A 56,667-nucleotide genomic window follows, 5' to 3' on the forward strand; every position below is an offset into this window, starting at 1 on the left:
GGCGCAGGAGGAGTCAATAGCGGGCTATTGACGACGAGTGCAACGCCGGCAGGCAGAAAAAGACGCGATCTCATGGTGCGTTATGGGTTGGGATTGGTATAAGCCCGTTACCTGATCTTCAATGGGGCGACAGGCACTTTCTCACCGTCTGTCGCGCTCTTCCCTGTTTCCCATTTTGTTTGCCATTCTGCGGTGTTGCAGCGTCGCACTATTGCAGTACTACAGAGTTATGCCGCGGCACGCCCCGCCGATGCAAGCCATTGCTCTATACTGTTCTGTTCCGGCCCATGCTCTTTCACATCGATTGCAGTCCATCATTCCGACCGGAAAGGACAACGACATACTATGTCTAATTTCAATAAGATTCTGGAAACACCCGAAGAAACCGAAGCGGCATTTTATGAAGCCATCAGCCGTGCCGACGTCGATGCCGTCATGGCGTTGTGGGCAGATGAGGAAGACATCGTCTGCATCCATCCCGGCGCTCCGCGCCTGGTCGGCCATGCATCGATCCGTGCCGCGTGGGAATCGATTTTTGAACAGGGCGGGGTCCATATCCGCCCGGTGCAACTGCATGTGACACAAAACATGATGACCTCGGTGCACAACATCATCGAGGAAGTCCATCGCACCGTGTCGCGGCAGCAGGACATCCATATCCTCGCGACCAATGTCTACGTCAAGACGCATGCGGGATGGCGCATCGTGACCCATCATGCATCGGTCGTACCCGGCGAGGCACCGAGCGATATTTCCGTGAGCGCGCTGCTGCACTGATTCGACATGCAATACACCGCTCCTTCGTGGCTTCCCGGCGGCCACCTGCAAACCATCTATCCGGCGAAATGCATCCCCAAGCCGAAGGTTGCGTATCGACGCGAACGCTGGCCCACGCCGGACGGCGATTTTATCGACATCGACTTCGTCGACGGCAAACCGGGACAGCCCTTCGTCGTACTGTTTCATGGCTTGGAAGGCTCGTCGGATAGCCACTACGCCCGCGCGCTGATGGCGCAGGTTGCCGCACTGGGCTGGTCCGGGGCGGTGCCGCATTTTCGCGGTTGCTCGGGCGAGCTGAACCATGCGCCCCGCTTCTATCATTCCGGCGATGCGAGCGAAGTCGAGTGGATCATCCGGCGTCTGCACGCCATGCGCAGTACAGCGCATCCGGGGGCAAAATTCTATGCGACCGGGGTATCGCTCGGCGGCAATGCGCTGTTGCGCTGGCTGGGCGAATCGCAACATCTGGCCAGGATTGTCGACGCCGCCTGCGCCGTCTCGGCACCGCTCGACCTGGCTGGCGGTGGTGCTGCGTTGTCGCGTGGCTTTAACATGATTTACACCCGCGTCTTCCTTGAAACGCTCAAGCCGAAATGCGTACAGAAGCTGCTGCAGTTTCCCGGTCTGTTTGATAAAGACACGATGCTTCGTGCGCGCAATCTTTACGAATTCGACAATATCGTGACGGCGCCATTGCACGGCTTTCGTGATACCGATGACTACTGGCATCGTGCCAGCGCCAAACACGTATTGTCGGACATTACCGTGCCGACCCTGGTGCTGAATGCAAAGAACGATCCCTTCCTTCCTGCACATCATTTGCCACAATCGGCATCGCCCAGCGTCACGCTCGAGTATCCTGAACATGGCGGCCACGTCGGCTTTGCCGTTGGCGGGCCGCCCGGCAAGCTCGATTGGCTGCCCCGGCGCGTGATCGACTTTCTGCAAGCGGCCTAGCGTGACCACTGCACCGCCATCGAAAGGAGCGAGACATGGATGAAATCGTCAAACAGGCAATGGCAAAATGGCCGAACGTGCCGCATTGCTATGGCTGGCTTGGCCTGGATGCCCGTGGCGTATGGCGCATGCGGGATGAACGCGCGCAGACCTTACAGCTTCCCGGCGACAAGATTGCCAATGCCGCGCTGCTGGGTTTTATCAATCGCAATTACACGCATGACGACAAGGGGCGCTGGTATTTCCAGAACGGACCGCAACGCGTCTATGTGAATCTTGAAGCGACTCCCTATATCGCCCGTACCGATCCGGCGCAAGGCTTCCTGCTGCAAACAGGGGATCCGCTCGCGACGATTAACGAAGCATGGCTTACCGAAGGCGGCCAGCTGGTACTGCGCAGCGGAGAAAAGATTGCGCTGGTGGACGATCGCGACATGGCGCAATGTCTGCCGCAATTGCAGCTGGATGGCGGCCCCGTCGGCGATGAGCAATTGCTTGCCTGGATTGAAGGCGAAGGCAAGTCTGGCAAACTTAATTTCGACTATGCCGGCGGCCGCATCGATGTTGGTTACATCAGGCGGGAAGCGCTCGCCGAGCGTTTCCGTTTCGTGACGGCGCCGCAGCCCGATGCGGCATCGGCTTGATCGCAGGTATCAGATAGCCGAATTGAATTAGTTCAACATCGCCAGCGCTCCTAGAGCGGATTCCATCGTGTGTACTGTCGCCTCGGTCCGCCTTGACGCGCAGGACGGCGTTGCTTGTCGCTTGTGTGGCCCGCCACACGGCACTTCGCGCGCCTTGTCCTGATGAAATCCGCTCTAGCGCTCGCGGGCTTCCTTCATTTCTTCCATCCACCGTGCTTTCAATTCCCGTTCACGCGCATCGATGACAGCCTGATCGTAGAACGAGGCGTCCGGCGAACGGCGCGCAATACCAAGCTGATCAATCGCGGCCGGCATGGCGCCATTGATTGCATAGGCTTCGGCAAGCGCCAGATGTTGCAGTGCCTGTCTGCCTTGTGCTGCATATGCCTGGGCGAGCTTGTCCTGCAGTTTGGCATCGCTACGGTAGAGCTGAACCTGGTCGCGCAGGTAGTCAACCGCATCGTTATTGCGCCCCGCACGCATCAACGCGTCGGCATATTGCCGGGCGATGCCTCGTGATATGGGGAACTTCGATCGTGCCGCATCCGCTTCCTTCAACGCGCCATTGACATCGTTGGCGGCCAGTTTGACGTCAATGGTTAAACTGGCGAGCACCGGGCTTTGGACCGGCGCTCCTGCGCCCTGCGCAGCCGCGTAGGTTTCCTGCAGCAGACTCTGCGCCTTGGGCACGTTGCCTTGTCGGAGGGCGATCACCGCCTGGCCATATTTTGCGCCCATGACTTGCATACGCGTCTTCAACTGCAGCTGGTTATTAAACGCTTCCGATGCAATGCGCAAACCTTGCGGGGATAGATCTTGCAGGACGCGTAAGCGTGCGCGGATCAGATGGAAATCGATACTGTCTGCACGTTGTTTATAACGTTGGCCACGCGTACGGGCTTCAATGTCGGCCATCCGTTCGGTGGTCAGCGGGTGCGATCGCAGATAAGCAGGCGCGGAGTCCGTATACGACCGCGTGGCATTCTGCATCCGCCCAAAAAAGGCGATCATTCCCGATGTATCGTAGCCGGCATCACGCAGGATCTGCAGGCCGACGCGGTCGGCTTCGCGTTCTGCATCCCGGCTGAAATTGAGCTGCCGTTGAATCGCAATGCCCTGCCCGCCCATCATCAAGGCAGCCGAGGTATCGGGACTGGATCGCGCCGCCAACGCAGCGAGCAACACCGCCGCCAGCGGAATCAAGGCATCCTGCTTCTGCTTGCCCAGCATCCGCGCGATATGCCGCTGCGCCACGTGGCCGACTTCATGCGCCATGACCGATGCCAGCTCCGATTCGTTCTGCGCCGCAAGCACCAGGGCGGAATGCACGCCAATAAAACCACCAGGCAAGGCGAACGCATTCAACATCGGATCCCGGACTGCAAAAAACTCAAAGTCGTAGAGCGCTTCGCCGCGCGCCTCCGGCTGGACAGCCAACAGGGTTGCGCCGAAATTGTTCAGGTACTCCGACACCGGATCGTCATCCAGAAAGTCACGATCGCGCCGGATTTCCCGCATGATCTGTTCACCGAGCTTGCGTTCCATTAACGGCGACAGCGCTTCCCGTTCGGTATCGCCGAGGCTGGGCAGATTCTGGCCATGTGCAGCAACAGGAAACCAGGCCGTCGGCATGCCAATGGACGCCGCCAGCGTCACTGCCATCACCGAACGTGCCAACCGGTATCGTTTTGGAAAGAAAAATTTCGATTTCACGGTGCTATGATACCTCGACAGGAATCCTCTTCACTACGGAATCAAGTTTGTTACCTATGGACACAAAAGAACACAAGGATGGCCCGAACGACAACGGTGGGCTGACGCACTTCGATGCAACCGGACAGGCGCATATGGTCGATGTCGGCGGGAAGGACGAGACGCATCGCGTCGCGGTTGCGACTGGGACGATACGGATGAAGCCGGAAACGCTGGTGATTATTCAGTCGGGGACGGCGAAGAAGGGAGACGTGCTGGGGATTGCGCGGATTGCGGCGATTATGGGGGCGAAGAAGACGAGTGATTTGATTCCGTTGTGTCATCCGTTGGCGCTGACGAAGGTGTCGGTGGATTTCGTTTTCGACAATCCGAATTCTTCAATAGATTGTACGGCCCGCGTTGAAACACATGGTAAGACAGGGGTCGAAATGGAAGCGTTGACGGCCGTACAAGTTGGACTTTTAACGATTTACGATATGTGCAAAGCCGTGGATCGGGGCATGGTAATGACGAATGTGCAGGTACTGGTAAAGCAAGGCGGAAAGTCAGGTTATTGGACTACGGACATATAAGCTATTACAGATTTTCAATGGGCCGTTACAACGCCATCGGCATCAGGAGTTTTGTCGTCCCTAGCTATATCGATAATAACGTCCGGCGTTGCTGGATATGCACTTGGTAGTCAATAACTCCACCTCGCACGATCACCCCAAAGTACATGCCTGTCTTCCTAACGTCCTCGCTAACATGTGCGCTACCTATCTGCCTACAGTTCTTAGCTTAATCAATTTCAATTCTAACGCTGGGTTCACCTGCTCAAGCAAGAGCGTTGAAACGCAATTCATTCAAAACCTTACCGCGCTAACACGCAAGATCGACAGCTTTGTTGAGCAGTACAACACTTTGCCGTGACCCTTTGTTTGGATTGCAACCGCCGAATCCATACTCCAAAAGATTCAGCGGCTTTGTAAAGTTATTTCAATGACACCACACTAGTCTAATGTATTGATTTATCGCGTTCAATTTCCATTTCATTTACGTTGAGTATTGCTTGATTCCGCCTTCGCCGTTTGTAGAGTCAAATCTTTAACAAGATCTTCATAGGACAGATATGCGTAAGCAATCTTGAAATGCTTTAACGCCATGTCTTTCTTTTCGGTCCGAAGATACAAGATGCCAAGATTACGGTTGAGCATTCGATTTTGTGGGGCGATCTTCAGGCCATCTTGAAGAACGGATTCCGCCTCGTCATATCGGCGCAGTTTTATAAGAACTGCACCGAGGTTGTTAATCGCAAATGGATCGTTTGGCTTCATGACTGCGCCTGTACGCAAATACGGCTCTGCCCGCTCCGGCAATCCAAGTTCAGACAAACTATTTCCGACTATGATCCATCCGTTAGCATGTTTAGGAGCAGCCAATAAACTTTTGAGACCATATTCAAGACTAATCTCAGCTTGGCCAGCATCTTTGTAAGCTGCTGCCAAATTGCCGACTGCAATTGCTGAATCGGGGTTTTTTAATGCCGTCCAATACCAGAGGCTAACGTTATCATGCCAAACGGCTGCTGTTACTCTAACGTTAGCAAGGCACAATGCGAGTACGGACACAACAAGAGCACCATAAACAATTTTCCGGCCTTTATCGTCGATGGGGCGTATGCGCGCAGTAAATACCGCTCCAGCAATTGCAATCATTGCAAGAGGATATTGCAGAAAACGTTCATGAACGATACTGTCCCCGATAGTAAGCGGAATGACGTTAATAACAGGGAGCATCGAACAGAAGGCAGCGACCCAATACCATAGTTGGAAATTTCCACTTCGAATACCTTGAATTGTTCGAACACCAACCCATAGAATGGTAGCGATTGCCACCCACGCAAGCGGGTCGTTCAAGGTGATTGGAAACTGCTCGTAATGAATTGGTGATAGGGTAATAAAAGGCATAAGTCCAATCAACCCATACCAGCCGACGGACTTCCCAACTAGCAAGAGACGTTGAATTGGTGTACCAACGTCTAAAGGCGAATCAGGCAAATAAAGATAACCAAGTGCAGAATACCGGCAAATTAAATAGACCAGACCTGCTGCAATGATAGCCGTATAAACGTAGAGATCGCCGTTAAGCTTTATGCTGTTTAAATAGCCCCTTATTGAAGTAACTTGATGTCGCCGCATTGCGAGGTGCCAGAAGGGCAAAACGACCCCCATCGCAGCAGCCATTTCTTTAGACAAGGCTGCCAACAAAAATAGTAAGCCAACAACGATAACACGGATAGCCACTTTCTCAATTTTCGCATCGGCGTATAGCAGTGCCAATGAAAAAAACGTCAACATCAAGTCGAATCTACCTGAGATCCATGCCGTGGCCTCAACTGTCGCAGGATGCAATCCATACATGAGCCCAGCGAGTAGCGACACAATTTTACGTCTACTTAATGTAATGTCCTGCTGGAGGCTTAAGACATGCCACACAAGCAAGATTACTAGAATAGTATTTAAAACATGTAGGGTTAAATTTGTCGCATGAAAAGAAAATGGTTGGAGGCCTAAAAAGTATAGCTCTCCAATATAGGACAGTAAGACTAATGGTCGAAAATAGTTAACCGAAACGTCAAAAGGCGACGTCAAGATATCCCACCAGCTATTAGGATCTAAATATTCCGGCTTGAATAAGAATATTTTATCGTCCCATACAAAACCGTTGTATAAGGCTGGCCAATACGCAAATACAGTGCTAATCGAGACGATCACACAAATGACTGTCAAGCTCGTCTTGGTGTTTTGCATTTCTTACCCTAAAAATAAGACGCCCCTCGAAAGGGGCGTGCTCTGCTTTAAAACCTTTTTATTTTATTAGCGGCAGTTTGCAGGCATGAATTTGGCAGGACTACCGGAGCAAGTCCATGTGACCGGCTCGCCGGCTGTCAGGCTAGGACTGAGAGTCAGTGAAGAAGAGCCCGCTGCCGATGTGTACGAGACAGTGATGATGCCACTGTCAGCCAGTGTGATACTGGCGACGTTTGTTGTTGCACTTGGTGCGGTCCAACCGGAAGTCGCGGATGAAAATGTGCCATTAGTTTGGAATGTCTCGGCCACTGCCACCTTAGCAGAAGAAGCTAAGCTGAGCCCTTCAGACACACGTGCACGAATTGTATAGTCTTGATAGGCAGGCAGCGCAACAGCGGCAAGAATACCGATGATCGCTACAACAATCATCAATTCAATCAGCGTAAAGCCGCGCTGAGCTGTCTGCACCATTTTCATAGAATTCATTTTCATCGATTTCATAATTTTCTCCCTTTGAAAGTAGACAGATCGTCTGCCATGTCTTTCGTATCGCAAGGGCTGTGCCAGCAGGAAATATCGATGAAAATGTTGAAAAGGAACAAAAATCGTCACATTCAACATGTGGCCATGTCGCTTCAACTGACAATTTTTGTCAATTCTTGTCTAGATGTGCCAGTTTTAGGTATTTAGGATAGGGCTTAGTAGCTCTGCACTTTTTTAGTTGGGGTAAGCAAGCCTCGCCCTAAGCCAGACAAAACCGCATTTCAATACTGGAAACATTAATCAAATCACCATGTTTCAATATTTCTGGTTTCGGCCCAAGTTGTCGTCCATTGATGGAAGGCGCTTGGCTGCCTTCCATCCGACTCACCATGTACCCGGCCACATCGTGTTTGATAACAACGACATAAGCGCCAGGCAAGCCAATCGTCGTTAGTGGTTTTATAAGAGGAATTTCTTTTTTCCTGAACTGATCATGGAGAATCTCGACTTTGGCGATCGGTCCGTCGTTGAGTCGATTAGTTATATTTTGCGACAAGTTTTCGTCAGGCTGAACGCTGTCATCCTCCGCAAGATAGCGAATCTGGTATTTAGCAAGATTAACAACATCGCGGTCCTGCAAGAAATGCTTCCGTATCGGTTGGCCGTTGATCTGGGTGCCGTTGGTGCTGTTCAGGTCTTCCAGAAAAGCACCGTCCTGGCCAATACCTATCATCGCGTGCTCGGCGCTGATAGCGGGGTGATCAATGACGACATCATTGTGCGGGGCGCGTCCGATGGTCGTGCGCTGTTGCACGAGAGTGAGTTCCCACAGGATCTTTTTACCCAATGACAGAATAATTCTTGGCACACTTTCTCCGGCTGCAATGCAAATATCTTATTAGCAGATTACGACTTCCAGTGCAGCAGTCGACTCAGGATTCCACTTTTTAGCTGCGGAAGTCTTCCGACCTTCGCCAGGATGACGGAAATGTTGTCATGGCCACCGTTGGCGTTTGCCCGTTGAATTAGGGCTTCGCATAAAGTGGGAAGTTCTGCGCCAGACTTCTCGATGATTTCATGAAATTCGTTTGCCCCTAACATGTCGGAAAGCCCATCGGAACAAATTAGGTAGAGATCGCCCTCCTCCACCTGGTGCTCGTGGAGTTCCACCTGCATTCCCGGATCGACGCCAACGGCACGGGTCACCAGGTTACGGTTCTGCGCGTAAGGAGCCCACGCTGGATCAACCAGTCCGGCATCGATCTGCTCCTGCACCAGGGAATGGTCACGGGTGATCTGGACCAGCTCGCCTTGTCGCATTCGGTAGGCACGCGAATCGCCGACATGGGCGACCGTTAATTTATTGCCATGGAAGAGCGCCGCGACGATGGTGGTGCCCATACCGTCATATTGAACATTATCCTGCGCCGCGGTGATGACGGCGGTATTCGCGCGCTGGATTGCCTCAGTGACTAACTGGTGTAAGCGCTGATCACGCTTGCGGCCGGAAAGGTGACTGAGCCCGGTTTCAAGAGCCTGCCGTGTTACCTCAACAGCCATCGAGCTTGCCACCTCTCCGGCGTTATATCCTCCCATCCCGTCCGCCAGAATGGCAAAGCCGTATTCCGGATTGATATGGATCGCGTCTTCATTATGCGATCGCACCATTCCGGTATCGGTCTTTCCAGCGAATTCGAGTTCGAGCTTGTGTGCCATGGGGCGATTATACGTGGGCGACAATATATTGGCGGTAATGCAAGGTGCTGATCAACTCAGTAGTCTGCGGAGATCGATGGAATATCCGCTCGGCAAAGAAAAACGGGGAGCCGAAGCTCCCCGCAGGTACCTGATCTAATTTACCGGCCGGAGCCGGAAGTTTGAGTCAATTACTGAATTACAGCGCAGCTTTCAACAGCTTCGCCATTTCCGACGGATTCTTGGTCACGGTGATACCGCATGCTGCCATGATGTCGAGCTTGGCTTGCGCAGTGTCGTCGCCACCGGAAATCAACGCACCGGCATGGCCCATACGCTTGCCCGGAGGAGCGGTGACGCCGGCGATGAAGCCAATCACTGGCTTCTTCATGTTGTCCTTGATCCAGCGTGCTGCGTTAGCTTCGTCAGGACCGCCGATTTCGCCGATCATGATGACGGCGTCGGTGTCCGGATCGTCGTTGAACATGCGCATGACGTCGATGTGCTTCAGACCGTTGATCGGGTCGCCGCCGATACCGACTGCGGAAGACTGGCCCAGGCCCAGTGCGGTCAGCTGGCCGACTGCTTCATAGGTCAGTGTGCCGGAACGGGATACCACGCCGATACGGCCCTTCTTGTGGATGTGGCCCGGCATGATGCCGATCTTGATTTCGTCCGGCGTGATCAGGCCCGGGCAGTTCGGTCCGAGCAGCAGCGTCTTGCTGCCGGCTTTTGCCATGCGGTCCTTCAGTGCCAGCATGTCACGGACCGGGATGCCTTCGGTGATGCAGATGGCGAGATCGAGTTCGGCTTCAACCGCTTCCCAGATCGCGGCAGCGGCGCCTGCGGGCGGAACGTAGATCACCGAGACAGTTGCACCGGTCTGGTCTTTCGCTTCCTTGACGTTCGCGAAAATGGGGATGCCTTCGAAATCTTCGCCAGCCTTTTTCGGGTTTACGCCGGCGACGAACGCGTTCTTGCCGTTAGCATAGTCGCGGCACATGCGGGTGTGGAACTGGCCGGTCTTGCCGGTGATGCCTTGCGTGATGACTTTGGTGTCTTTATTGATCAGAATCGACATTTATCTTCCCTCGATTATTTACCGTTGGCCGCAGCAACGACTTTCTGCGCGGCTTCTTCCATCGTGTCGGCCGAGATGATCGGCAGGCCGGAGTCGGCCAGCATCTTCTTGCCGAGGTCTTCGTTGGTACCCTTCATGCGCACGACGAGCGGCACCTTGAGGGAAACGGCCTTGGATGCGGTGATCACGCCTTCGGCGATCACGTCGCAGCGCATGATGCCGCCGAAGATGTTGACCAGGATGGCCTTGAGGCCCGGGTTCTTCAGCATGATCTTGAATGCTTCGGTCACCTTCTCTGCCGTGGCGCCGCCGCCGACGTCGAGGAAGTTGGCCGGCTCGCCGCCGAACAGTTTGATGGTGTCCATCGTGGCCATTGCCAGGCCTGCGCCGTTCACGAGGCAGCCGATGTTGCCGTCGAGGGAGATGTAGGCGAGGTCGAACTTCGATGCTTCCACTTCAGCCGGATCTTCTTCGTCGAGGTCACGCATGGCGACGATCTCGGGCTGACGGAACAGCGCGTTGGAGTCGAAGTTGAACTTGGCGTCGAGGGCGATGACCTTGCCGTCGCCGGTCAGGATCAGCGGGTTGATTTCGGCCAGCGAGGAATCGGTTTCCCAGTAGGCTTTGTACAGGCCTTGCAGCTGCTTGCGTGCGTCGGCGATCGAGCCGGCCGGCACACCGATCTTGGCGGAGATCGAGTCGGCGTCGGCATCGGTCAGACCGGTTGCCGGATCGATGACGACCTTGTGGATGAGTTCAGGGTGCTTCTCGGCGACTTCTTCGATGTCCATACCGCCTTCGCTGGAGGCCATCAGGACGACGCGCTGGCTGGTACGGTCGGTCACCATACTGACGTACAGTTCCTTCTTGATGTCTGCGCCATCTTCGATCAGCAGGCGACGGACCTTCTGGCCTTCCGGACCGGTCTGGTGCGTGACGAGCTGCATACCCATGATCGCTTCCGCGTATTCCTTGACTTGCTCGAGCGACTTGGCAACCTTGACGCCGCCGCCCTTGCCGCGGCCGCCCGCGTGGATCTGAGCCTTGACGACCCACACCGGGCCTCCAAGAGTTTCGGCCGCCTTGACCGCTTCTTCAACGGAAAAGCACGGGATACCGCGCGGAACCGTCACTCCGTACTTACGGAGGATTTCTTTGCCCTGATACTCATGGATTTTCATGCGAGCTTCCCTTCAGACGCTTAGTAAAAATAACCTTGTTGGAATTAACTGGATTCGGATACTGCTTGTGGTTTAACCGCCCAGCGCGGGTAATACTTGGCAACCGCTTCGCCGTCAGTGCGCAGTGCATGGCAGCGGTCGAGTTGGAATGGCTTGTGTGCCTGCTCATCGGTCGCGGCACCGTCGCGGGTATCGAAGACATCGCCTGCGAAGGCCTGAATCGCAGCAGTCGGCAAAACCTGCGCCAGTTCGGTCAGATGCGTGCAACCATTGGTGCCGGACAAACGTTGTTTGACGCCGTCACGGAAACCTTTCATCAGGTTCAGGCCGATCAGTTTTTTATAGTCGGGGCCAATGGTGTCGCAATGTCCGGGATACGGCACCGCGTCGGACACCGCTTCAGCATCAACGACATTTAACTGGAGATCAATGGTAAGGCGCAGCCAGAGACTGTGGATTGGCTCACCCGCAGGGCGTATGCCTGAAGCCAGCTTGCTATCGCGTGTCTTGGTGTCTGAAATGTGCGCGTCGATGTCCCACAAACCGTCGTCGCGTGCGAAAGCTTCGATCTGGATTGCGCGGGTGTGCTTGAGGGCACGGCGTGAGGACGGCGGAGATAAGGGCATAAAGACCAATGCCTGTGAAGCGGCAAAATAAAAGCCGCATTTGCGTGTCGCTGTCGCAGTTTCTACGACAGCAGCCGCTCATGCGGCGCTGCAAAAACCACGAAAGTGTAGCACAGGTCATTGGCGCATAGCCATCGCGACATTTCCATGCATGAAAAAGGGACGGAAATGCTTATATGGCTAGAAAGTACGTGTACAACAAGAAATTTATGGGCGACCTGCAGACATTCTCTAAAGACATTCAAGAATTTTATTTCTTGATCTTCTGTTTTGTTATAACAGCAACGGAATTAAAGACCGCATTCAGGATGGGTCTTCATCGGCTTCGGCCCGACGAATCGCCGTCTGAATCGCTGAGTGCGAAAAACCACGCTGCTGGAGGAATCGCATTTGTTTGGCCCGCTCGGCAGCGTCAACCGGGGGCTGCTTAAAACGCTTGCGCCAGACTTCAGTGGCACGTGATGCTTCGTCCTGAGAGAGTGTCGCCTTAATGTCGCTGAGTGCTTCGCCAGCTATGCCGTGGGTCTGCAATTCGGAAAGGATGCGTGTATTGCCAAAGCGGGAGGCTCGACGATGCACGAGGGATTCGGAAAAACGGGTTTGGGAAAGGAATTTGGAAGCTTCAAGCCAGTCGAGCAATGCTTCGACATCGTCGCTTTCCTGCGCGTAGCGGGACAATTTGCGGCCAAGCTCAAGCCGACTGTGCTCACGTGTGGATAAATACTTCAGAGCCCGCGCCTTCAGGCTCATTTGCAACTTTGCCATGGTGTGTCACTTGAAAATTATCACCAGCCTCCGTAAAACCGGAGTCCGGGAACGTATCGTCCTGCGGCTCGCGACCCACAGGGCATGCATACATGTCGCCGAGTATTCGATGAAGGCATGTCACTCGCGTGACATTCTTAAGTTGCAAGTTGCGATGCCCTCACATTCATCCTGGTGAAATATTCCGGCTTCCGGCGCGGGCTCTTTCACGTGAAGTAAGCTAATACAAAACTAGTAGATGATGCGCGGAGCAGGCCAACGGCACCTGCCCGCTTGTACCGATGTTGACCGGACCTTACTCGGAATCGGTTGCGGATGCCGTTGCTGCCGGCACTGCCTGTCCGGGTGGCAATTCGGGAACGCCAAGCGATGCACGCACCTTGTTTTCGATCTCACGCGCCAATTGCGGATGCTCTTTCAGGAAGTTACGCGCATTGTCCTTGCCCTGGCCAATACGTTCGCCGTTATAGCTGTACCAGGCGCCGGCCTTTTCCACGATCTTCGCTTCCGAACCGAGGTCAAGGATTTCACCTTCACGGGATGTGCCTTCGCCATAAAGAATGTCGAAGTGCGCTTCGCGGAACGGAGGAGCAACCTTGTTCTTGACGACTTTGACCTTGGTTTCGTTACCGATGACTTCATCGCCGGACTTGATCGAGCCGGTACGGCGAATGTCCAGACGCACGGACGCGTAGAACTTGAGCGCATTACCACCGGTAGTCGTTTCCGGGTTGCCGAACATAACGCCGATCTTCATACGGATCTGGTTAATGAAGATCACCAGCGTATTGGTGCGGTTGATGCTGCCGGTCAGTTTACGCAGCGCCTGGGACATCAGACGTGCCTGCAAACCTGGCAGGGAATCACCCATGTCGCCTTCGATTTCAGCGCGCGGCGTCAGGGCTGCCACGGAGTCGACGACCACCAGGTCCACACTGCCGGAACGTACCAGCGCATCGCAGATTTCCAGTGCCTGTTCGCCGGTATCTGGCTGCGAAATCAGCAACTCAGACAGGTTCACCCCAAGCTTCTGTGCATACCCGACGTCCAGTGCGTGCTCAGCATCGATAAATGCGCAGGTGCCGCCGATTTTTTGCATTTCTGCGATGGCTTGCAGAGTCAGTGTCGTTTTACCCGAGGATTCCGGGCCGTAGATTTCCACTACACGGCCACGCGGCAGACCACCGACGCCGAGAGCGATATCCAGGCCCAGGGAACCCGTCGACACAACCTGCACTTCTTCCGCAACCGCGCCGTCCACCATGCGCATCACGGAACCCTTGCCAAACTGCTTTTCAATCTGCGCCAGCGCCGCCGCAAGTGCCTTGCTCTTTTCGGGATTTTGCGCTGCTTTCTTTTCGTCCATAACGGTATTCTTTCGACGGTTGGTTATTAAGTGATTGGCGAGTCTTCCATCTGGAGGCGCCTTTCAACGTCACAAGGCATACTGTATAAAAAAACAGTGATTGATGCAAGCATCATTTTCCATTGACGACAATCTTTATTAAGATGGTACTAGAGTGCAAAGTATCGGGATGGACAGGCTCCAAAATCGGACCGCTGTAAAGCGTGTATTAATTCAGTAGCAGTTGCGCGGTTAGGAAATCGTTGCCTTGCTGCTATTGATGAAAGGCAATAGACTTACTTATTAACCCTAACTGCGGTTTGACTCCTATGCGCATCCTCCTTGCCGAAGACGACAGTGTACTAGCCGATGGCCTTACCCGTTCGCTGCGACAGTCCGGTTACGCGACGGATTGCGTGAAGAACGGGCTGGAAGCAGATTCTGCCCTGTCGACCCAGGATTTCGACCTGCTGATCCTCGATCTTGGCTTGCCAAAGATGCCGGGACTGGAAGTGCTAAGGCGCCTGCGCGCCCGCAATTCCCGCCTGCCTGTTCTAATTTTGACCGCCGGCGACTCCGTCGAGCAGCGCGTGAAGGGACTGGATCTTGGCGCGGATGACTTTATGGCAAAACCGTTCGCCTTGTCGGAACTGGAAGCGCGCGTACGGGCGCTGACGCGACGCGGTGCCGGTGGAGGTCCGACAGTCATCAAGCATGGCCCGTTGTCGTATGACCAGGTTGGACGAATTGCTTATATGAATGAACAGATGCTGGATCTGTCTGCGCGTGAACTCGGCCTGCTGGAGGTACTGCTGCAACGTACCGGCCGTCTGGTATCCAAGGAACAACTGGTCGACCACCTGTGCGAATGGGGGGAAGAAGTCAGCAACAATGCCATCGAAGTCTACGTCCATCGCCTGCGCAAGAAAATAGAAGTCGGCGGCGTCCGGATTGCCACAGTCCGTGGACTGGGCTATTGCCTTGAAAAATTTTCCGATGCCGCTGCACAGGGAGCGCCAGCATCAAGCTGACCTCGCTCATGACCGACTCCCGTCGTAAGGCCGGCGCCGAGCCCGCCTCGGAATCACCCCCGCCCACCGCTTACGGAGCAGTCGCTACCCAGCCGGAGGAACGCATACAGCGCTCGCTGTTCGGTGAAATCCTGGACTGGATGCTGGTGCCGCTCCTGCTTCTATGGCCGATGAGTATCGCCATTACCTATCTGGTTGCCAAATCGATTGCCAACCATCCTTTCGATCGCGCACTGGACGACAATGTGATTGTGGTTGCCCAGCAGGTCAAGGAAGTCAACGGCAAGATCGTGACCCACCTGCCAGGATCGGCACGCGATATTTTGCGCGCCGACGACATCGACAATATCTATTTCCAGGTCAGCGGGCCGCTGGGCGAATTCATCGACGGCGATGACGAATTGCCCATGCCGGTCGACGAGGAAAAGCCCCCTGCCGGTTCGGTCAAGTTCCGCAATGACATCGTTCGCGGCGTCGACGTCCGGGTCGCTTATGTCTATATCGACCTGCGCCGTTCGCGCAACAGCAATCCCAAAACAAAAGAATCCAATGTCGTCCTCATACAGGTAGCGGAAACCCTGGATAAGCGCACGCAGCTCGCCAATGAAATCATCAAGGGTGTGATTCTTCCGCAGTTCATCATTCTGCCGATTGCGCTTGCGCTGGTATGGTTTGCCCTGTCTCGCGGTTTGTCGCCGCTGGCCGAATTGCAGCAAAAGATTCGTGCGCGGCGTCCGGATGACCTGAGTCCGATCGATTCGGGCCAGGTACCGGAAGAGATCTCGCCGCTGGTTCGTTCGCTCAACGAGATGCTGGCCCGCCTTTCGCAAAGTATCGAAATGCAAAAGCGTTTCATCGCCGATGCTGCCCATCAGATGAAAACACCGCTGGCGGGCATGCGCATGCAGTCCGAGCTGGCTCTGCGTGAAACGCGTCAGGAGGAAATTCACCGCTCGCTCGAACAGCTGTCGAAAAGCTCGGAAAGCGCCACCCGACTTGTGAACCAGCTGCTGGCACTGGCTCGCGCGGAGAATCAGACGCCGGAAACCAAGCCTTTTGCACCGCTCGAGCTGTCGGAATTGGCGCGTAATGTTGTGCATGACTGGGTGCCGCAATCCTTTTCAGAAAGGATTGACCTCGGTTTCGAACAGCCGGGGCACCCTGTGATGGTGATGGGAAATTCGATGATGCTGCGGGAATTGCTCAGCAACCTGATCGACAATGCGCTGCGTTATACGCCGCAGGACGGCCACGTCACCGTGCGGGTGCGCACCAATGTGACGGAAGAACAGGCAATCCTGGAAGTCGAAGATACCGGCCCCGGCATTCCTTCGGCGGAGCGGGGGCATGTTTTCGAACGCTTTTATCGCATCCTGGGAAGCAACGTGGAAGGTAGCGGCCTGGGCCTGGCCATCGTGCGCGAAATCGCGCAGCAACACGGGGCGACAGTCGACATTTTCAATAATCCGCATTCCCAGGATCCCAGGCATCCCGGTAGCCTGTTCCGTGTCACGCTGCGCATGGCGCAGCGCCCGGATTTTATCGAGGACATAGGCTGATGGATTCTCAACAACTCCTGCAACGCCGCAGGTTGTACTGGCGTCGCGTACAGCGCTTCACCCTGCTGCTGATCGGACTCTGGTTTTTCATGACCTTCGGGATGATTTTCTTCGCGCGCGAGTTATCCGGATTCAGCATTCTCGGCTGGCCGTTTTCTTTCTACATGGCGGGGCAAGGCCTGACCGTGTTCTATCTCCTTATTGTTATCGTCTACATGCAGTACATGACACGCCTGGACAAACTGCTCAACGACGAGCCTCCCCATGTCGAATAAGCCGTTCTATCGCCGCCTCATCAGCTATTACACCTGGTACACAGCGGGCTTCATCGTGTTTCTGATTTCCTTGTCCATCCTGGAGAAGGAAGGCTTTCCGCGCGCATGGATCGGCTACATGTTCATGTTTTCGACCATCGTGCTGTATGCGGGCATCGGCGTTCTCAGCCGCACCTCTGATGTGTCCGAATATTACGTCGCCGGACGACGCGTGCCGCCGATGTTCAATGGCATGGCCACTGCGGCTGACTGGATGTCGGCCGCAAGCTTCATCAGCCTTGCGGGCGGCCTCTATGTCATGGGTTTCGATGGTTTGGCCTACATTCTTGGCTGGACCGGCGGCTATTGCCTGGTTGCGCTGCTGATTGCGCCGTTCATCAACAAGTTCGGGCAATACACCATTCCGGATTTTCTTGCGGCCCGCTATGCCGGCCGCTACAGTGGAAATATCGTGCGCGTGCTGGCCGTCATCGCCACCGTGCTGGTGTCCTTTACCTACGTGGTCGCGCAGATCTATGGCGTCGGACTCATTACATCCCGCTTTACCGGCGTGGATTTTTCGGTCGGTATTTTTCTTGGACTGGCTAGCATCCTGGTGTGTTCCTTCCTTGGCGGGATGCGGGCGATCACATGGACGCAGGTCGCGCAATACATCATCATCATCATTGCCTACATGATCCCGGTCATATGGCTGTCGGTGAAACATACAAACGTTCCGGTTCCGCAACTGGCCTACGGCTCGGCCCTGTCCAAACTCAGCGAACGCGAAAAGGAGCTTAACGCCGATCCGATGGAGCAACAGGTGCGCGATATTTTTCAGCGTCGTGCGGAAAAATACGATGACATGCTGAAAAACCTGCCCAAGTCCTGGGAAGAAGGCTTGATCGATATGCAGCACCATGTCGAAGATCTCAAGCGCAGTAATGCGTCGCTGATCGAAATCAAGGCAGCAAGCAGGATGCTCGCCGCCTATCCGAAAGATCCGATAGAGGCCGACCGCAAATGGCACGAGGCGAAAGCCCAGAACCTCGCGCGGGCGGAACCTGTCGTCGCGCATGAAACCCCTTTTCCGGGAAAGACCAAGGAAGCGTCCGACACCAAACGCAATAACTTTCTCGCCCTTGTCCTTTGCCTGATGATGGGAACGGCTGCCCTGCCCCATATCCTGGTCCGCTTTTACACGACGCCCTCGGTGCCTCAGGCGCGGCGCTCGGTATTCTGGACCTTATTCTTCATCATGTTGCTGTATATCACCGTACCGGCCCTCGCGGTCCTTGTGAAGTACGACATCTACAGTTCCCTGGTCGGCACACCATTCTCAAAACTGCCGTCCTGGGTCTCGTATTGGGCCAGCGTGGACAAGATCAATCCGCTGGTGTCGATCACCGACCTGAATCGCGACGGCATAGTGCAGCTAGCCGAGATCGTCATGGATGGCGATATTGTCGTACTTGCGACGCCGGAGATCGCTGGCTTGCCCTATGTGATTTCCGGCCTGGTGGCGGCAGGCGGACTGGCGGCGGCATTGTCTACAGCGGATGGCCTGCTGCTCACTATTTCGAATGCGCTGTCTCATGATATCTACTACAAGACCGTGGATCCCATGGCATCGACGCAGAAGCGCGTGACGATTTCCAAGTTGCTGTTGCTGGTTGTCGCCCTGATTGCGGCCTACGCGGCATCCCTGAAACCGGGCGATATTCTTTCAATGGTCGGCGCCGCGTTCTCGCTCGCAGCATCGACACTGTTTCCCGCCCTTGTTTTGGGCGTTTTCTGGAAGCGGGCGAACCAGCAAGGTGCCATTGCCGGCATCCTGATCGGTTTTGCCGTATGCGTGTTTTACATGCTCCGCACCTACCCTGCACTCGGCGGTTCCTCGCTGAACCAGTGGTTCAGCATCGCGCCGATCTCGGCCGGTGTGTTCGGTGTTCCTGCGGGTTTCATCTCTATCGCACTGGTCAGCCTGTTGACCAGTGCACCGGATCGGGGCACGGACGCCTTGGTGGACCATATTCGCACACCTTGACAGCCTGTTGCCAGCAGCTTGGCACGCTTTCGGCGCTTGCCTGGAGATGAGAACAGTATCGTTCCTGCTGGCACGCTTCTGGCATAAAGCATGAGGAAGCGCAGCGACTACCGGCGATCGTAGCGTTACGCTATCCGGATAACCATACAAACAAAGCCATGCCCAACTTTTTTGATGAAATGTATGTGGAGTATGTGGACGGCCCCGCTTCCGTCCGCGCGCACTATCGGCAATTCCAGCAATGGCTGTCACAACAGCCTCCGGAAATCATTGATCGCAAACGAACGGAAGCCGACTTCATTTTTCGCCGGGTGGGCATCACCTTCGCGGTCTACGGCAACGATGCCGGTACTGAACGCCTGATCCCCTTCGACATTATTCCGCGCATCATTCCGGCCAAGGAATGGGAAAAACTGGAGGCGGGACTGGTACAGCGCGTCAAAGCGCTGAACATGTTCATTCACGATATTTATCACGATCAGCACATCGTCAAGGCCGGCGTCGTACCGGCCGAACAGATTTTCAGGAATGCGCAGTATCGGCCCGAGATGCAGGGCATCTCCGTGGCCTCGGATATCTATGCGCATATCGCAGGCGTCGATATCGTCCGCGCCGGCGAAGGCGAGTTCTACGTTCTTGAGGACAACCTGCGCGTGCCCTCCGGCGTGTCGTACATGCTCGAAGACCGCAAGATGATGATGCGGCTGTTTCCAGAACTCTTCGCGCACTACAAGGTCGCGCCGGTGGCCCATTATCCCGACATGCTGCTGGATAACCTGCGTTCGGTGGCGCCGGTCGGCGTCGTCGATCCGACGGTCGTTGTCATGACGCCAGGCATGTACAACTCGGCCTATTTCGAGCATGCGTTCCTGGCGCAGCAGATGGGCGTGGAATTAGTCGAAGGCAAAGACCTGTTCGTCGATGACAATGCGGTCTACATGCGCACCACACGCGGACCGAAGCGCATCGATGTCATCTACCGGCGCATCGACGACGACTTCCTTGATCCGCTGGCCTTCCGCCCGGATTCCTCGCTCGGCGTGCCTGGATTGCTGTCGGTGTACCGCGCCGGTCGCGTTACACTGGCCAATGCCATCGGTACGGGTGTCGCGGACGACAAGTCGATCTATCCGTATGTGCCGAACATGATCAAGTTCTACCTGTCGGAAGACCCGATCCTGAATAACGTCCCGACTTACCAGTGCCGCAAGAAGGAAGATCTTCAGTACACGCTGGACAAGCTGCCGGAACTGGTTGTCAAGGAAGTGCACGGTGCCGGGGGCTACGGCATGCTGGTGGGTCCGGCGTCAACCAAGGCCGAGATCGAGGCTTTCCGCCAGCGCCTGATCGCCAGACCCGACAGTTACATTGCACAACCGACCCTCGCCCTGTCGGCCTGCCCGACCTATGTCGAATCCGGGATCGCCCCTCGCCATATTGACCTTCGCCCTTTCGTACTATCCGGCGAAACGGTTTCCATGGTCAAGGGCGGCCTGACCCGCGTTGCATTGAAGGAAGGCTCGCTGGTCGTGAATTCGTCGCAGGGCGGTGGCACCAAGGACACCTGGGTTTTGGAGAAATAAGATGCTGAGTCGAACCGCAGATCACTTGTTCTGGATGGCGCGCTATACCGAGCGAGCCGAAAACACCGCACGCATGCTGGACGTGAATGTGCAGACCGCACTGCTGCCCCAGTCGGCGGAAGCCGCCGAGCAGGGATGGCGGGCAATGCTCGGCATTTCCGAACTGCTGAGCGCTTTCGATGACAAGCATGGACTGCTCACCGCGAAGGACGTACTCGACTTCATGGTGCGCGACCCGGACAATCCTTCATCCATCGTATCCTGCCTGACGCAGGCTCGCGAAAATGCGCGTGCCGTTCGCGGCACGCTAACCACGGAAGTGTGGGAAACCCAGAACGCCACCTATCTCGACCTCCAGGGTAAGCTGCGCAGCGGAATGCTGGAGCGCGACCCAAGCGCGTTTTTCGAATGGGTGAAATACCGGTCTCACCTGTCACGCGGCGTTACCATCGGCACGATGCTCAAGGATGAAGCGTTCTATTTCATCCGTCTGGGCACCTTTCTCGAGCGCGCGGACAACACCGCCCGCATTCTCGACGTTAAGTTTCACGGGGCAAACCCGGACGCGTATGCGGACGCGCACCCCAATGAAGAGGCGCAGCGTGACTTCTATTACTGGGCGGCGATTCTGCGCTCGGTATCCGCCTTTGAAATTTATCGCAAGGTCTATCGCGATGTGATCACGCCGGAACGCGTGGCCGAATTGCTGATGCTGCGGGGTGATATGCCGCGTTCGCTGCTGGCGTGTCTTGAAGAGGTGGTCAACAATCTGCAGCATGTGCGCAATGACGTATCCGCCGGAACCGAGCGCTTTGCCGGACGCCTGCATGCGGAACTGAAATTCGGCAATATCGAAGAGATCCTGAAAGAAGGTTTGCACGACTACCTGACGCAGTTTCTGGAACGTATCTACGAACTTGGCAATCGCGTCAGTCGCGATTTCCTGGTTCCTCTGGCAGCCTGAGAACCAGGATGCGACACTTCATTCGCCACGAAACGGTATATCGCTATACGGCACCGTTAAACTATACGATCCAGCAACTGCGCCTGTCGCCCCGCAGCGAACCGCACCAGCGCATCGTATCCTGGAACATCAGCAGCAGCGGGAGACAACATGCTTTTGTCGATGCGTTCGGCAATCTTTGCCACATGCTGACGATCTGCGGCCGGCATGACGAAGTACGCATCGTTGCCGCCGGCATCGTGGAGATCACAGCGCTGGACCGGGGTCGCCTCACCACGCCCAACGAATTCTCTCCGCTGGTATTCACCATGCCGACCCGTTTGACGGACGCGGACGAGAGCATTGTGGCGTTCGCCCATGCGCATTTGTCCGTTGGAGCCGATAGTTCGCGGCTGCTCGGATTGGCTGAGGCGATCCAGGGCACGGTGGCCTACCAGACCGGCGCCACTGTGGTGACGTCGACGGCCGCCGAGGCACTACGTCTTGCGCGTGGCGTTTGCCAGGACCATGCACATCTGTTCCTCGCCTGCTGCCATGTGCTCGGGATTCCGGCCCGTTATGTATCCGGCTACATTGATCCGGGCGATACGGCACATGCCGAAAGCCATGCATGGGTCGACGTCTGGGTGGAAGAATCCGGCTTTTCCGGTTGGGTCAGCGTCGATGTGACGCACGCCCGTTTTACGGACGCCTCGCATTGCCGTCTTGCCATTGGACGGGACTACGACTCGGCTGCCCCGATTCGCGGCGTCAGGCGCGGCGGCGGAAACGAGACGCTCAGCGTCAGGGTCGATGTTTCGCCGACAACCATCACAACACCCACATCGTTGTAAGCAGACACCATCGGAAAGCAAAAAATCTATTCTCACAGGGAGCATGCGAGCTTCCTGTAAAATTCCCATTTTGCATTCTGTATTGCAACCATGACTTATTGCGTCGCCATGCGCCTCGAAGCGGGGCTGGTTTTCCTGTCTGATTCCCGTACCAACGCGGGCGTCGACCAGGTCAGCACGTTTCGCAAGATGACGGTCTTTGAAAATCCCGGCGATCGCATGATGGTGCTGATGAGCGCAGGGAACTTGTCAATTTCCCAATCCATACGCCAGATTATCGCCGAGCGCAAAAGCGCCTCCGGCAAGAGTCTCTGGACGGCCGCCACCATGGATGAAGCAGCCCAGATTGTCGGTGAGGCAGTCCGTACCGTGTATGAGCGTGATGCCAAATCGCTGCGTGAATTTGGCATCGACTTCAACGTCAGCCTGATTTTAGGCGGGCAGATCAAAGGCGAGCGTTGCCGCTTGTTCCAGGTTTATTCGGCCGGCAACTTCATCGAATCCCACAACGAGAACACTTACTTCCAGATCGGCGAAGCCAAATACGGCAAGCCAATCATTGACCGTGTTGTCACGCCGGCCACGCCGCTTGATGAAGCGGCGAAGTGTGCGCTTATCTCCATGGATTCGACTCTGCGCTCGAATGTCTCGGTCGGCTTGCCGCTGGACTTGCTGATTTATGAAACCGATACGCTGTCCGTAACGCGTTTTGTGACAATCGATGAAAAAAACCAGTACTTCCGGATGATTCGCGATACCTGGGGCAAGCAGCTGAAAGCCATTTTCGAAGGCATTGACGACCCGGTATGGAATGCCACGTCCGAGACCGATCCGAATGTCCTGTCGACCAGCGCGACACGCAACCAGCCGGTACGTGTGCCTCCGCCAGAAGGCGTGGCGACGTCAAATACGCCTGGCCCGTTGCAAACCCTGGCTCAGGATGGCCGAAACCGGCAGCAGCATTAGAGCAATGTCGGCCTGACAATCCCATGCCAAACAAAAAGGCGCCCGCGGGCGCCTTTTGCTTTTCCTGCTTCATTTGCATTGTTTGCTTCGTACCGATTCGATACGAAGGCTTCTCATAAAGCTAGGTCAGACTACCTGGGTTGGTGCTTCGTCACCCTGGCGTTCGCGGATTTCACCAATACGGCTGACGTTCTCGCCGGCAGCCTTCAGTTGTGCAATCGCGGCATCCGCATTTTCTTTCGATACGATCACAACCATGCCGATACCGCAGTTAAAGACACGATGCATTTCGGCATCCGCGACGTTGCCATGCTGTTGCAGCCACGTAAACAGCGGCGGCATGGTCCATGCGTCACGATGCAAGACGGCGGTCAGCTTGTCACGCAGCACACGAGGTACATTTTCCACCAGACCGCCGCCGGTGATGTGCGCCATGCCCTTGACTTCCAGTGTCTCCATCAGCGCCAGCAACGGCTTGACGTAGATATGGGTTGGTTCGAGCAGCACGTCGGCAAGGCGGCGACCATGGAAGTCGGCGTTCAGGTCCGGTTGCGCCACCGAAATGATCTTACGGACCAGCGAATAGCCGTTGGAGTGCGCGCCAGAGGACGCCAGGCCCAGCACCACGTCACCAGGGATGATCTTGCTGCCATCAATAATCCTGGATTTTTCCACCGCGCCGACAGCAAAACCGGCCAAGTCGTACTCGCCGTCGGGATACATGCTCGGCATTTCAGCGGTTTCACCGCCAATCAGTGCGCAGCCGGCCAGTTCGCAACCCCGGGCGATGCCCTTGATCACATCGGTCGCCGATGGCACGTCGAGCTTGCCGCAGGCAAAATAATCCAGGAAGAACAGGGGTTCTGCGCCCTGCACCAGAATATCGTTGACGCTCATCGCGACCAGATCGATGCCGACCGTGTCATGCTTGTTGAGGTGGAACGCCAGCTTCAGCTTGGTGCCAACGCCGTCGGTGCCGGAGACCAGCACCGGATCCTTGTACTTTTTGCTAATTTCGAACAGCGCGCCGAAGCCGCCGATGCCGCCAAGCACGCCTTCCCGCATGGTGCGTTTGGCAAAGGGCTTGATGGCTTCGACCAGGGCATCGCCTGCGTCAATGTCGACACCGGCATCGCGGTAAGAAAGGGAAACGTTGGAAGTGGAACTCATGATAATGGGTGCAGAGGCGGTAAAATAGGCGGTTAGGGGCCAAAATCCGGCGACCAAACCGCTATTTTAACAAACCGATCCGTCCAAGCTTCCAGTTTCATGCCATTTTCTTTCCATCCCGAGCAGAAACCCGGCCAAAGCGGCAGTACACGGCTACCGTCATGAGGCAATTAGTGCTCGACCTGGGCGCGGAAAAACCGCCAACCCTGGAGTCCTTCGTTGTAGGTCAAAACGCAGAGCTGGCGCAGCTTCTGCGGCATTTTGCACGGCGCACGCAGCCCGCGCCGGCCGACCGTTTTGTCTATCTCTGGGGCGAACCCGGGGCCGGCAAGACACATCTGCTGCATGCCCTGGCGGCCGAAGGAAATGGCCGTTACATCCCGGCCGGCTCGCCCGAAAGCGACTACCTGTACGATCCGGCCGTATCCCTGTACCTGATGGACGATTGTCAGTTGCTGTCGGCCGACGCGCAGATTTCCGCCTTTGCCCTGTTCAACCAGGTCAAGGAAAACGGCGGCCTGCTGGTCAGCGCCGGCGACAAGCCGCCGGTCGGACTGGCACTGCGCGAGGATCTTCGTACCCGTCTTGGCTGGGGATTGATCTATCAGGTGCACGGCCTCACCGACGAGGAAAAAATCTCCGCGCTGACCCAGGCTGCACAGGCACGCGGCATCAACCTGTCTCCTGGCGTGTTACCCTATCTGATCACCCATTTCCGTAGGGACATGCGTTCCCTGTCGGCCATGCTCGACGCCCTGGACCAATATTCCCTGGAGACCCAGCGCCCGATCACGCTGCCGCTGTTACGCAACCTGTTGCAACTCGAAGGTGAACCAAAAGCATAATGAATCTTGCCCTTTTCGATCTAGACCATACCCTGATACCGCTGGACTCCGATTACGAGTGGGGTCAATTCCTGGTACGCATCGGCGCCGTTGATGCCGTCGAATTCGCCCGCCGCAATGCCGCCTTTTATGCCCAGTATGAAGCCGGCACCCTCGACCCCGTCGAGTACCTCGAATTTGCACTGAGCACACTGGCACAGTTTCCCCGCCGCGAACTCGATGCCTGGCACCGCCAGTTCATGGCTGAAGTCATCGAGCCGGGCATCAAACCGGCAGCGCTTGAACTGCTGGCACGCCACCGCGATGCCGGCGACGAGATCGCCATCATCACCGCGACCAACCGCTTTGTGGCCGCCCCGATCGCACGGGCGCTCGGTGTCGATAACCTGATCGCCGCCCAACCCGAAGTCAACGCGGAAGGTGAAATCACTGGCAAGCTGCTCGGCATTCCGACTTCCGGCCCCGGCAAGGTCATCCATACCAATGAATGGCTGGCCGCGAACGGCAAGTCCCTGTCGAGCTACGAGCGCAGCTATTTCTACAGCGATTCCCAGAACGACATACCGTTGCTGTCCGCCGTTTCCCATCCGGTTGCCACCAACCCGAACGCCTTGCTGAAAGCGCATGCACAAGCACAAGGCTGGCCCATCCTTTCCCTGTTCGAATGATTAAAAAGTTTATCAAGCGCATACTCGGCGTAAAGAATAAAGCGGCCGCTAACCAGCCAGCGGTGCTCGGCCCGAATGAACACGGCATCAATCCGCAATTGCTGTCATCCAATGCGATACGCGTAACGCAGACGCTGCAGGAAGCGGGTTTCAAGGCCTTCGTCGTCGGCGGTGCGGTGCGCGACCTGTTGCTCGGGGTGAAGCCCAAGGATTTCGACGTCGCCACCAATGCAACACCCGAACAGGTCAAGCGCCTGTTCCGGCGCGCCTTCATCATTGGCAAGCGCTTCCAGATCGTGCATGTGATGTTCGGCCAGGACATCATCGAGGTCACTACCTTCCGTGGCGCCTCGGCGGAGAGCTCTCCCAAGGATGAACATGGTCGCGTGCTGCGCGACAACACCTTCGGCGAACAGCATGAAGATGCGGTGCGCCGCGACTTCACCATCAATGCGATGTACTACGATCCGGCGAATCGGCAGGTGCTCGATTACCACAACGGCATCGCCGATATCCGCAGCAAGACGCTGCGCATCATTGGTGTGCCGGAAGCGCGCTACCGTGAAGATCCGGTGCGTCTGCTGCGCGTGGTGCGCTTTGCCGCCAAGCTTGGGTTCGAAATCGATCCCGAGACGCGTGAACCGATCAAGGTGATGGCGCCGCTGATCAACAACGTGCCGGCCGCACGCGTTTTTGATGAAATGCTCAAGTTGCTGATGAGCGGACATGCCCTTGCCTGCCTGCAGCAATTGCGCAAGGAAGGATTGCATCACGGCTTGCTGCCGCTGCTCGACGTCGTGCTGGAACAACCGCTCGGCGAAAAGTTTGTCACACTGGCGCTGGCCGGTACCGACCAGCGCATACGCGAAGGCAAACCGGTTTCTCCGGGCTTCCTGTTTGCGTCGCTGCTGTGGCATCAGGTCCTGGAAAAATGGACCGCCTACCAGGCGGCAGGCGAATATCCGATCCCGGCCCTCCATCTTGCCGCTGACGATGTACTGAATACCCAGACCGAAAAGCTGGCCCTGCAGCGCAAGATCGCCACCGATATGCGGGACATCTGGGCCATGCAGCCGCGCTTTGAGCGCCGCGTCGGCAAGTCACCGTACAAGATGCTCGAACACATGCGTCTGCGTGCCGGTTATGACTTCCTGCTGCTGCGCTGTGCGTCGGGTGAAATCGATGCCGAGATCGGTGAATGGTGGACCGCCTTCATGGCTGCCGATGGTCCGGGGCGTGAAGAATTACTGGCGCGAAAACCGAAAACCGAAGGTGACAGTCAGGCGCCGAAAAAGCGTCGTCGTCGTGGCGGACGCAACAAGCCGAAAGGCGCTGCGGCGGAAGGCAGCACACCATGAGCATTGTGACTGAGGTGCGGACCGCCTGTTACATCGGCATTGGCGCGAACCTTGGCGATGCGCGGGACCAGGTGGAGCGGGCAATTGCCCGCATCGGGGAGTTACCGTCGAGTTCGCTTGTCGCGCAGTCCAGCTTGTTCCGAACCGCTCCGATCGATGCCGGCGGCGATGATTACATCAATGCGGTCGTCAAGCTTGAAACCAGCCTGACCGCATCTGCGCTACTCGATCACTTGCAGGCGATAGAACAGGATTTCGGGCGAGAACGCCCCTATGTCAATGCCCCGCGAACGATGGATCTTGACCTGCTGCTCTATGGACAGTCGATAATGAAGAGCGACAAGCTGACGGTACCGCACCCACGCATGACACAGCGCGCTTTCGTGCTGATTCCGTTGCTTCAAATCGATCCCTTTATCCAGATTCCAGGCAAAGGTGCAGCACACAGTTTTGTGCCCGCTGTCGCTGGCCAGGCTATTCAGAAAATCTGAACATGCAAATTCCTGTTTCCCTGCAGACGGTCGGTCTGCTGGCCATGTCGAACGTATTCATGACCGTCGCCTGGTACGGGCACCTGAAAAACCTGGCAAGCAAACCCTGGTGGATCGCGGCGCTGATCAGCTGGTCAATTGCGCTGTTCGAGTACCTGTTGCAGGTACCGGCCAACCGCATCGGCTACACTGAATTCAGCCTGGCGCAGCTCAAGATCATGCAGGAAGCAATCACGCTCTCGATCTTCGTTCCGTTCGCCATGCTATACATGAACGAGCCGTTCAAACTCGATTACGTCTGGGCAGCCCTGTGCCTGGTCGGCGCGGTCTATTTCATTTTCCGTTCATGAGCCTCGATCGCTACAAATACATTGTCGTCGAAGGTCCGATCGGGGTCGGCAAAACAAGCCTTGCGCGCAAGCTGGCGGAAGCCTTCAATGCGCATACGCTGCTCGAGCATCCGCAGGAAAATCCTTTCCTCGAAAAGTTTTATCGCGACCCGACACACTATGCGCTATCCGCACAGATGTTTTTCCTGTTCCAGCGCATGAATCAGCTGCGTGAACTGGCACAGACTGACCTGTTCAACGTACGCATGATCTCGGACTTTCTGCTCGACAAGGATCCAATTTTTGCCCGGCTCACACTCGGCGACGACGAACTCAAGCTGTACCAGCAACTGTACGACCATCTGCGACCGCAGGCACCCGTGCCGGATCTGGTTGTCTACCTGCAGGCACAGCCCGAGACCCTGGTTGAACGCGTGCGCAAGCGCGGTATTGCGATGGAAGCCGGCATCTCGGAAATATACCTGTATCGGCTCTGTGAAAGTTACAGCCGTTTCTTTTATCATTACGACGCCGCGCCGCTGCTCATCGTCAATACGGAACACCTGAATCCGATCGAGCGCGACGACGACTTCAACCTGCTCCTTCAACGCATCGATACCATGCGCGGCAAGCGGGAGTTTTTCAACCTCGGGGAATAATCATGGCAGGATATCTGCAAGAAGGCGAACCGGTCGGCCGCACCAAGGCAGTGACTGTGCCGGCGCTGCTGGCAATGCGCAACGCGGGCGAAAAGATCGCGATGCTCACCTGTTATGACGCCAGCTTTGCGTCACTGATGGACCGCTGCGGCGTGGATGTGCTGCTGGTCGGCGACTCACTCGGCAATGTGTGCCAGGGACATACCTCTACCCTGCCTGTTACCTTGGCCGACATCGCCTATCACACTGCTTCGGTGGCACGCGGCAACAAGAATGCACTGCTGATTGCGGATATGCCTTTCGGCACCTACGCAACGCCTGAATCAGCGTTTGAAAATGCGGTCAAGCTGATGCAGGCCGGCGCGCAGATGGTCAAGCTCGAAGGGGGTGCGTGGCTGGTCGAGACCGTGCGTTTCCTGACCGAGCGCGCCGTACCGGTGTGCGCGCACCTTGGGTTGACACCGCAATCGGTGCACTTGCTGGGCGGATTCAAGGTGCAGGGCAAGACCGCGGAAGGCGCTGAAAAGTTAAAGGCCGATGCCCTCGCCTTACAGGAAGCCGGCGCATCGATCCTCGTGCTCGAAGCCATCCCGAGCGCACTTGGCAAGGAAGTGACCGAGATGCTGGCAATGCCGACGATCGGTATTGGCGCGGGTGTGGATTGCTCGGGGCAGGTTCTTGTGATGCACGATATGCTGGGCGTGTTTCCAGGCCGCAAGGCGCGTTTCGTGAAGAACTTCATGGATGGGCAGACCAGCATTGATGCTGCGGTGCGTGCCTATATCGCCGCGGTCAAGGACAAGTCGTTCCCGGCGGCCGAGCACTGTTTCTAGTATTCCGCCGACGGCGCATGCGCCGTCGGCAAGCCTCTCAGCTCTGCTCTTCTTCGTAGCGCGCCATGGTCTCCGGCAGTTTGGCCGCGAGTTCTTCCGCGCTACTGACGCTTAGTCCCAGATTGCGCAACAGGCCGTCTTGCAGGCCATAGATAAAGCTATGCACAGTCAATGACTGGCCGCGTTCCCAGGCATCCTGCACGATGGTCGTCTGGCAGACATTGACCACCTGTTCCAGCACGTTGAGTTCGCACAGGCGGTCTTGCCTGACCTTGGTCGGCAGGGTTTCGCCGAGATAGCGCTCATGTTTCTGGTGCACGTCCTGCACGTGCCGCAACCAGTTGTCAGCCAATCCGATACGGCGTCGCGCGAGCGCGGCATGCACACCGGAACAACCGTAATGCCCGTTGACAATCACGTGCTTCACACCAAGCACATCGATGGCAAACTGCAGGACTGACAGGCAGTTCAGGTCGGTATGCACTACCACGTTAGCCACATTGCGATGCACGAACAGTTCACCAGGCAAGAGGCCGACGATTTCGTTGGCCGGCACACGGCTGTCGGCGCAACCAATCCACAGGTATTCGGGCGACTGCTGGGCAGCGAGCTTTTTGAAGAAATCCGGGTCCTTGGCCACGATCGCGGCCGCCCAGTTGCGATTGTTCCGAAACAGATGTTCCAGAGTCTTGTTGTCGTTCGTCGGTGTCATCATGATGCTTTGCCAGATAATTCGGTTACGCGGACGTCCATGGTGATCCGGATGGGATCGTCACGATTAACGACTGGACGCAGATATGGCGCGAAGGTCGCGTGCAAAGCGAATTATACAGATGGAAAGTTGGAGGTCGGAGAAGTGGAGGCCGGAGACGGCCAGCCATGCGCCGGAACGCATGGACGCAAGATGTGGCGACGGTGCTCGTCCACAATCATGATACGAGCGGAATGCAATTCCACCCATAGCGTGTCTGTGATGGGCGTGATGGGCGCCTTAGGCTGAGTAGAAACTTGACGTACTCCCCCCCCATCCCAGCCTTCCCCCTACCAGGGGGAGGAGCCTTTGCGCCCTCCGGCCAAGGCAGGGGGCTACAAGTGTCACTTCGCTCCCGGTTAGTTATTTCCCGGTTAGTTATTTCCCGGTTAGTTATTTACTGAATGCGCAGAGGTTTCCAGATAGGGTGTCAGGTGTTGCCGCGCTGTTGCTCTTCCGGCTTTTCGCCCAGCATGGCCGGTTTGAGTTTGGTGTCGACCGGTTTGTCACCTATCCAGATCTTGAGCAAGGCGTTGTAGAAAGTCGGGTCGGGAAGAGCGTCCGACACCTTCTTTCCATTGACGTGAATGATGGTACCCGTGTCAGGTATCCAGTCTGTCGTAAGGATATCGCCCTTCTTCAACTCAGGAATGGATGCAAAAATTTCACCGAACTTCTGCAGCTGGTTGATGTACTTCACTTTCTCGTTACGATCGCTGTTCTGGTTAATGCCGGACATGAAGCCGCGCCCCAGTTCTTCATTACTCACATCGCGCAGCATGACGATGGTCACTCTTTTGGCGCCCGGCGCGGCAAGCACATCCGGCACAGTGTTTTTCTTTTCGGCGAGATAAAGGCCTGCTACGTACACTTTAAAAATCGCTTTGTAGCGAATGCCGGCACCATTCAGCTTCAGGTCCTGGTTGCCAAGGCGAACCGTGTCATCCAGCTTGATGCCAGCCACTTCGGCAGCCTGCGCCGAACCGGTGGTCATTGCAACAGCCATGCAGGCTGTGATAAGTGCATGCCTATAGCGAATGCCAACTTTCATATTGTCTCCGTGAGTAGGGTCACCGCGCTGATGGTTTTGAATAGTTATTATTTATAGAACGAACGGCCGTTTTATTATGCGGAGATTGATTAGAGGTGTAAGTCTAATGTCCATGCTTACAGGCATTGTTTCCATGAAAAAAGCCGCCTGATCTCTTCGATCAGGCGGCTTTTTGATCTACCACAAACAGTGATGCATCCCTAAGTTGGCAAGGTATTGCGCTTCACTGCTACAGCGTTGACTGGAGCAATGGACTACAGCGAAGGACTACGCTTTACTCAAAGAACTCCTTGACCTTGTCTTTCCAGGACTTGCTTTGCGGGCTGTGCTTGGAACCGCCGGCATTGGTCAACTGTTCGAATTCCTGCAACAGTTCTTTCTGGCGGTCGGTCAGCTTGACAGGTGTTTCGACCACAACATGGCAGAACAGGTCGCCCGCATAACCGGAGCGCACACCCTTGATACCCTTGCTGCGCAGGCGGAAGGTCTTGCCCGACTGCGTGCCTTCCGGCAGTGTGAACGACGCCTTGCCATTCAAAGTCGGCACTTCCACTTCGCCGCCGAGTGCAGCCTTCGCGAACGACACCGGAATTTCGCAATGCAGGTCGTCGCCATCACGCTGGAACACCGGATGCGGCTTGATGCGGATTTCCACATACAGGTCGCCCGGCGGACCACCATTCATGCCCGGTTCTCCGTTGCCCGATGAGCGGATACGCATGCCGTCGTCGATACCCGCAGGGATCTTTACTTCCAGTGTCTTGTTGCGTTTGATGCGTCCGGCGCCGCTGCAGGTGGGGCATGGCGTCGGAATGATCTTGCCGGTGCCGTGGCACTTGGGGCAAGTCTGCTGAATGCTGAAGAAGCCTTGCTGCATGCGTACCTGGCCCTGGCCACCGCAGGTGGTACAGGTGGTCGGCGAGGTACCCGGCTTGGCGCCCGAACCGTGACAGGTGTCGCACTCGTCCCAGGACGGCACGCGAATCGTCGTATCGTAGCCATGGGCCGCTTGTTCCAGTGTAATTTCGAGGTTGTAGCGCAGATCGGCACCGCGATAAACCTGCGGGCCGGCGCTGCGTCCGCCGCGGGCGCCCTGGCCGAAGATATCACCAAAGATATCGCCGAATGCATCACCGAAGCCACCAAAGCCAGGCCCGCCTGCGCCACCACCCATGTTGGGATCCACGCCGGCGTGACCATACCGGTCATACGCTTCGCGCTTGCCGCCATCGGAAAGCATCTCGTAGGCTTCTTTCGCCTCCTTGAATTTTTCTTCCGCACCCTTGCTGTCCGGATTGCGGTCCGGATGGTACTTCATCGCGAGTTTGCGGTACGCCTTCTTGATTTCTTCGTCCGAGGCGTTTTTCGCTACACCCAGTATTTCGTAATAATCACGCTTTGCCATGTTTTCGGCATCCTGAATTTAAGCAAAAACGCCGAGCCGAGGATCGCTGGACGATCTTCGGCTCGGCGGGTCATCACGGCGCGAGCCGTATGACTGGATTATTTATCTTTGACTTCCTTGAAGTCAGCGTCGACAACATCTTCTTCCTTGGCACCGGACTCGGATGCACCGCCTGCCGCACCGGCTGCGCCGGCCGCACCAGCCTGCTCAGCTTGCGCATCGGCGTACATCTTTTCACCCAGCTTCTGGGCCGAAGTTGACAGCGCTGCGACCTTGGCATCGATGTCGGCCTTGTCGTTACCCTTGAGGGCTTCTTCCAAGTCCTTGATCGCTGCTTCGATCTTTTCTTTCTCGGAGCCGTCCAGCTTGTCGCCGTACTCGGTCAATGCTTTCTTGGTCGAGTGTACCAGTGCATCGCCCTGGTTGCGCGCGTCGGCCAGTTCCTTCAGCTTCTTGTCCTCATCGGCATAGAGCTCGGCGTCCTTCACCATCTTCTGGATTTCATCTTCGGTCAGACCGGAGTTCGCCTTGATGGTGATCTTGTTTTCCTTGCCCGAAGCCTTGTCCTTCGCACCGACGTGCAGGATGCCGTTGGCGTCGATGTCGAAAGTCACTTCGACCTGGGGAACGCCACGCGGCGCCGGCGGGATGCCTTCGAGGTTGAACTCGCCCAGCAGCTTGTTGCCGGTCGCGATCTCACGCTCGCCCTGGTATACCTTGATCGTTACGGCCGGCTGGTTGTCGTCGGCAGTCGAGAACACTTGGCTGAACTTGGTCGGGATCGTGGTGTTCTTCTGGATCATCTTGGTCATCACGCCGCCCAGTGTCTCGATACCGAGCGACAGCGGCGTCACGTCGAGCAGCAGCAGGTCCTTGCGGTCGCCGGACAGCACGGAACCCTGGATCGCGGCACCAACGGCAACCGCTTCGTCCGGATTGACGTCCTTGCGCGGATCCTTGCCGAAGAATTCCTTGACCTTTTCCTGCACCTTCGGCATACGGGTCATACCGCCGACCAGAATCACGTCCTGGATGTCGGAAACCTTGACGCCCGCATCCTTGATGGCAACGCGGCATGGCTCGATGGTACGGGTGATCAGTTCCTCAACCAGAGACTCCAGCTTGGCGCGGGTGACCTTCATGTTCAGGTGAACCGGTGCGCCATTGACCATGGCGATGTACGGCTCGTTGATCTCGGTCTGCTGCGACGAGGACAATTCGATCTTTGCGCGCTCGGCCGATGCCTTGATGCGCTGCAGTGCGATCGCGTCCTTCGACAGGTCGAGGCCGTTGATCTTCTTGAATTCGTCGATGATGTAATCGATGATGCGCTGGTCGAAGTCTTCACCGCCGAGGAAGGTGTCGCCGTTGGTGGACAGGACTTCAAACTGCATCTCGCCGTCGACGTCCGCGATCTCGATGATGGAGATATCGAAGGTACCGCCACCGAGGTCATACACGGCGATCTTGCGGTCGCCCTTGCCGCTCTTGTCGAGGCCGAATGCCAGCGCAGCCGCGGTCGGCTCATTGATGATGCGCTTGACGTCCAGACCAGCGATACGGCCGGCATCCTTGGTTGCCTGACGCTGTGCGTCATTGAAGTAAGCCGGCACGGTGATCACGGCTTCAGTGACTTCTTCGCCGAGGTAGTCTTCAGCGGTTTTCTTCATCTTGCGCAGCACTTCTGCGGAAACCTGCTGTGCGGCGAGCTTCTTGTCGCGCACTTGTACCCAGGCGTCGCCGTTGTCGGCCTTGACGATCTGGTACGGCATCAGGTTGATGTCCTTCTGGACTTCTTTTTCGTCAAATTTGCGGCCGATCAGGCGCTTGACTGCGTAAAGAGTGTTTTTGGGGTTGGTGACAGCCTGGCGCTTGGCAGGTGCACCGACCAGGATTTCGCCATCTTCCTGATAAGCGACCACGGACGGCGTGGTGCGCGAACCTTCGGAGTTCTCGATGACTTTCGGCTGACCGCCTTCCATGATGGCGACACAGGAGTTGGTCGTGCCCAAGTCAATACCAATGATCTTGCCCATAATGTATTCCTTTAAAAAAGCTGGATTTCTAATGTGTTGAATATGTGGAATAACGTGTCTGTTTCAAGTCTTTTTGAGGCCCGTTTTTTCAATTTTTTGCGGGTTGCAGACACTTTTTTCCAGTTTCAGCAAACTTATTGCGCTACCGTCACGAGCGCCGGGCGCAGGAGGCGGTCGGCGATCATGTAACCCTTCTGAAGCACGCTGACAATGGTGTTGGCTTCCTGCTCGGCCGGCACCATGGAAATTGCCTGATGCTTCATCGGGTCGAGCTTTTCGCCGGGCTGCGGATTGACCTCGATCAGCCGGTTACGCTCAAAGGCGGCAGTCAGCTGCTTCAGGGTCATTTCGACACCTTCCTTCAGCGACTCCACTGCCGGCGTTTCCAGCTTCAATGCCATTTCCAGGCTGTCCTTGACCGGAACCAGCGCCTCGGCAAAATTTTCAATGGCAAATTTATGTGCCTTGGCGATGTCTTCCTGTGCGCGACGACGGATATTTTCCGTATCGGCCTTGGCCCGCAAGAATGCATCCTGCAGTTCATTGGCCTTGGCTTCAGCGGCAGCCAGTTGTTCTTCAACAGAAGGCCCGGCTGGTGCTGGTTGCGGTGGCGCGCTTTCGGCAGATGCCGTTTGTTCAGGCTGAACCACTTGTTCGACCTGTTCCTGAGTTTTCTCTTGATCTTGCATCACAAAAAGTCTCCAACAATCAATGACTTACCGTTAATTGCCTTACTACATGAGGGTAATCCGTACTTTTTCAAGGGGATTTTTGAAACTTCTGAAGGAGTAGTAAGAGTGGATTAGCTACTGCGGATAAAGCTTGTTACACACTTTACCGAGCGGACGGCTTCCATTCGGTGTCATAAGTATTACCATGAGATATAAACATTGCAACGCACCATGCGCCGCAAGGATCATCGAGCCATGATAAAACTTCACCTGATATCGGCAGCGATCGTCGCCTATTCGTTAATGGCGACTGCATGGATCTGCCAGGCAGAACTCTTGCCGCTACTATAGAAGCTGCGACAACCGTAACGACGGCCGGGATCGCATTTCGAGGTGTTCAGCCGAAGCCAATGCCTTAATCCCGCGCTCCAAGCAGGCTTGCCTGCTGTCGCGATACTTCAGCCTCTTTCCGCACCTCTTCTCGCATCATGGGCGTCAGGACGGTAGGCCAGCCGATCATATGCTGTTCCGCGATCTCGGCCAGTGCCGCAATCCAGGCGTGATCCTCATTGAGGCAGGGAACGTAATGAAATTCCTTGCCGCCGGCGGTCAGAAAATCCTGCTTGGCCTCCATGGCAATTTCTTCCAGAGTTTCCAGGCAATCGCTGACAAAGCCGGGACAGATGACGTCCACGCGACGCGTACCCTCCCTTGCCAGTTTTTGCAGCGTTGGCGCGGTATAGGGCTGCAGCCATTCGGCCTTGCCAAAGCGCGACTGGAAGGTCACGACATACTGTTCCGGACCGAGCTGCAATTGCTGGGCAAGCAGACGACCGGTTTTCTGGCATTCGCAATGGTAAGGGTCGCCGAGCATGAGGGTGCGCTTGGGAACGCCATGAAAGCTCATCACCAGCTTTTCGGGTTTGCCGTGGTTGTCCCAATGGGCGAGGATACTTTTTTTCAGCGCCTGGATATAGCCTTCGTGATCGTGGTAATGCTTGACGAAGCGGAGTTCGGGAACGTTGCGCACCTTGCTGTAATGCTTGAAAACCGCATCGAAGATCGATGCCGTGGTGGTGCCGGAATATTGCGGGTAGGCCGGTACGATCAGGATACGGTCGCAGCCATCGGCCTTTAGTTTTTCCAGCACTTCCGGCAGGCCCGGTCGACCGTAGCGCATTGCATGCGCCACTTGCACATCATGTCCGCGCTCACCGAGATAACCGCGCAGCAAACTGGTCTGGCGCTCGGTATGCACGCGTAGCGGGGAACCATCGTTGGTCCAGATGGAGGCATATTTCGCTGCCGATTTTGACGAGCGGAAGGGCAAAATGATGCCATTCAGAATGAACCACCACGCCGCCTTCGGAATTTCAACCACCCGTGGATCCGAGAGAAATTGCCGCAGGTAGCGGCGCACCGCCGGTGTGGTGGGTGCATCGGGCGTGCCGAGATTGACCAGCACGATGGCGGACCTGGCGATCGTGCCGTGCTTGTAGGGCGGTTCTTTGTTGGGGCGCATTGTTTTTCTGGTCCAGTAATCGATCGCAATCAGTGGCGGGGCTTTGCCTCGCCTGACTTAGCTTAGCTCAGGCTGTTTAAGAGGCAAGCAGTTCACGTGCGTGCTTGCGCGTGGTCGCGGTGATTTCGATTCCGCCCAGCATGCGGGCAATTTCTTCGATACGTGCCTTGGCGTCGAGTGCGTCAATGCGCGACATGGTGCGACCGTCGGTGCTGCGCTTGCTGACCTGGAAATGCTGATTGGCCTGGCTGGCCACTTGCGGTAAGTGCGTCACGCAAAGTACCTGCCTGTCCTGGCCGAGGCGCTTGAGCAGACGTCCCACCACTTCGGCCACGCCGCCGCCGATACCACTGTCAACCTCGTCAAAAATCAGGGTCGGCGTCGCGGTGGCGCTTGAGGTAATCACCGAAATCGCCAGCGAGATACGAGCGAGCTCGCCACCCGATGCCACTTTCGCCAACGGGCGTGCCGAGGTTCCCGCATGCGCCGCCACCAGGAATTCGATTTGCTCGATACCATAGGCAGCCGGCTCGCAGGGATTCAGCGCGACTTCGAAACGTCCTCCCGCCATGCTCAGTTCCTGCATGGCCGCGGTGACCGCCTGGCTGAGCGCCGCGGCAGCCTTGGCGCGCGCCTTCGACAGCTTTTGGGCGGCGGCCAGATAGGCTTCCTTCAGTTTTTCTTCCTGCGCCCGCATCGCGTCAAGGTCGGTGGCATCCGCTAATTGTTTAAGTTGCGTCGACAAGCTCTCATATTCCTGGGGCAGATCTTCCGGTGCGACACGAAACTTGCGTGCGGTCGAATGGATGGCATCCAGCCTGGCTTCTACGGTATGCAAGCGCACCGGATCGAGTTCGACGCGGCCAAGATAATCGTTGAGGCCGTATACCGCTTCCTGCAGCTGGATGCGTGCGGGTTCAAGCGCTTCCACAACCGGCTTGAGCGCGTTATCGATATCGGCCAGTTTGCTCAGCTTGAGCGTCAGCGAGGTAAGCTGCGACAGCATCGGGTTGGTGTCGGATTCCGAAATGATGCCGAGCGCCTCCTGCGCGCCCTCGATCAGGCTTGCCGCATGCGAGAGACGGCTGTGCTCGGTACTGATGTCGGCCCACTCACCGGGCTTGACGGCCAACTTTTCGAGCTCGCCGACTTGCCACTCCAGGCGTTCGCGCTCCAGCAGGACGCTCTTGGCATTGGCTTCGAATTCTTCACGCTGCCTGGCCAGTGCGCGCCAGGTCTTGTACGCCGCTGCGACCAGCCTGGCGTCGTCCAGCAAACCGGCCTGGCTGTCGAGCAGCACGCGCTGTGCGTCGTTCTTCAGCAGCGACTGGTGCGCATGCTGTCCATGGATGTCGACCAGCATTTCGCCGAGTTCACGCAATTGCGATGCGGTCGCCGAGACGCCGTTGATATAGGCCTTGGACCGGCCTGCATTGTCGATCACGCGGCGCAACAGCACACCGCCATCATCGTCATTGCTGAACTCATGTTCGGACAACCAGGCGTCAATGTCGCCGGCACTGCTGAATTCGGCAGTGATGTCGGTTTTGCCGGCGCCTTCGCGTACGACGCTGGCATCGCCTCGCCCGCCAAGAGCCAGAGCCAGCGCGTCGATCAGGATGGATTTACCGGCGCCGGTCTCGCCAGTGAATACGGTAAAGCCGGGGGCAAATTCCAGTTCGATCGAATCGACAATGACAAAATCGCGTATCGAAAGTGTACGAAGCATGGTTATTTCTAATATAAGAGTCGCGGCAATACAAAACCTCGGGACAATGACAGCTGCACCGCCGCTGGCAGGTGTGGCGCCGTTCCCTGGCCTGGTTCACCGTGGTTGATTGGTCCCGTGGCAAGGCGCTATTTTAACTTCCCCGTGACCGAGGGATATTCGTTCCAGTGCAGCTTTTCGCGCAGGGTGTCGTAATAACTCCAACCCTGCGGATGCAGGAAGGTAATGGTGTGGGCAGAGCGCCGGATCACAATCCGGTCGTGATGCTGCAGGCTGGCCAGGGATTGCATGTCGAAATTGACACTCACTTCGCGCCCGCCCACGATCTCAATCACGATATTGCTTGACTCGGGGACAACGATGGGCCGGTTGGACAAGGCATGCGGCGCAATCGGCACCAGCGCCAGGCCGGAAAGGCTGGGATGCAGCAAAGGCCCGCCTGCCGACAATGCGTAAGCAGTGGAACCGGTCGGAGTGGAAACAATCAGACCGTCTGAACGCTGGTTGTACATGAAGCGCCCATCCACCTCGACCTTTAGCTCAACCATGCCGGTTGTCGGTCCGCGCGCCACGACAATGTCATTGAACGCCAGTGCATGAAAAATCTGCTGTCCGTCGCGGAACACCGTGCCTTCGAGCAGGCTGCGCTGTTCCGACTCGAGATTGCCGCGCAACATTTCCGACAGGACCGCAATCATGCTGTCCTGGGAAATGTCGGTCATGAAGCCAAGGCGTCCCTGGTTGATACCGATCAGGGGGACGTGGTAAGGCGCAAGCTGGCGCGCAATGCCCAGCATGGTACCGTCGCCGCCGAGGACAATGGCAACATCGGCCTTCTGGCCGATCTCCTGAGCGGTCATGGATTCCACCGCCGGCATGCCGACGTTGCGGGCGGTTTCTGCTTCGAGAACGACATGGTGCCCCTTGTCAAGAAGGAAGCTCGCGATGTCGGACAAGGACTGCTCGATCCCGGCGGCCATGTATTTGCCGATGACGGCAATGGTCCGGAAGGCAAGCGGTCTGGTAGGAGGCGTGATCGGCAACATGCTGGAGATTAGACCATAATTTCGTAAGCTGAGACAGGAAGCGCCGTCAGGCCGCCTGGTCAATTTCCGTAAAACCCTGTTGAAACCTGAATCCCGGACGCCATATGTCAGTTATTAAAGCCGTGCTGTTTGATTTGGACGATACCCTTTGGCCTATCGTGCCTGTCATCAAGCGTGCGGAAAACCTGTTGTTTGAATGGTTGCAGGCCAACGTGCCGACGGTGGCTGCTCGCGTGTCGATCGATGGCATGCGGGCGCGCCGGCAGATGCTGATGGAAACCGATCCGGTGTATCAGCTGGACTTGCGGGCACTGCGGCATGCGGTGCTGAAAGAGGCATTCATGGAAGCTGGCGAGGAACTTTCCCTGGTCGACGAAGCGATGCATGTGTTTTCACGGGCGCGCAACGAAGTGCCGTTGTTTCCGGAGGTCGAGCCGACCTTGCGCGGATTGCGCGAACGCTATGCGCTGGCCTCGGTATCGAATGGCGTGTCGGATCTGAAGGCCATCGGTATTGCGCACTTGTTCGACGCTACCATTGCCGCGCACAGTTTCGGTTTGGCCAAGCCGGACGCCGCAATTTTCCATGCAGCCTGTGAAGCACTCAATGTTGCGCCTGGTGAAGCCGTTTATGTTGGCGACGATCCGCGACTTGACGTCGATGGCGCACAAAAAGCCGGACTGCGCGCCGTGTGGATGAATCGCAAGGAATTGCAGCCGTTGCGGCCACTGCCGCAAGGAATCACGCCCGATGCGGAGTGTTCCAATCTGGTCGAACTTGACCACTGGCTGCAACAACTGCGGTAAAACTCTGATAACAATCAAGTTTTTCTGGCTCCGGATGGCAACAGAAAGTGGCACGGGCGGTCCGGCGTCGTTAGAATAACCGTATGCAACTCGATAATCGCGCACAAACTTTACTGAAAGCACTGGTCGAACGGTATATCGCCGACGGTCAACCGGTCGGTTCACGTGCACTTTCCAAGATCTCGGGACTGGACCTGTCACCGGCGACTATCCGCAACATCATGGCGGACCTGGAAGAGATGGGTTTCGTCGCGAGTCCGCACACCTCGGCCGGTCGCATTCCGACGCCGCGTGGCTACCGGATGTTCGTTGACACCTTGCTGACCGTGCAAGCCATCGACGAATCGACGGTCGAAGCAAGAATGCAAAAACAGCTGCAGCTGAAGTCCCCGCAAAAGATCATTTCCAACGCGGCGCAGATCCTGTCATCGTTGTCGCAGTTCGCCGGCGTGGTGATGACGCCACGTCATGAATCGATTTTCCAGCAGATCGAGTTTCTCCGCCTGTCCGAGAAGCGCATCCTGCTGGTCATCGTGGCGCCGAATGGCGAAGTGCAGAATCGACTGCTGCTGACCGATGTCGATTACACACCATCCCAACTCATCCAGGCCGGCAACTATATTAACCAGCATTTCGCCGGATTGAGTTTCGATGAGATTCGCAACCGCATTCAAAACGAGCTGCGCCAGCTGCGCGACGACATGACGCGCCTGATGCAGGCCGCCGTAGAAGCCGGAAGCGACGCCATGTCGGACAATAGCGAAGATGTGGTGATTTCCGGTGAGCGCAATCTGCTCAGCGTCACCGACCTTGCCTCCAACATGACTTCATTGCGCAAGTTGTTTGACCTGTTCGAACAAAAGACCAGCCTGATGCAATTGCTCGATGTGTCGAGCAAGGCGGCTGGCGTACAGATTTTCATTGGCGGCGACTCGCAGTTGCTGCCGGTCGACGACATGAGCGTGGTTACCGCGCCATATGAAGTGAATGGCAAGATTGTCGGCACACTGGGCGTGATCGGCCCGACACGCATGGCGTATGAACGGGTGATTCCGCTGGTCGACATTACGGCAAAGCTGTTGTCCAATGCACTCAGTCACACCTGAATTAAAACTGATTAAAACCTACCCAGGCAACCGGTCAGACAACTGCCCGCCGGCGGAGGTCAGCCCTGCAACGGGCTTCAGCCCATCATCAATTCCGCAACTGATTTGCTGTTGGCCGCGTCGAGTTTGACAAACTGCAGACCGACGCGAAAGCCGTCATTGCCGCTCAGAATACTGTAAATAACTTTCGCCGGGCCCATCACGCGAACGGTTTTCCCGTTCAGCGGCGCTTCAAATCCCACCGTACATTCCTGACCGGGCCGCAGTTGCTCCCCGAGCATCAGGCTTAAACCACCAAGGGAAATATCGAGCGTGCGCGCGCGCATGGGGCTGGCGCCGGGAAGGACAACAATGGCCGGGCAGCGCAGGATCTTGCGCGGAAAACTTCTTGGTTCAGCAGGCATGGGGCGAGCAGCGGAAGTGACGTGGCCGGAACGCTTTTGTGGCGCGGACGGGACATCGTTCATGAAAGCGCGAAGCCTTGGCAGTTGTGGCGACGCGCGAGAAAAATGTTAGCAACGACAATGCTTTACCAATTCTTTATCGGTTCCGGTGCGGACAGTCGGTCTTGGTGCAATGGCCGTACAGCGCAAGCGCGTGCTCGGCAATGTTGAAACCACGGTCCCGGGCAACGCTTTGCTGGCGCTTTTCGATTTCCTCGTCAAAGAACTCTTCGACCCGGCCGCAATCCAGACAGACCAGATGGTCATGGTGCGAGCCTTCGTTCAGTTCAAACACGGCCTTGCCGGTCTCGAAATGATTACGATGTAACAAGCCGGCCTGTTCGAACTGGGTCAGCACGCGGTAAACCGTTGCCAGACCGACATCCATGTTCTCGGTCAGCAAAATCTTGTACACATCTTCGGCGCTGAGATGCCTTACCGTGCTGTTCTGAAAAATATCGAGGATTTTGAGCCGCGGCAGGGTTGCTTTGAGGCCGCTTGCTTTCAGCTCGTTAGGATTGCTAGGCATGTTGTTAGTCGGAATCGGGTTATCTGCTTTATCATATAGCGTTTCGGCCCAATTGCTCAATGAATTGAGACCCACTATGCGAATGTTGTCTGTATTACCCGATCGTACACCAGCCTTTGGCAGTACGTTGCTTCTGGCGCTCGCCGCCTGCCTGGCCGGATGCGCATCCAAGAATCCCCTGATGGAAGAACCGGCAGCGCCCGTCGCGGCCAGCAAGCCCGCCCAAGCCGCGCCCGCAGCAGCCAGTGCCGCTCCTGCGCCTGCGGCAACAACAGCATCGACAGATTCCGCAGTATCCACCGTATCCAAAGCCGAAGGTCCGACTTCCGGTGTAAAGACCACTGCCCCGACCGGCGTCCGGCGCTTTCTCGGCATATTTTCGCCTTACCGGGTTGACGTTCAGCAAGGCAATTTCGTTTCCCGCGAAATGGTGGCGCAGATCAAGGAAGGCATGCAGCGCCCCGAAGGCGTTACACGCGACCAGGTCAAGTTCGTTCTTGGAACGCCGCTTCTGACCGACATCTTCCATGAGGACCGCTGGGATTATGTATTCCACCTCAAGAAGCGTACCGGCGAAGTCATCTCCAGCCGTGTCACCGCTTTCTTCAAGGACAACCGCCTGGTTAACATCGACGGTGACACCTTGCCGACGGAAGAAGAATATCTTGCATTCATCGCCGGCACCAAATCGGCCAAATAATCTAATTCAATCATGAGCCAACTTAAAATCGCCGTTGCAGGCGCCTCCGGCCGCATGGGCCGCATGCTGATTGAGACCATACAGAATGCGGACGACGCTGTTCTCGCCGGCGCGCTTGATGTGCCGTCGTCGCCGGGCGTGGGCACCGACGCAGCCGCCTTCCTTGGCAAGCCGGCCAATGTCGCCATTCAGTCAGACCTCGCCGCCGGGCTTGCGAATGCCGAATTCCTGATTGACTTCACCCGCCCGGAAGGCACGTTGAAGCACCTCGAATACTGCGCTGCGCATGGCATCAAGCTCATCATCGGCACGACCGGTTTCGACGAGGCCGGCAAGGCCGCGATCGCGGCCGCGGCGGAAAAGACCGCCATCGTGTTCGCGCCCAACATGAGCGTCGGTGTCAATGTCACGCTCAAGTTGCTGCAAATGGCAGCCAAGAGTTTTTCCCACGGCTACGACATTGAAATCATCGAAGCGCATCACCGCCACAAGGTTGACGCGCCGTCCGGCACGGCACTCAAGATGGGTGAAGTGATCGCCGAATCGCTTGGCCGCAACCTCGACGATGTTGCCGTTTATGCACGCGAAGGCGTGACTGGCGAACGCGATCCTTCATCGATCGGGTTTGCGACCATCCGTGGGGGCGATATTGTCGGCGATCATACGGTCCTGTTTGCGGGTACCGGGGAACGTATCGAAATCACGCACAAGTCATCCAGCCGCATGAGCTATGCGCATGGCAGCCTGCGTGCCGCACGCTTTTTGGCGGACAAGAAAACCGGCTTGTACGACATGCAGGCTGTGCTCGGACTCTGACCAATCTGTAAATGATTACCGCAGATGGACACCGATACCCGAAAACGATCGGCATCGGTGCTCCCTGCGGTTGCCACCCTGCTGCTCCATGTCGCGCTGATCGGCGTCGTCGTCACCGGACTGGGCAACAAGCCCAAACCGAAGTCGCCGCCCAAACCGCTCGAGGTAACGCTGCTGCAGGCGCCAACACCGCCAGCGCCCCTGCCCGTGATGGCTGAGCCTGCGCCAACGGTATCGCCTGCGCCTCCGTCCCTGCCCTCGCCCTCGCCTCCACCAGAAAAACCGCCCGAAAAGCGACGTCCCGTGCCTAAGCCCCGCGTCGAACGCAAACCGGCACCGAAGCCTTTACCACCGCCGCGCGAAGTACCGCGTACGCAGGCACCGGATGTCACTTTCGACGCCAGGCCGACACCGTCCAGTTCCAGTGCCGTCACAACGCCGCCTGCCCCTCCGCCGCCACCCGCTCCGGTCGCTGCCGCCGCGCCTGTCGCCAGGACACCCGTATCGATACCGGCGCGCTATGCTGCCAGCAACCGCAAGCCGGAATACCCGCGTATGTCGCGGCAAATGGAGGAAGAAGGCACGGTGGTGCTCAGGGTCTTCGTCCAGGCCGATGGCAGTGCCGGCACGGTCGAGATCCGGACATCAAGCGGCTTCCCCTTGCTCGACCAGTCAGCCAGGAACGCGGTCCAGTCATGGCGCTTTGAACCAGCCACAAGCGACGGCAAGCCAGTCGGCGAATGGTTTCTGATCCCTATTCCGTTTAAACTCCAGAACTAGTCTCAAACTGGCTCCAATTTCACACATACATCATTACCATGAACGAAACTCTCGGATTCGCGCATTACTGGGCTCAAGGCGACGCGGTTACCCATTCGGTGGCCTACCTGCTGCTGCTGATGTCGGTGATCAGCTGGTACTACATTTTTTCGAAGGCCTGGAGTTCATGGCGGATACGCAGGAGCGCCGGCGCGCTCGACGGCTTCTGGAAAGCGCCGACCCTGCCCGACGCGATTGCGATTGTGAAGAACGCCGACAGCGAAGACGTCTATGCGCCGCTCGCGGTGCAAAGCGCCGAGGCTGCCAATGTGACGGCCCAGGCCGGCTCGCTCAATGCGACGGTTGATCCCAGCGAATTGATCACGCGCACCCTGCGACAGGAAATCAACCGGGTCTCGGCCCGCCTGGAAAGCGGCCTGACCCTGCTGGCCTCGGTCGGCTCCACCGCTCCCTTCGTCGGCCTGTTCGGCACCGTGTGGGGCATTTACCATGCGCTGGTGGCGGTATCGTCAGCCGGCACGGTACAGATCGACAAGGTGGCCGGACCGGTCGGCGAAGCGCTGATCATGACGGCGCTCGGGCTGGTCGTGGCGATTCCGGCGGTGCTTGCGTATAACACGTTCACCCGCGTCAATCGTGTTACCCTCGCAGAACTTGATGCCTTCGCACATGACCTGCATGCCTACCTGACCACCGGCGCGCGCGTCGGCAAGTAACCGCTAGCGGAGCAAAACCCATGGCATTCGGCGGATTCAACGACGACAAAAAACAAGCTCCGATGGCCGACATCAACGTTACCCCGATGGTCGACGTGATGCTGGTGCTATTGGTGATTTTCATTATTACGGCGCCGCTGTTTACGCATTCGATCAAGCTGGATTTGCCGAATGCCCAGTCGACCGCCGCCCCGGAAAAGCCGGAAACGATTTCCCTGTCCATTGACGGCGAAGGAAAGATTTTCTGGAACAACGACCCGATCGAGCAGCAGGAACTCGGCAACCGGCTCGCTGTCGCAGCAAAGAAGCAGCCGCAGCCGGAATTGCAGCTGCGCGCCGACAAATCCACCCGGTACGAAATCATTGCGCAGGTCATGTCCACGGCCCAGACCAACGGCATGACCAAGATGGGTTTCGTCACCGACTCCAAAGAGAAACCCTAACCAGATGCCAGCCGTACAGCTCGATGGTCACGCCCTTACCGATTGGGCTGGATTTCACCAGACCTGCAAGCAAGCCCTCGGATTTCCCGCTTTTTACGGCGGCAACATGGATGCCTGGATTGATTGTCTGAGCGGATTGCGCGACGGCGACGGCATGTCGGCGTTCCGCCTTGCTCCGGATGAAATGCTCCAGATCCAGGTGTTGCACTCCGATGTCTTACGGCGGGAAGCCCCGGAAATCCTGTCGGCGCTCGAGGAATGCGCCGCCGAAGTCAACCAGCTGTACGTCGAAAACGGCAAAAAACCGGCGGTTGGCCTCGTTCTGCGCTGAATTGTTGCCTGTTTTGCCCTGATTTCACGGCGAAATTCCTGACATCCCCAGCGGCAATAGCCCCCGGCGAGCAAGTATAATGACGGGTTCAATTCCACTTTCAGCTTCATCCGTCATGCAAGAAAAATATCTCCCCGGCGACGTCGAAAAAGCGGCGCAAGACCACTGGAAGGCGATCGACGCCTACAAGACTGTCGAACACGCGAAGGACAAGAGCGGCCAGGACAAGAAGAAATTCTACGCCTGCTCGATGCTTCCCTACCCGTCCGGCAAGCTGCACATGGGCCATGTGCGCAACTACACCATCAATGACGTGATGTACCGCTATCTGCGGATGAACGGCTACAACGTGCTGATGCCGATGGGCTGGGACGCTTTCGGCATGCCCGCCGAAAACGCCGCGATGGCCAACGGCGTGCCGCCTGCGCAGTGGACTTACTCGAACATCGAGTACATGAAGCAGCAGATGCAATCGATGGGCCTTGCCATCGACTGGTCGCGCGAGATGACTGCCTGCAAGCCGGACTATTACAAGTGGAACCAGTGGATGTTCCTCAAGATGCTCGAAAAGGGCATCATCTACAAGAAGACCGGTACCGTGAACTGGGATCCGATCGATCAGACCGTGCTCGCCAATGAACAGGTGATCGACGGCCGTGGCTGGCGTTCGGGCGCGCTGATCGAGAAGCGCGAAATCCCGATGTACTACGCAAAGATCACCTCCTACGCGGAAGAACTACTCGATTTCGTTGACAACAAGCTCCCGGGCTGGCCGGAACGCGTGCGCATCATGCAGTCCAACTGGATCGGCAAATCGACCGGTGTGCGCTTCGCCTTCCCGCATGACATCAAGGATGCCGAAGGCCGTGCCATCAACGACGGCAAGATGTGGGTCTTCACCACCCGCGCCGATACCATCATGGGCGTGACCTTCTGCGCTGTCGCACCGGAACATGCGCTGGCGACACACGCTGCACAGAATAATCCGGCGCTTGCCGAATTCATCGCCGAATGTAAAAAAGGCAGCGTCATCGAAGCCGACATGGCGACGATGGAAAAGAAAGGCATGCCCACCGGCCTGTTCGTCACCCACCCGCTGACCGGCGACAAGGTCGAAGTCTGGGTCGGCAACTACGTGCTGATTACTTACGGCGATGGCGCCGTCATGGGCGTCCCCGCCCATGACGAACGTGACTTCGCCTTTGCCAAGAAATACAGCCTGCCGATCAAGCAGGTGGTCGCTGTCGAAGGCAAGACCTATTCGACCGATGCCTGGGAAGAATGGTATGCGGACAAGGAGCATGGCGTCTGCACCCACTCCGGCAAGTACGACGGCCTCAACTACCCCGCCGCTGTCGAAGCGGTGGCGGCCGATCTTGCGGCTCAGGGCATCGGCGAGAAAAAGATTACTTACCGCCTGCGCGACTGGGGCATTTCACGCCAGCGCTACTGGGGCACGCCGATCCCGATCATCCATTGCAGCAGCTGCGGCGATGTACCGGTGCCGGAAAAGGACTTGCCGGTCGTGCTGCCGGAAGACTGCGTGCCGGATGGCAGCGGCAACCCGCTCAACAAGCATGAGCAATTCCTGCACGTCGATTGCCCGAAGTGCGGCAAGCCGGCGCGTCGCGAAACCGACACCATGGACACCTTCGTCGATTCGTCGTGGTACTACATGCGCTATTGCTCGCCGGGCAGCAACGAAGCGATGGTCGATTCGCGCAACGATTACTGGATGCCGATGGACCAGTACATCGGCGGCATCGAGCACGCGGTGCTGCACCTGTTGTACGCCCGCTTCTGGACCAAGGTGATGCGTGACTTCGGTCTGATCAAGTTCGACGAGCCTTTCGTCAACCTGCTCACCCAAGGCATGGTGCTCAACGAAACCTATTACCGCGAAGACGCCAGCGGCAAGAAAACCTGGTTCAATCCGGCCGATGTCGAACTCAGCTTTGACGACAAGGGTCGTCCGGTCTCGGCGCTGCTCAAGTCCGACGGCAAGCCGGTTGAACTCGGCGGCACCGAAAAGATGTCGAAGTCCAAGAACAACGGCATCGACCCGCAGGCACAGATCGACCAGTACGGCGCCGATACCGCCCGCCTGTTCACCATGTTCGCATCGCCGCCGGAACAGACTCTCGAATGGTCGGGTGCCGGTGTGGAAGGCGCCAATCGCTTCCTGCGCCGCGTCTGGGCATTCGCTCACGCGCAGGCAGGACGCATTGCAGATGCGGGTACAGGCACCGTCGCCTTCGGCACGCTGCCGGAAACGCACAAGACCTTGCGCCGCGAGATCCACAAGATCCTGCAGCAGGCAGACCATGACTTCAAGCGCATCCAGTACAACACCGTGGTGTCGGCCTGCATGAAGATGCTCAACACGCTGGAAGCCGCCAAGCTCGATGATTCCGCTGCCTCCAACGCGGTGATCGCCGAAGGTTTCTCGATCTTCCTGCGCGTGCTGTATCCAGTCGCGCCGCACGTCACGCATGTGCTGTGGCAGGAACTTGGCCTGACCAAGGCCCACGGCGACATCCTCGATGCACCGTGGCCGCAGGTCGATGCCGGTGCACTGGAACAGGCGGAAATCGAACTCATGGTGCAGGTCAACGGCAAGCTGCGCGGCAGCGTGAAGGTGCCGAAGGAAGCCGACAAGGCAACCATCGAAGCGGCCGCACTGACCAATGAGAACGTGAAGAAGTTTGTCGAAGGCACGCCGAAGAAAGTCATCATTGTGCCCGGCAAGCTGGTCAACATCGTCGTCTGATACCGGGAGAGTTCATGAATCGACGCGCCGCACTGCTCCTCGCCCTGGCCGCCGCCACGACACTGTCGGCGTGCGGCTTCCAGTTGCGTGGATCCGATGGCAAGTCCAGCCTGCCGTTCAAGAGCGTGTACATCGGCGTGCCGGAAACATCGCCGCTGGGTGTTGAGCTCAAGCGCTATGTTCGCGCGGGCGGCAATACGGAGATCGTGACCGATCCGCGCCAGGCTGACGCGATCATCGACGTGCTTGGCGAATCCCGGGAAAAGGCGACGCTGTCCCTGAATACGCAGGGACGTATCCGCGAATACTCGCTGTATTACCGGATGCGTTTTCGGGTGAGGGATCGCACCGACAAGGAATTGCTGCCGCCAACCGAAATTGTGCTCAAGCGCGACATCAGCTTCAATGAATCGCAAGTGATCGCAAAGGAAAAGGAAGAAGAACTGCTCTACCGCGACATGCAGTCCGATGCCGTGCAGCAGATCCTGCGCCGTATGGCGGCGCTGAAACCTGCCTGACCGGCAACATACGGGATAAGCAATGCAACTACGGCTCGACGCACTCGATACGCATCTGGCGAAATCGCTTGCGCCACTGTATGTGATCACGAGCGATGAACACCTGCTTGCGCTGGAAGCAGCCGACAAGATTCGCAAGACGGCGCGCGCGCAGGGCTATTCGGAACGTGAAGTACTGGTCGTCGAACGCAGCTTCAAGTGGGGTGCCCTGCTCGCGGCCAATCAGTCGCAATCGCTGTTCGGTGACCGCAAGCTGATCGAGTTGCGCATCCCCACCGGCAAGCCCGGCAAGGATGGCGGCCAGGCGCTGCAGGAATACGTCGGTGCGCTGAGTCCGGACAACGTCACGCTGATTACGCTGCCTAAGCTGGACTGGCAGACGCAAAAGGCAGCCTGGGTGGGCACGCTGCAGCAAGCCGGCGTGTACATCGATATCCCGCTGGTCGAACGCGCGCAATTGCCCGGCTGGATCGGCATGCGCCTCGCTGCCCAGAAGCAAAGTGCCGACCGGCAAAGCGTCGATTTCATAGCCGATCGGGTCGAAGGCAACCTGCTCGCCGCGCATCAGGAATTGCAAAAACTGGCCCTGCTGCATCCGGAAGGCAAGCTGAGTTTTGAACAGGTGCAGGACGCAGTGCTGAATGTCGCCCGCTACGACGTATTCAAGCTGAATGAAGCGATGTTGTCGGGCGATGTGGCCCGCCTGGTCCGTATGATCGAGGGTTTGAAAGGCGAAGGCGAAGCGCTGCCGCTGGTGCTGTGGGCGATGGCCGAGGAAATCCGGACCTTGCTCAAGGTAAAGGCCGGTGCGGCGCAGGGAAAATCGGTCGGCATGCTGCTGAAGGAATACCGGATCTGGGGTCCGCGCGAGAAGCTGATGGAACCGGCACTGCGCAGGCTGAAACTGTCGACGCTGGAAGCGGCGCTGCAGGAAGCGGCGCAAATCGATAAGATGGTTAAGGGTTTGAGGGCAAAGGCGTTTGCCGGCGATGCATGGGATGCGTTGCTGCAGTTGGGGTTGAAGGTGGCGCGAGGGTAGGTGTTGTATGGATCGGGTACTTCATTCCACTGACTAATGCACCCCGCCCACTAAAGAACGGCCCCTTCCCCCTTTTAGGGGGAAGGCTGGGATGGGGGTGTGAAGGTCGCACGGATGACTGCGGTTGATTCAACCTTCACACCCCCTCCCCACCCCTCCCCCTAAAAGGGGGAGGGAGCAAGCCAGTCCAGCGCTAACTTCCGCGCGCCGAACATAAGCCACGCCCAAACAACAATTCTGCATTTACAAGAGCCAACAACATGGACATCAAGCACTACATGAACGAAGTCGGTCAACGCGCCCGCAAGGCGTCGCGTGCCATGGCCAAGGCCGACACCGGCGCCAAGAACAAGGCGCTGTCGCTGATCGCCACAGCCATCCGCGAGCAGGCGGACGACCTGCGCGCGGCTAACCAGAAAGACCTGGAAGCCGCCCGCGTCAATGGCCTCGCTCCCGCATTGCTTGATCGCCTGACCTTGTCGGACAAGGCCATCGCCACCATGGCTGAAGGCCTGGAACAGATCGTCGCCCTGCCCGATCCGATCGGTGAAATCTCCAACATGAAATATCGCCCGACCGGCATCCAGGTCGGCCAGATGCGCGTGCCGCTGGGTGTCATCGGCATCATCTACGAGGCCCGCCCGAACGTCACCGTCGACGCCGCCGGCCTCTGCATCAAGAGCGGCAACGCCACCATCCTGCGCGGCGGCTCCGAAGCCATCCACTGCAACCAGGCACTGGCCAAGCTGGTCAAGGCCGGACTCGCCGGCGCCGGTTTGCCGGAAGATGCGGTACAGATCGTCGAAACCACCGATCGGGCCGCGGTCGGCGAACTGATCACCATGCCGCAATACGTCGACGTCATCGTGCCGCGCGGCGGCAAGGGCCTGATCGAGCGCCTGATGAAAGAGTCCAAGGTGCCGATGATCAAGCACCTCGACGGGATCTGCCATGTCTATATCGATGACAAGGCGGATATCGACAAGGCACTAAGAGTCGCGTTCAACGCAAAATGCCAGCGCTATTCGCCCTGCAACACCATGGAAACCTTGCTGGTGGCACGCAGCATTGCACCGCAAGTGCTGCCCAAACTTGCCGAATTGTATGGCAGCAAGGAAGTGGAACTGCGCACCGACGACGAAGCCGGCAAGCTCCTCGCCGGCTATCCGAAACTGGTGGCCGCGACCGAAGAGGACTGGCGTACCGAATACCTTGCCGCGATCCTGTCGGTGAAGATCGTGGCCAACGTTGACGAGGCCATCGATCACATCAATACCTACTCGTCGCAGCACACCGATTCCATCATCACCGAGGACTACAGCAGTGGCATGCGTTTCCTGCGCGAGGTCGATTCGGCTTCCGTGATGATCAATGCCTCCACGCGTTTTGCGGATGGATTTGAATACGGTCTCGGCGCCGAAATCGGTATCTCCAACGACAAGCTGCATGCGCGCGGCCCGGTCGGACTGGAAGGCCTGACATCGCTGAAGTACGTGGTGTTCGGCCACGGCGAAATCCGGGAGTAGGCATGCTCTGGGTGAAATCGCTACACATCGTCTTTGTCGCGTCTTGGTTTGCCGGCCTGTTCTACCTGCCCCGCATCTTCGTGAACCTGGCAATGGAATCCGACGCGACCGCCACCACGCGACTGCTGATGATGGCGCGCAAGCTCTATCGCTTCATGTCGATACTGGGGATTTTCGCCTTGGTGTTCGGCCTCTGGCTATGGCTGGGATACGGCATCGGCAAGGGGCCGGGCAACGGCTGGCTGCATGCCAAGCTGGCGATTGTGGTGCTGCTGATCGGCTATCACCATGCCTGCGGTGCGCTGCTGAAGAAATTTGAAAATGGCCGTAATGTGCGCGCTCATACCTGGTACCGCTGGTTCAACGAAGTTCCCGTGATCGGCCTGCTGCTTGTCACTATCTTGGTCGTGGTCAAACCTTTTTGATGCGGTCGGGACTAACTACTTTGTGAGGAGGATGGGATGGCAAAGGTTTGTGAATATTATCTGGCGCCGCAATCGCCGTGGACCTACCTGGGTCATGAGCGTTTTGTCGCACTGGCAAAAAAGCACGGCGTACAGGTGGACATCAAGCCATGCGATCTCGGCAAAGTCTTCAATGTGTCGGGCGGCTTGCCGCTTGCCAAGCGCGCACCGCAGCGCCAGGCGTATCGCCTGGTTGAACTCAAGCGCTGGAGCGAATATCTTCAGATGCCGATGAACATCCAGCCGAAGTTTTTTCCGGTACCGGGCGATCCGGCAGCGAAGCTTATTATCGCGACCCGGCTTGCGCACGGCACTGACGCTGCATTGAACATCGCCGGTGCAATCATGCGTGCAGTGTGGGCGGAGGAACGCAACATCGGCGACATGGATACGCTGGCGGCGATTGCGCTGGAGTGCGGGCACGATGGCAAGGCTTTGCTGAAGTCCTCCGAGACGGCGAGTGTGCAGGCCGAGTATGACCGATACACGGAAGAGGCGATTGCCGCCAACGTGTTTGGATCACCCTGGTACGTGGTCGATGGCGAAGGGTACTGGGGGCAGGACAGGCTGGACTTTGTGGAACGGGCGTTTCAGAAGCTTTGATTGAACGCTGCGTTGTTGCTGCGCTCCCCACAAACGCAATTGCAATTATTGATTTACAACGGATAAAGGGTTCCCCATGGCATATTCTTATTTTTGTCCCTGTCCGCGCGGGCTTGAAGCCGCGCTGGCAGAGGAAATCGGTGAAATCGCCCAACACAGCAAAACGCTGAAAGTCCACAATCAGGTACCGGGTGGCGTGCATTGCTCGGGTTCGCTGTCGGACAGTTACCGCATCAACCTGCATTCGCGGATTGCGTCGCGCGTGCTGCTGCGCATGGCGCAGGCCGGTTACGCGAACGAAAACGATATCTACGACCTCACCCTGGCCCAGCCCTGGGAAGAGTGGTTCGACGTCGACCACACCATCCGCGTCGACCTCACCGCGATCAAATCGCCGCTGAAAAGCCTGGAATTCACAACGCTCAAGATCAAGGACGCGGTATGCGACCGTTTCCGCGACCTGTACCAGAAGCGTCCATCGGTCAACACCCGTACGCCGGACATGCGCATCGTCGGTTTCCTCGACGCGCACAGCTACACCGTCTACCTTGACACCTCCGGCGAAGCGCTGTTCAAGCGCGGCTGGCGCCAGGAAACCGGCGATGCGCCATTGCGCGAAAACCTCGCTGCCGGCTTGCTGCGCGTCTCCGGCTGGACACCCGGCACCGTGCTGTTCGACCCGATGTGCGGCTCCGGCACCATCCTGATCGAAGCCGCACAAATCCTGGCCGGCATTCCGCCGGGTTCCCGCCGCAACTTCGGCTTTGAAAAATTCCTCGGCTTCAAGGCTGCCGAATGGCAGGCCATCAAGGACGAGGTCAAGCCCAATCCCCTGCCTCGCACGCCGACGCTGTTTGGCAGCGATATCTCCGGTGACATGATCGTCATGGCGCGTAACAACCTGCAGAGCGCCGGCATCCAGTTCGATGTGCCGCTCAAGCAGATCGAGGCGCAGGAAGTCAAACCGCCAAGCGGTATTCCCGGCATCATCCTGACCAATCCACCGTATGGCGAACGTATCGGCGTGCGCGGCGACAGCACCCAGCCGCCCGACGAAATGGCGACCGCGTTCTACAGTTCCTTCAGCACGACGCTCAAGCAGCGTTTTCCTGGCTGGAAGGTGTTCCTGTTCACCGCCGACCTTGGCTTGCCCAAGCTGCTGCGTCTCAAGGAATCGCGCAAGACACCATTCTTCAACGGCGCGCTGGAATGCCGGCTGTTCCGCTTCGACATGGTGGCCGGGTTTAACCGTCGAGAAGAAGCCAAGCCGAAAACTTCCTGACAAAGCCTCCTGACATGAAGGCCGGCGCCTGCAGGCAAGTCGCTAAGCTTTGGGTTATTCTTCTTTTTTCAAAATAAGACCAGGAGACACCCATGCTGCAACAAGTCAAGGGCTTGCCCAAACTGAACGATGGCGCGCTGCTGCGCAATCAGGCTTACTTGAACGGTCATTGGGTCGGCGCGGCGGCGACGTTCGATGTCACCAACCCGGCCGACGGCGTCACGATCGCATCGGTACCCAACATGGGCGCGGACGAAGCGAAGTCGGCCATCGACGCGGCGCAGGCAGCCTTCCCTGGCTGGTCTGCAAAAACCGCGAAAGAACGCGCTGGCGTCTTGCGTAAATGGTTCGACCTGATGATCGCGCATGCCGATGACCTCGGCGCCCTGATGACCGCCGAACAAGGCAAGCCGCTGGCCGAAGCAAAGGGCGAAGTTGCCTACGGTGCCAGTTTCGTCGAATGGTTCGCGGAAGAAGCGAAGCGGGTCTCCGGCGATGTCATGGCATCGACCTGGAGCGACAAGCGCATGGTGGTGCTGAAGCAGCCGATCGGCGTCTGCGCGGCGATCACCCCGTGGAATTTCCCGATTGCGATGATCACCCGCAAGGTCGCTCCGGCGATCGCAGCCGGCTGCACCATCGTCATCAAGCCAGCCGAACAGACTCCGCTTTCAGCGCTGGCGCTGGCCGAACTGGCACACCGTGCCGGCATACCGTCCGGTGTCATCAACATCATCACCGCCGATTCGCAGCGCTCGATTGAAGTCGGCAAGGTCTTGTGCGACAGCCCCATCGTGCGCCACCTTTCCTTTACCGGATCGACGCCGGTTGGCCGAATCCTGATGCAGCAAAGTGCGCCGACCGTCAAGAAGCTGGCGCTTGAGCTTGGTGGTCATGCTCCCTTCATCGTCTTCGAGGATGCGGATATCGATGCCGCCGTTGAAGGTGCGCTCGCCTCCAAGTACCGCAATGCCGGCCAAACCTGTGTCTGCACCAACCGCTTCTATGTCCATGAGGCGGTCTATGATGCCTTCGTTGCGAAGCTTGCCGCCGGCGCTGCCGGCATCAAGGTCGGCAACGGTTTTGAACAAGGCGTCGCACAAGGCCCGCTAATCGATGGCCAGGCCATCGCCAAGGTCGAGGAGCATGTGGCCGATGCGCTCGCCAAAGGTGCAAACGTGCTCGCTGGCGGCAAGCCACACGCGCTGGGCGGACACTTCTATGAGCCGACGGTACTGGGCAACGTTACCGCCGACATGAAGATCATGCGCGAGGAAACCTTCGGTCCGGTCGCGGCAGTGGCAAAGTTCAAGACCGAGGAAGAAGCAATTGCCGCAGCCAACGATACGGACTTCGGCCTTGCCAGCTATTTCTATTCGCGCGACATTGGCCGCGTCTGGCGCGTTGCCGAGAAGCTGGAATACGGTATGGTCGGCATCAATACCGGCTTGATTTCCAATGAAGTCGCACCATTTGGCGGCGTCAAGCAATCGGGCCTTGGGCGTGAAGGCTCCAAGTACGGCATCGAGGAATACCTGGAAATGAAATACCTCTGCATGGGTGGTATCTGATCAAACAAGGCTAGATCGGGTGAGCCCGAATCCGGCCTACGGGCCGGTGTTTTGCCTTCATCTTGCCTTCATTTTTTCAGCGCCGTCATTTCTCTTCGGAAATTTTGACCACATATTGCTATAGATCCCATTCAGAGGAAATAGCACCGTGTCAGAACTTGATCCACGCTCGTTGATCTTTGTTGCCGGATTGCTCGGCCTGCTGACCGAGGAGCTGGCGCGCAGCCAACGCCATGGCCGGCCACTCGCGCTGCTCATGTGCGACCTCGATAACTTCAAGTCCATCAACGACCGCTTTGGTCATTCGGTTGGTGACCGCGTGATTATCAACTTTGTTGAACGCACCAAGGACCTGCTGCGC

General features: G+C 57.2%; 57 protein-coding genes (1 of these 57 only partly in view). 36 read left to right on the forward strand and 21 right to left on the reverse strand.

Annotated elements, in window-relative coordinates; genetic code table 11:
- Positions 1-345 precede the first annotated feature (345 nt).
- From ASE07_RS16145 to ASE07_RS16155, 3 genes are read left to right on the forward strand one after another with little or no spacing between them, the layout of a single operon-like run.
- Entirely contained in the window at positions 346-777 is a 432-nt protein-coding gene (locus tag ASE07_RS16145) for a YybH family protein (RefSeq protein WP_057291864.1), read from the forward strand.
- Positions 778-783: 6 nt separating this feature from the next.
- On the forward strand, positions 784-1,737 hold the full coding sequence (locus tag ASE07_RS16150; RefSeq protein WP_057291865.1) for a YheT family hydrolase: 954 nt from the start codon (positions 784-786) through the stop codon (positions 1,735-1,737).
- Between the two features lie 35 nt (positions 1,738-1,772).
- Complete coding sequence (locus tag ASE07_RS16155) at positions 1,773-2,381, forward strand: DUF2946 family protein (RefSeq protein WP_057291866.1); 609 nt, start codon at positions 1,773-1,775, stop codon at positions 2,379-2,381.
- A 174-nt stretch (positions 2,382-2,555) separates the two neighbouring features.
- Here the strand turns inward: ASE07_RS16155 and ASE07_RS16160 are convergent, their stop codons facing one another.
- Positions 2,556-4,013, reverse strand: a complete 1,458-nt coding sequence (locus ASE07_RS16160) for a M48 family metalloprotease (RefSeq protein WP_235548495.1) — start codon at positions 4,011-4,013, stop codon at positions 2,556-2,558.
- Positions 4,014-4,150: 137 nt separating this feature from the next.
- On the opposite strand from ASE07_RS16160, the gene moaC reads away from it, so the two are divergent.
- A complete protein-coding gene (moaC, locus tag ASE07_RS16165; protein WP_057291868.1) occupies positions 4,151-4,666 on the forward strand; it encodes a cyclic pyranopterin monophosphate synthase MoaC in 516 nt (171 codons plus the stop codon).
- A 459-nt stretch (positions 4,667-5,125) separates the two neighbouring features.
- On the opposite strand, the gene ASE07_RS16170 is transcribed toward moaC, so the two are convergent.
- The 9 genes from ASE07_RS16170 to recA form a co-directional block, all read right to left on the reverse strand.
- Positions 5,126-6,886 carry a tetratricopeptide repeat protein gene (locus ASE07_RS16170; RefSeq protein ID WP_156396691.1) on the reverse strand — a complete coding sequence of 587 codons (1,761 nt, stop codon included), beginning with the start codon at positions 6,884-6,886 and terminating at the stop codon, positions 5,126-5,128.
- A 66-nt stretch (positions 6,887-6,952) separates the two neighbouring features.
- Positions 6,953-7,387, reverse strand: coding sequence for a pilin (locus ASE07_RS16175; RefSeq protein ID WP_327196056.1), 435 nt, complete (start codon positions 7,385-7,387; stop codon positions 6,953-6,955).
- 241 nt (positions 7,388-7,628) lie between these two features.
- Positions 7,629-8,237 (reverse strand): FHA domain-containing protein, encoded by a 609-nt coding sequence (locus ASE07_RS16180; RefSeq protein WP_057291871.1) that lies wholly within the window; start codon positions 8,235-8,237, stop codon positions 7,629-7,631.
- A 38-nt stretch (positions 8,238-8,275) separates the two neighbouring features.
- Positions 8,276-9,085, reverse strand: a complete 810-nt coding sequence (locus ASE07_RS16185) for a Stp1/IreP family PP2C-type Ser/Thr phosphatase (protein ID WP_057291872.1) — start codon at positions 9,083-9,085, stop codon at positions 8,276-8,278.
- Positions 9,086-9,263: 178 nt separating this feature from the next.
- Entirely contained in the window at positions 9,264-10,145 is an 882-nt protein-coding gene (sucD, locus tag ASE07_RS16190) for a succinate--CoA ligase subunit alpha (protein ID WP_057291873.1), read from the reverse strand.
- A gap of 14 nt (positions 10,146-10,159) precedes the next feature.
- The gene (gene sucC / locus ASE07_RS16195) at positions 10,160-11,326 is read right to left on the reverse strand and encodes an ADP-forming succinate--CoA ligase subunit beta (protein WP_057291874.1); all 1,167 of its coding nucleotides are present in this window, start codon (positions 11,324-11,326) and stop codon (positions 10,160-10,162) included.
- Between the two features lie 44 nt (positions 11,327-11,370).
- Positions 11,371-11,952, reverse strand: a complete 582-nt coding sequence (locus tag ASE07_RS16200) for a DUF2889 domain-containing protein (protein ID WP_057291875.1) — start codon at positions 11,950-11,952, stop codon at positions 11,371-11,373.
- 303 nt (positions 11,953-12,255) lie between these two features.
- Positions 12,256-12,717, reverse strand: coding sequence for a recombination regulator RecX (gene recX / locus ASE07_RS16205; protein ID WP_057291876.1), 462 nt, complete (start codon positions 12,715-12,717; stop codon positions 12,256-12,258).
- Positions 12,718-13,012: 295 nt separating this feature from the next.
- Positions 13,013-14,083: a recombinase RecA gene (gene recA, locus ASE07_RS16210; protein WP_057291877.1), complete on the reverse strand. Its 1,071-nt coding sequence runs from the start codon at positions 14,081-14,083 to the stop codon at positions 13,013-13,015.
- Positions 14,084-14,391: 308 nt separating this feature from the next.
- On the opposite strand from recA, the gene ASE07_RS16215 reads away from it, so the two are divergent.
- The 8 genes from ASE07_RS16215 (at position 14,392) to ASE07_RS16250 (ending at position 23,299) form a co-directional block, all read left to right on the forward strand.
- Complete coding sequence (locus ASE07_RS16215; protein ID WP_057291878.1) at positions 14,392-15,093, forward strand: response regulator; 702 nt, start codon at positions 14,392-14,394, stop codon at positions 15,091-15,093.
- An 8-nt stretch (positions 15,094-15,101) separates the two neighbouring features.
- Positions 15,102-16,652 (forward strand): sensor histidine kinase, encoded by a 1,551-nt coding sequence (locus ASE07_RS16220; RefSeq protein WP_057291879.1) that lies wholly within the window; start codon positions 15,102-15,104, stop codon positions 16,650-16,652.
- Entirely contained in the window at positions 16,652-16,927 is a 276-nt protein-coding gene (locus tag ASE07_RS16225; protein ID WP_057291880.1) for a DUF4212 domain-containing protein, read from the forward strand. The genes ASE07_RS16220 and ASE07_RS16225 overlap by 1 nt, the downstream gene beginning before the upstream one ends.
- Positions 16,917-18,953, forward strand: a complete 2,037-nt coding sequence (locus ASE07_RS16230; RefSeq protein ID WP_057291881.1) for a sodium:solute symporter family protein — start codon at positions 16,917-16,919, stop codon at positions 18,951-18,953. The genes ASE07_RS16225 and ASE07_RS16230 overlap by 11 nt, the downstream gene beginning before the upstream one ends.
- 158 nt (positions 18,954-19,111) lie before the next feature.
- A complete protein-coding gene (locus tag ASE07_RS16235) occupies positions 19,112-20,536 on the forward strand; it encodes a circularly permuted type 2 ATP-grasp protein (protein WP_057291882.1) in 1,425 nt (474 codons plus the stop codon).
- Between the two features lies 1 nt (position 20,537).
- Positions 20,538-21,500, forward strand: a complete 963-nt coding sequence (locus ASE07_RS16240) for an alpha-E domain-containing protein (RefSeq protein ID WP_057291883.1) — start codon at positions 20,538-20,540, stop codon at positions 21,498-21,500.
- Between the two features lie 8 nt (positions 21,501-21,508).
- Positions 21,509-22,333: a transglutaminase family protein gene (locus ASE07_RS16245; protein WP_057291884.1), complete on the forward strand. Its 825-nt coding sequence runs from the start codon at positions 21,509-21,511 to the stop codon at positions 22,331-22,333.
- Positions 22,334-22,423: 90 nt separating this feature from the next.
- Positions 22,424-23,299 (forward strand): proteasome-type protease, encoded by an 876-nt coding sequence (locus tag ASE07_RS16250; RefSeq protein WP_057291885.1) that lies wholly within the window; start codon positions 22,424-22,426, stop codon positions 23,297-23,299.
- 126 nt (positions 23,300-23,425) lie between these two features.
- Here ASE07_RS16250 and purM read toward each other — a convergent pair whose 3' ends face one another.
- Positions 23,426-24,469 carry a phosphoribosylformylglycinamidine cyclo-ligase gene (purM, locus tag ASE07_RS16255; RefSeq protein ID WP_057291922.1) on the reverse strand — a complete coding sequence of 348 codons (1,044 nt, stop codon included), beginning with the start codon at positions 24,467-24,469 and terminating at the stop codon, positions 23,426-23,428.
- Positions 24,470-24,630: 161 nt separating this feature from the next.
- On the opposite strand from purM, the gene hda reads away from it, so the two are divergent.
- From hda to panB, 7 genes are read left to right on the forward strand one after another with little or no spacing between them, the layout of a single operon-like run.
- On the forward strand, positions 24,631-25,314 hold the full coding sequence (hda, locus tag ASE07_RS16260) for a DnaA regulatory inactivator Hda (RefSeq protein WP_057291886.1): 684 nt from the start codon (positions 24,631-24,633) through the stop codon (positions 25,312-25,314).
- Positions 25,314-25,982, forward strand: a complete 669-nt coding sequence (locus ASE07_RS16265; protein ID WP_057291887.1) for an HAD family hydrolase — start codon at positions 25,314-25,316, stop codon at positions 25,980-25,982. Before hda ends, ASE07_RS16265 begins: the two co-directional genes overlap by 1 nt.
- Positions 25,979-27,340 carry a polynucleotide adenylyltransferase PcnB gene (gene pcnB / locus ASE07_RS16270; protein ID WP_057291888.1) on the forward strand — a complete coding sequence of 454 codons (1,362 nt, stop codon included), beginning with the start codon at positions 25,979-25,981 and terminating at the stop codon, positions 27,338-27,340. Before ASE07_RS16265 ends, pcnB begins: the two co-directional genes overlap by 4 nt.
- Positions 27,337-27,831: a 2-amino-4-hydroxy-6-hydroxymethyldihydropteridine diphosphokinase gene (folK, locus tag ASE07_RS16275; protein WP_057291889.1), complete on the forward strand. Its 495-nt coding sequence runs from the start codon at positions 27,337-27,339 to the stop codon at positions 27,829-27,831. The genes pcnB and folK overlap by 4 nt, the downstream gene beginning before the upstream one ends.
- A 2-nt stretch (positions 27,832-27,833) precedes the next feature.
- Positions 27,834-28,181, forward strand: coding sequence for a DMT family protein (locus ASE07_RS16280; protein WP_057291890.1), 348 nt, complete (start codon positions 27,834-27,836; stop codon positions 28,179-28,181).
- Positions 28,178-28,819 (forward strand): deoxynucleoside kinase, encoded by a 642-nt coding sequence (locus ASE07_RS16285; protein WP_057291891.1) that lies wholly within the window; start codon positions 28,178-28,180, stop codon positions 28,817-28,819. Before ASE07_RS16280 ends, ASE07_RS16285 begins: the two co-directional genes overlap by 4 nt.
- Before the next feature lie 2 nt (positions 28,820-28,821).
- Entirely contained in the window at positions 28,822-29,652 is an 831-nt protein-coding gene (gene panB, locus ASE07_RS16290) for a 3-methyl-2-oxobutanoate hydroxymethyltransferase (RefSeq protein WP_057291892.1), read from the forward strand.
- A 37-nt stretch (positions 29,653-29,689) separates the two neighbouring features.
- Here the strand turns inward: panB and can are convergent, their stop codons facing one another.
- From can to ASE07_RS16330, 8 genes are all read right to left on the reverse strand, one after another.
- The gene (can, locus tag ASE07_RS16295) at positions 29,690-30,364 is read right to left on the reverse strand and encodes a carbonate dehydratase (RefSeq protein ID WP_156396696.1); all 675 of its coding nucleotides are present in this window, start codon (positions 30,362-30,364) and stop codon (positions 29,690-29,692) included.
- A gap of 469 nt (positions 30,365-30,833) precedes the next feature.
- A complete protein-coding gene (locus ASE07_RS16300; RefSeq protein WP_200960952.1) occupies positions 30,834-31,454 on the reverse strand; it encodes a chalcone isomerase family protein in 621 nt (206 codons plus the stop codon).
- A 274-nt stretch (positions 31,455-31,728) separates the two neighbouring features.
- Positions 31,729-32,859: a molecular chaperone DnaJ gene (dnaJ, locus tag ASE07_RS16305; protein ID WP_057291894.1), complete on the reverse strand. Its 1,131-nt coding sequence runs from the start codon at positions 32,857-32,859 to the stop codon at positions 31,729-31,731.
- 98 nt (positions 32,860-32,957) lie between these two features.
- On the reverse strand, positions 32,958-34,895 hold the full coding sequence (gene dnaK, locus ASE07_RS16310; protein ID WP_057291895.1) for a molecular chaperone DnaK: 1,938 nt from the start codon (positions 34,893-34,895) through the stop codon (positions 32,958-32,960).
- Between the two features lie 134 nt (positions 34,896-35,029).
- Positions 35,030-35,584: a nucleotide exchange factor GrpE gene (grpE, locus tag ASE07_RS16315; RefSeq protein WP_057291896.1), complete on the reverse strand. Its 555-nt coding sequence runs from the start codon at positions 35,582-35,584 to the stop codon at positions 35,030-35,032.
- 397 nt (positions 35,585-35,981) lie between these two features.
- Positions 35,982-37,088, reverse strand: a complete 1,107-nt coding sequence (gene hemH, locus ASE07_RS16320; RefSeq protein ID WP_057291897.1) for a ferrochelatase — start codon at positions 37,086-37,088, stop codon at positions 35,982-35,984.
- 76 nt (positions 37,089-37,164) lie between these two features.
- Positions 37,165-38,817, reverse strand: coding sequence for a DNA repair protein RecN (gene recN / locus ASE07_RS16325; protein ID WP_057291898.1), 1,653 nt, complete (start codon positions 38,815-38,817; stop codon positions 37,165-37,167).
- Positions 38,818-38,945: 128 nt separating this feature from the next.
- On the reverse strand, positions 38,946-39,863 hold the full coding sequence (locus ASE07_RS16330) for an NAD kinase (RefSeq protein WP_057291899.1): 918 nt from the start codon (positions 39,861-39,863) through the stop codon (positions 38,946-38,948).
- Positions 39,864-39,967: 104 nt separating this feature from the next.
- Between ASE07_RS16330 and ASE07_RS16335 the strand changes: the two genes are divergently transcribed.
- Positions 39,968-40,669 carry an HAD family hydrolase gene (locus tag ASE07_RS16335; RefSeq protein ID WP_057291900.1) on the forward strand — a complete coding sequence of 234 codons (702 nt, stop codon included), beginning with the start codon at positions 39,968-39,970 and terminating at the stop codon, positions 40,667-40,669.
- 83 nt (positions 40,670-40,752) lie between these two features.
- Positions 40,753-41,775, forward strand: coding sequence for a heat-inducible transcriptional repressor HrcA (gene hrcA, locus ASE07_RS16340; RefSeq protein WP_057291901.1), 1,023 nt, complete (start codon positions 40,753-40,755; stop codon positions 41,773-41,775).
- 77 nt (positions 41,776-41,852) lie between these two features.
- Here hrcA and ASE07_RS16345 read toward each other — a convergent pair whose 3' ends face one another.
- Together ASE07_RS16345 and fur are read right to left on the reverse strand one after the other, a co-directional pair.
- Positions 41,853-42,242 (reverse strand): PilZ domain-containing protein, encoded by a 390-nt coding sequence (locus ASE07_RS16345; RefSeq protein WP_057291902.1) that lies wholly within the window; start codon positions 42,240-42,242, stop codon positions 41,853-41,855.
- A gap of 73 nt (positions 42,243-42,315) precedes the next feature.
- The gene (gene fur, locus ASE07_RS16350) at positions 42,316-42,747 is read right to left on the reverse strand and encodes a ferric iron uptake transcriptional regulator (protein WP_057291903.1); all 432 of its coding nucleotides are present in this window, start codon (positions 42,745-42,747) and stop codon (positions 42,316-42,318) included.
- A 181-nt stretch (positions 42,748-42,928) separates the two neighbouring features.
- Between fur and ASE07_RS16355 the strand changes: the two genes are divergently transcribed.
- From ASE07_RS16355 to ASE07_RS16425, 15 genes are all read left to right on the forward strand, one after another.
- Positions 42,929-43,447, forward strand: coding sequence for an outer membrane protein assembly factor BamE (locus ASE07_RS16355; protein ID WP_327196057.1), 519 nt, complete (start codon positions 42,929-42,931; stop codon positions 43,445-43,447).
- A gap of 12 nt (positions 43,448-43,459) precedes the next feature.
- Positions 43,460-44,263, forward strand: coding sequence for a 4-hydroxy-tetrahydrodipicolinate reductase (dapB, locus tag ASE07_RS16360; RefSeq protein WP_057291905.1), 804 nt, complete (start codon positions 43,460-43,462; stop codon positions 44,261-44,263).
- A gap of 24 nt (positions 44,264-44,287) precedes the next feature.
- Positions 44,288-45,043, forward strand: a complete 756-nt coding sequence (locus tag ASE07_RS16365; protein WP_057291906.1) for an energy transducer TonB — start codon at positions 44,288-44,290, stop codon at positions 45,041-45,043.
- 38 nt (positions 45,044-45,081) lie between these two features.
- Complete coding sequence (locus tag ASE07_RS16370) at positions 45,082-45,759, forward strand: MotA/TolQ/ExbB proton channel family protein (RefSeq protein WP_057291907.1); 678 nt, start codon at positions 45,082-45,084, stop codon at positions 45,757-45,759.
- A gap of 20 nt (positions 45,760-45,779) precedes the next feature.
- Positions 45,780-46,202 (forward strand): ExbD/TolR family protein, encoded by a 423-nt coding sequence (locus ASE07_RS16375; RefSeq protein ID WP_057291908.1) that lies wholly within the window; start codon positions 45,780-45,782, stop codon positions 46,200-46,202.
- 4 nt (positions 46,203-46,206) lie between these two features.
- Positions 46,207-46,533: a barstar family protein gene (locus ASE07_RS16380; RefSeq protein WP_057291909.1), complete on the forward strand. Its 327-nt coding sequence runs from the start codon at positions 46,207-46,209 to the stop codon at positions 46,531-46,533.
- 115 nt (positions 46,534-46,648) lie between these two features.
- A complete protein-coding gene (leuS, locus tag ASE07_RS16385) occupies positions 46,649-49,303 on the forward strand; it encodes a leucine--tRNA ligase (protein ID WP_057291924.1) in 2,655 nt (884 codons plus the stop codon).
- A 14-nt stretch (positions 49,304-49,317) separates the two neighbouring features.
- Complete coding sequence (locus tag ASE07_RS16390; protein WP_057291910.1) at positions 49,318-49,821, forward strand: LPS-assembly lipoprotein LptE; 504 nt, start codon at positions 49,318-49,320, stop codon at positions 49,819-49,821.
- Positions 49,822-49,843: 22 nt separating this feature from the next.
- Positions 49,844-50,860 carry a DNA polymerase III subunit delta gene (gene holA / locus ASE07_RS16395; protein ID WP_057291911.1) on the forward strand — a complete coding sequence of 339 codons (1,017 nt, stop codon included), beginning with the start codon at positions 49,844-49,846 and terminating at the stop codon, positions 50,858-50,860.
- A gap of 260 nt (positions 50,861-51,120) precedes the next feature.
- Positions 51,121-52,386: a glutamate-5-semialdehyde dehydrogenase gene (locus ASE07_RS16400; RefSeq protein WP_057291912.1), complete on the forward strand. Its 1,266-nt coding sequence runs from the start codon at positions 51,121-51,123 to the stop codon at positions 52,384-52,386.
- A 2-nt stretch (positions 52,387-52,388) separates the two neighbouring features.
- Positions 52,389-52,811 (forward strand): CopD family protein, encoded by a 423-nt coding sequence (locus ASE07_RS16405; RefSeq protein ID WP_057291913.1) that lies wholly within the window; start codon positions 52,389-52,391, stop codon positions 52,809-52,811.
- A gap of 36 nt (positions 52,812-52,847) precedes the next feature.
- Entirely contained in the window at positions 52,848-53,453 is a 606-nt protein-coding gene (locus ASE07_RS16410; RefSeq protein WP_057291914.1) for a 2-hydroxychromene-2-carboxylate isomerase, read from the forward strand.
- A gap of 76 nt (positions 53,454-53,529) precedes the next feature.
- A complete protein-coding gene (locus tag ASE07_RS16415) occupies positions 53,530-54,735 on the forward strand; it encodes a THUMP domain-containing class I SAM-dependent RNA methyltransferase (protein ID WP_057291915.1) in 1,206 nt (401 codons plus the stop codon).
- Between the two features lie 92 nt (positions 54,736-54,827).
- On the forward strand, positions 54,828-56,306 hold the full coding sequence (locus ASE07_RS16420) for an NAD-dependent succinate-semialdehyde dehydrogenase (RefSeq protein ID WP_057291916.1): 1,479 nt from the start codon (positions 54,828-54,830) through the stop codon (positions 56,304-56,306).
- A gap of 148 nt (positions 56,307-56,454) precedes the next feature.
- A protein-coding gene (locus ASE07_RS16425) for a GGDEF domain-containing protein (RefSeq protein WP_057291917.1) crosses the window boundary here: on the forward strand, positions 56,455-56,667 show its 5' end (the start). The gene runs 297 nt beyond the window's last position; 213 of the gene's 510 nt are visible here — the first part of the coding sequence; the start codon lies at positions 56,455-56,457; its stop codon lies off the right edge, out of view.

It is taken from the genome of Noviherbaspirillum sp. Root189 (assembly GCF_001428545.1).
Classification (GTDB): Bacteria; Pseudomonadota; Gammaproteobacteria; order Burkholderiales; family Burkholderiaceae_D; genus Noviherbaspirillum.

Excerpts from the sequence above, each read along its gene's own strand:
- hrcA (WP_057291901.1), top strand. The coding sequence starts at position 40,753 with ATGCAACTCGATAATCGCGCACAAACTTTACTGAAAGCACTGGTCGAA.
- ASE07_RS16230 (WP_057291881.1), top strand. The coding sequence starts at position 16,917 with ATGTCGAATAAGCCGTTCTATCGCCGCCTCATCAGCTATTACACCTGG.
- ASE07_RS16235 (WP_057291882.1), top strand. The coding sequence starts at position 19,112 with ATGCCCAACTTTTTTGATGAAATGTATGTGGAGTATGTGGACGGCCCC.
- ASE07_RS16245 (WP_057291884.1), top strand. The coding sequence starts at position 21,509 with ATGCGACACTTCATTCGCCACGAAACGGTATATCGCTATACGGCACCG.
- ASE07_RS16370 (WP_057291907.1), top strand. The coding sequence starts at position 45,082 with ATGAACGAAACTCTCGGATTCGCGCATTACTGGGCTCAAGGCGACGCG.
- ASE07_RS16155 (WP_057291866.1), top strand. The coding sequence starts at position 1,773 with ATGGATGAAATCGTCAAACAGGCAATGGCAAAATGGCCGAACGTGCCG.
- can (WP_156396696.1), bottom strand. The coding sequence starts at position 30,364 with ATGACACCGACGAACGACAACAAGACTCTGGAACATCTGTTTCGGAAC.
- recN (WP_057291898.1), bottom strand. The coding sequence starts at position 38,817 with ATGCTTCGTACACTTTCGATACGCGATTTTGTCATTGTCGATTCGATC.
- ASE07_RS16160 (WP_235548495.1), bottom strand. The coding sequence starts at position 4,013 with ATGCCGACGGCCTGGTTTCCTGTTGCTGCACATGGCCAGAATCTGCCC.
- ASE07_RS16240 (WP_057291883.1), top strand. The coding sequence starts at position 20,538 with ATGCTGAGTCGAACCGCAGATCACTTGTTCTGGATGGCGCGCTATACC.
- ASE07_RS16365 (WP_057291906.1), top strand. The coding sequence starts at position 44,288 with ATGGACACCGATACCCGAAAACGATCGGCATCGGTGCTCCCTGCGGTT.
- sucD (WP_057291873.1), bottom strand. The coding sequence starts at position 10,145 with ATGTCGATTCTGATCAATAAAGACACCAAAGTCATCACGCAAGGCATC.
- ASE07_RS16380 (WP_057291909.1), top strand. The coding sequence starts at position 46,207 with ATGCCAGCCGTACAGCTCGATGGTCACGCCCTTACCGATTGGGCTGGA.
- ASE07_RS16300 (WP_200960952.1), bottom strand. The coding sequence starts at position 31,454 with ATGAAAGTTGGCATTCGCTATAGGCATGCACTTATCACAGCCTGCATG.
- ASE07_RS16330 (WP_057291899.1), bottom strand. The coding sequence starts at position 39,863 with ATGTTGCCGATCACGCCTCCTACCAGACCGCTTGCCTTCCGGACCATT.
- ASE07_RS16145 (WP_057291864.1), top strand. The coding sequence starts at position 346 with ATGTCTAATTTCAATAAGATTCTGGAAACACCCGAAGAAACCGAAGCG.
- ASE07_RS16250 (WP_057291885.1), top strand. The coding sequence starts at position 22,424 with ATGACTTATTGCGTCGCCATGCGCCTCGAAGCGGGGCTGGTTTTCCTG.
- ASE07_RS16345 (WP_057291902.1), bottom strand. The coding sequence starts at position 42,242 with ATGAACGATGTCCCGTCCGCGCCACAAAAGCGTTCCGGCCACGTCACT.
- ASE07_RS16400 (WP_057291912.1), top strand. The coding sequence starts at position 51,121 with ATGGACATCAAGCACTACATGAACGAAGTCGGTCAACGCGCCCGCAAG.
- fur (WP_057291903.1), bottom strand. The coding sequence starts at position 42,747 with ATGCCTAGCAATCCTAACGAGCTGAAAGCAAGCGGCCTCAAAGCAACC.
- ASE07_RS16215 (WP_057291878.1), top strand. The coding sequence starts at position 14,392 with ATGCGCATCCTCCTTGCCGAAGACGACAGTGTACTAGCCGATGGCCTT.
- dnaK (WP_057291895.1), bottom strand. The coding sequence starts at position 34,895 with ATGGGCAAGATCATTGGTATTGACTTGGGCACGACCAACTCCTGTGTC.
- ASE07_RS16420 (WP_057291916.1), top strand. The coding sequence starts at position 54,828 with ATGCTGCAACAAGTCAAGGGCTTGCCCAAACTGAACGATGGCGCGCTG.
- folK (WP_057291889.1), top strand. The coding sequence starts at position 27,337 with ATGAGCATTGTGACTGAGGTGCGGACCGCCTGTTACATCGGCATTGGC.
- recA (WP_057291877.1), bottom strand. The coding sequence starts at position 14,083 with ATGGACGAAAAGAAAGCAGCGCAAAATCCCGAAAAGAGCAAGGCACTT.
- pcnB (WP_057291888.1), top strand. The coding sequence starts at position 25,979 with ATGATTAAAAAGTTTATCAAGCGCATACTCGGCGTAAAGAATAAAGCG.
- purM (WP_057291922.1), bottom strand. The coding sequence starts at position 24,469 with ATGAGTTCCACTTCCAACGTTTCCCTTTCTTACCGCGATGCCGGTGTC.
- panB (WP_057291892.1), top strand. The coding sequence starts at position 28,822 with ATGGCAGGATATCTGCAAGAAGGCGAACCGGTCGGCCGCACCAAGGCA.
- leuS (WP_057291924.1), top strand. The coding sequence starts at position 46,649 with ATGCAAGAAAAATATCTCCCCGGCGACGTCGAAAAAGCGGCGCAAGAC.
- ASE07_RS16175 (WP_327196056.1), bottom strand. The coding sequence starts at position 7,387 with ATGAAATCGATGAAAATGAATTCTATGAAAATGGTGCAGACAGCTCAG.
- hda (WP_057291886.1), top strand. The coding sequence starts at position 24,631 with ATGAGGCAATTAGTGCTCGACCTGGGCGCGGAAAAACCGCCAACCCTG.
- ASE07_RS16375 (WP_057291908.1), top strand. The coding sequence starts at position 45,780 with ATGGCATTCGGCGGATTCAACGACGACAAAAAACAAGCTCCGATGGCC.
- ASE07_RS16185 (WP_057291872.1), bottom strand. The coding sequence starts at position 9,085 with ATGGCACACAAGCTCGAACTCGAATTCGCTGGAAAGACCGATACCGGA.
- moaC (WP_057291868.1), top strand. The coding sequence starts at position 4,151 with ATGGACACAAAAGAACACAAGGATGGCCCGAACGACAACGGTGGGCTG.
- ASE07_RS16390 (WP_057291910.1), top strand. The coding sequence starts at position 49,318 with ATGAATCGACGCGCCGCACTGCTCCTCGCCCTGGCCGCCGCCACGACA.
- dnaJ (WP_057291894.1), bottom strand. The coding sequence starts at position 32,859 with ATGGCAAAGCGTGATTATTACGAAATACTGGGTGTAGCGAAAAACGCC.
- ASE07_RS16225 (WP_057291880.1), top strand. The coding sequence starts at position 16,652 with ATGGATTCTCAACAACTCCTGCAACGCCGCAGGTTGTACTGGCGTCGC.
- ASE07_RS16265 (WP_057291887.1), top strand. The coding sequence starts at position 25,314 with ATGAATCTTGCCCTTTTCGATCTAGACCATACCCTGATACCGCTGGAC.
- ASE07_RS16415 (WP_057291915.1), top strand. The coding sequence starts at position 53,530 with ATGGCATATTCTTATTTTTGTCCCTGTCCGCGCGGGCTTGAAGCCGCG.
- ASE07_RS16355 (WP_327196057.1), top strand. The coding sequence starts at position 42,929 with ATGGAAGAACCGGCAGCGCCCGTCGCGGCCAGCAAGCCCGCCCAAGCC.
- ASE07_RS16200 (WP_057291875.1), bottom strand. The coding sequence starts at position 11,952 with ATGCCCTTATCTCCGCCGTCCTCACGCCGTGCCCTCAAGCACACCCGC.
- sucC (WP_057291874.1), bottom strand. The coding sequence starts at position 11,326 with ATGAAAATCCATGAGTATCAGGGCAAAGAAATCCTCCGTAAGTACGGA.
- ASE07_RS16285 (WP_057291891.1), top strand. The coding sequence starts at position 28,178 with ATGAGCCTCGATCGCTACAAATACATTGTCGTCGAAGGTCCGATCGGG.
- hemH (WP_057291897.1), bottom strand. The coding sequence starts at position 37,088 with ATGCGCCCCAACAAAGAACCGCCCTACAAGCACGGCACGATCGCCAGG.
- grpE (WP_057291896.1), bottom strand. The coding sequence starts at position 35,584 with ATGCAAGATCAAGAGAAAACTCAGGAACAGGTCGAACAAGTGGTTCAG.
- ASE07_RS16150 (WP_057291865.1), top strand. The coding sequence starts at position 784 with ATGCAATACACCGCTCCTTCGTGGCTTCCCGGCGGCCACCTGCAAACC.
- ASE07_RS16410 (WP_057291914.1), top strand. The coding sequence starts at position 52,848 with ATGGCAAAGGTTTGTGAATATTATCTGGCGCCGCAATCGCCGTGGACC.
- holA (WP_057291911.1), top strand. The coding sequence starts at position 49,844 with ATGCAACTACGGCTCGACGCACTCGATACGCATCTGGCGAAATCGCTT.
- recX (WP_057291876.1), bottom strand. The coding sequence starts at position 12,717 with ATGGCAAAGTTGCAAATGAGCCTGAAGGCGCGGGCTCTGAAGTATTTA.
- ASE07_RS16170 (WP_156396691.1), bottom strand. The coding sequence starts at position 6,886 with ATGCAAAACACCAAGACGAGCTTGACAGTCATTTGTGTGATCGTCTCG.
- ASE07_RS16335 (WP_057291900.1), top strand. The coding sequence starts at position 39,968 with ATGTCAGTTATTAAAGCCGTGCTGTTTGATTTGGACGATACCCTTTGG.
- ASE07_RS16220 (WP_057291879.1), top strand. The coding sequence starts at position 15,102 with ATGACCGACTCCCGTCGTAAGGCCGGCGCCGAGCCCGCCTCGGAATCA.
- dapB (WP_057291905.1), top strand. The coding sequence starts at position 43,460 with ATGAGCCAACTTAAAATCGCCGTTGCAGGCGCCTCCGGCCGCATGGGC.
- ASE07_RS16405 (WP_057291913.1), top strand. The coding sequence starts at position 52,389 with ATGCTCTGGGTGAAATCGCTACACATCGTCTTTGTCGCGTCTTGGTTT.
- ASE07_RS16280 (WP_057291890.1), top strand. The coding sequence starts at position 27,834 with ATGCAAATTCCTGTTTCCCTGCAGACGGTCGGTCTGCTGGCCATGTCG.